The 56,180-nt window shown below is 66.2% G+C and carries 55 protein-coding genes and 1 tRNA gene (1 of these 56 running past the window's edge); 39 read left to right on the forward strand and 17 right to left on the reverse strand.

The annotated features are described in order from the left end of the window. The 8 genes from E1832_RS12290 to E1832_RS12325 all read left to right on the forward strand — a co-directional run. The coding region (locus tag E1832_RS12290; protein WP_133360062.1) for an ATP-binding cassette domain-containing protein at positions 1-697 on the forward strand (697 nt) is incomplete at its 5' end. Beyond that, positions 694-2,376, forward strand: coding sequence for a thiol reductant ABC exporter subunit CydC (cydC, locus tag E1832_RS12295; protein ID WP_133360063.1), 1,683 nt, complete (start codon positions 694-696; stop codon positions 2,374-2,376). The genes E1832_RS12290 and cydC, both read left to right, overlap by 4 nt. Positions 2,377-2,501: 125 nt before the next feature. Continuing rightward, positions 2,502-4,115 (forward strand): cytochrome ubiquinol oxidase subunit I, encoded by a 1,614-nt coding sequence (locus E1832_RS12300; RefSeq protein WP_133360064.1) that lies wholly within the window; start codon positions 2,502-2,504, stop codon positions 4,113-4,115. Positions 4,116-4,120: 5 nt separating this feature from the next. Beyond that, the gene (gene cydB / locus E1832_RS12305; protein ID WP_133360065.1) at positions 4,121-5,281 is read left to right on the forward strand and encodes a cytochrome d ubiquinol oxidase subunit II; all 1,161 of its coding nucleotides are present in this window, start codon (positions 4,121-4,123) and stop codon (positions 5,279-5,281) included. 15 nt (positions 5,282-5,296) lie between these two features. Then, positions 5,297-5,416, forward strand: coding sequence for a cytochrome bd-I oxidase subunit CydX (cydX, locus tag E1832_RS12310; protein WP_133360066.1), 120 nt, complete (start codon positions 5,297-5,299; stop codon positions 5,414-5,416). A gap of 269 nt (positions 5,417-5,685) precedes the next feature. Next, on the forward strand, positions 5,686-7,005 hold the full coding sequence (locus E1832_RS12315) for an NAD(P)/FAD-dependent oxidoreductase (RefSeq protein WP_133360067.1): 1,320 nt from the start codon (positions 5,686-5,688) through the stop codon (positions 7,003-7,005). A gap of 12 nt (positions 7,006-7,017) precedes the next feature. After that, entirely contained in the window at positions 7,018-7,377 is a 360-nt protein-coding gene (locus tag E1832_RS12320) for a DUF5368 domain-containing protein (RefSeq protein ID WP_133360068.1), read from the forward strand. A 74-nt stretch (positions 7,378-7,451) separates the two neighbouring features. After that, on the forward strand, positions 7,452-7,889 hold the full coding sequence (locus E1832_RS12325) for a DsrE family protein (protein WP_133360069.1): 438 nt from the start codon (positions 7,452-7,454) through the stop codon (positions 7,887-7,889). Between the two features lie 69 nt (positions 7,890-7,958). Here the strand turns inward: E1832_RS12325 and E1832_RS12330 are convergent, their stop codons facing one another. Beyond that, positions 7,959-8,567, reverse strand: coding sequence for a TetR/AcrR family transcriptional regulator (locus tag E1832_RS12330; RefSeq protein WP_133360070.1), 609 nt, complete (start codon positions 8,565-8,567; stop codon positions 7,959-7,961). 301 nt (positions 8,568-8,868) lie between these two features. Here E1832_RS12330 and E1832_RS12335 point away from each other — a divergent pair, with 301 nt between their 5' ends. The 19 genes from E1832_RS12335 to E1832_RS12420 all read left to right on the forward strand — a co-directional run bounded on the left by E1832_RS12335 (position 8,869) and on the right by E1832_RS12420 (position 29,704). Beyond that, positions 8,869-9,744: a branched-chain amino acid ABC transporter permease gene (locus tag E1832_RS12335; protein WP_133360071.1), complete on the forward strand. Its 876-nt coding sequence runs from the start codon at positions 8,869-8,871 to the stop codon at positions 9,742-9,744. A gap of 4 nt (positions 9,745-9,748) precedes the next feature. After that, positions 9,749-10,846, forward strand: a complete 1,098-nt coding sequence (locus E1832_RS12340; RefSeq protein ID WP_133360072.1) for a branched-chain amino acid ABC transporter permease — start codon at positions 9,749-9,751, stop codon at positions 10,844-10,846. Beyond that, entirely contained in the window at positions 10,843-11,610 is a 768-nt protein-coding gene (locus E1832_RS12345; RefSeq protein ID WP_133360073.1) for an ABC transporter ATP-binding protein, read from the forward strand. The genes E1832_RS12340 and E1832_RS12345 overlap by 4 nt, the downstream gene beginning before the upstream one ends. Beyond that, positions 11,610-12,383 (forward strand): ABC transporter ATP-binding protein, encoded by a 774-nt coding sequence (locus E1832_RS12350; RefSeq protein ID WP_133360074.1) that lies wholly within the window; start codon positions 11,610-11,612, stop codon positions 12,381-12,383. Before E1832_RS12345 ends, E1832_RS12350 begins: the two co-directional genes overlap by 1 nt. Positions 12,384-12,387: 4 nt before the next feature. Continuing rightward, positions 12,388-14,268 (forward strand): AMP-dependent synthetase/ligase, encoded by a 1,881-nt coding sequence (locus E1832_RS12355; protein WP_133360075.1) that lies wholly within the window; start codon positions 12,388-12,390, stop codon positions 14,266-14,268. A 40-nt stretch (positions 14,269-14,308) separates the two neighbouring features. Beyond that, entirely contained in the window at positions 14,309-15,469 is a 1,161-nt protein-coding gene (locus tag E1832_RS12360) for an ABC transporter substrate-binding protein (RefSeq protein ID WP_133360076.1), read from the forward strand. Between the two features lie 352 nt (positions 15,470-15,821). Next, entirely contained in the window at positions 15,822-16,880 is a 1,059-nt protein-coding gene (locus E1832_RS12365; protein ID WP_133360077.1) for a TRAP transporter substrate-binding protein, read from the forward strand. An 82-nt stretch (positions 16,881-16,962) separates the two neighbouring features. Then, complete coding sequence (locus E1832_RS12370; protein WP_133360078.1) at positions 16,963-17,547, forward strand: TRAP transporter small permease; 585 nt, start codon at positions 16,963-16,965, stop codon at positions 17,545-17,547. Then, positions 17,544-19,040: a TRAP transporter large permease gene (locus E1832_RS12375; RefSeq protein WP_133360079.1), complete on the forward strand. Its 1,497-nt coding sequence runs from the start codon at positions 17,544-17,546 to the stop codon at positions 19,038-19,040. Before E1832_RS12370 ends, E1832_RS12375 begins: the two co-directional genes overlap by 4 nt. Before the next feature lie 277 nt (positions 19,041-19,317). After that, positions 19,318-20,856, forward strand: coding sequence for a benzoate-CoA ligase family protein (locus tag E1832_RS12380; RefSeq protein ID WP_133360080.1), 1,539 nt, complete (start codon positions 19,318-19,320; stop codon positions 20,854-20,856). Then, positions 20,856-21,683: an alpha/beta fold hydrolase gene (locus E1832_RS12385; protein ID WP_133360081.1), complete on the forward strand. Its 828-nt coding sequence runs from the start codon at positions 20,856-20,858 to the stop codon at positions 21,681-21,683. The genes E1832_RS12380 and E1832_RS12385 overlap by 1 nt, the downstream gene beginning before the upstream one ends. Positions 21,684-21,787: 104 nt before the next feature. Continuing rightward, a complete protein-coding gene (locus E1832_RS12390; protein WP_133360082.1) occupies positions 21,788-22,144 on the forward strand; it encodes a DUF309 domain-containing protein in 357 nt (118 codons plus the stop codon). Positions 22,145-22,313: 169 nt separating this feature from the next. After that, on the forward strand, positions 22,314-23,972 hold the full coding sequence (gene boxC / locus E1832_RS12395; protein WP_133360083.1) for a 2,3-epoxybenzoyl-CoA dihydrolase: 1,659 nt from the start codon (positions 22,314-22,316) through the stop codon (positions 23,970-23,972). Between the two features lie 86 nt (positions 23,973-24,058). Beyond that, a complete protein-coding gene (gene boxB, locus E1832_RS12400) occupies positions 24,059-25,510 on the forward strand; it encodes a benzoyl-CoA 2,3-epoxidase subunit BoxB (RefSeq protein WP_133360084.1) in 1,452 nt (483 codons plus the stop codon). A gap of 176 nt (positions 25,511-25,686) precedes the next feature. Beyond that, positions 25,687-25,863 carry a hypothetical protein gene (locus tag E1832_RS22535; RefSeq protein ID WP_165978870.1) on the forward strand — a complete coding sequence of 59 codons (177 nt, stop codon included), beginning with the start codon at positions 25,687-25,689 and terminating at the stop codon, positions 25,861-25,863. Further along, positions 25,860-27,056: a benzoyl-CoA 2,3-epoxidase subunit BoxA gene (gene boxA / locus E1832_RS12405; protein WP_133360085.1), complete on the forward strand. Its 1,197-nt coding sequence runs from the start codon at positions 25,860-25,862 to the stop codon at positions 27,054-27,056. The genes E1832_RS22535 and boxA overlap by 4 nt, the downstream gene beginning before the upstream one ends. After that, positions 27,057-27,500 carry an acyl-CoA thioesterase gene (locus E1832_RS12410; RefSeq protein ID WP_133360086.1) on the forward strand — a complete coding sequence of 148 codons (444 nt, stop codon included), beginning with the start codon at positions 27,057-27,059 and terminating at the stop codon, positions 27,498-27,500. 132 nt (positions 27,501-27,632) lie between these two features. Then, complete coding sequence (locus E1832_RS12415; RefSeq protein ID WP_133360087.1) at positions 27,633-28,550, forward strand: helix-turn-helix transcriptional regulator; 918 nt, start codon at positions 27,633-27,635, stop codon at positions 28,548-28,550. Between the two features lie 2 nt (positions 28,551-28,552). Then, the gene (locus E1832_RS12420; RefSeq protein WP_133360088.1) at positions 28,553-29,704 is read left to right on the forward strand and encodes a 3-hydroxyacyl-CoA dehydrogenase family protein; all 1,152 of its coding nucleotides are present in this window, start codon (positions 28,553-28,555) and stop codon (positions 29,702-29,704) included. A gap of 75 nt (positions 29,705-29,779) precedes the next feature. Here the strand turns inward: E1832_RS12420 and E1832_RS12425 are convergent, their stop codons facing one another. Beyond that, positions 29,780-31,003 carry a winged helix-turn-helix domain-containing protein gene (locus tag E1832_RS12425; RefSeq protein WP_133360089.1) on the reverse strand — a complete coding sequence of 408 codons (1,224 nt, stop codon included), beginning with the start codon at positions 31,001-31,003 and terminating at the stop codon, positions 29,780-29,782. 4 nt (positions 31,004-31,007) lie between these two features. Next, positions 31,008-32,033, reverse strand: a complete 1,026-nt coding sequence (locus E1832_RS12430) for a LacI family DNA-binding transcriptional regulator (RefSeq protein ID WP_133360090.1) — start codon at positions 32,031-32,033, stop codon at positions 31,008-31,010. 112 nt (positions 32,034-32,145) lie between these two features. Here E1832_RS12430 and E1832_RS12435 point away from each other — a divergent pair. Then, positions 32,146-32,222: transfer RNA gene (locus E1832_RS12435), tRNA-Arg, on the forward strand. A 41-nt stretch (positions 32,223-32,263) separates the two neighbouring features. On the opposite strand, the gene pepT is transcribed toward E1832_RS12435, so the two are convergent. The 4 genes from pepT to E1832_RS12455 form a co-directional block, all read right to left on the reverse strand. Next, on the reverse strand, positions 32,264-33,505 hold the full coding sequence (pepT, locus tag E1832_RS12440) for a peptidase T (RefSeq protein WP_133360091.1): 1,242 nt from the start codon (positions 33,503-33,505) through the stop codon (positions 32,264-32,266). Positions 33,506-33,599: 94 nt separating this feature from the next. Further along, positions 33,600-35,159 carry a DUF427 domain-containing protein gene (locus E1832_RS12445; RefSeq protein ID WP_425358974.1) on the reverse strand — a complete coding sequence of 520 codons (1,560 nt, stop codon included), beginning with the start codon at positions 35,157-35,159 and terminating at the stop codon, positions 33,600-33,602. An 86-nt stretch (positions 35,160-35,245) separates the two neighbouring features. Continuing rightward, the gene (locus tag E1832_RS12450; protein WP_133360093.1) at positions 35,246-35,947 is read right to left on the reverse strand and encodes a winged helix-turn-helix domain-containing protein; all 702 of its coding nucleotides are present in this window, start codon (positions 35,945-35,947) and stop codon (positions 35,246-35,248) included. Then, entirely contained in the window at positions 35,919-36,221 is a 303-nt protein-coding gene (locus E1832_RS12455; protein WP_133360094.1) for a hypothetical protein, read from the reverse strand. The genes E1832_RS12450 and E1832_RS12455 overlap by 29 nt, the downstream gene beginning before the upstream one ends. Before the next feature lie 186 nt (positions 36,222-36,407). Here E1832_RS12455 and E1832_RS12460 point away from each other — a divergent pair, with 186 nt between their 5' ends. From E1832_RS12460 to E1832_RS12480, 5 genes are all read left to right on the forward strand, one after another. Next, positions 36,408-36,812 carry a hypothetical protein gene (locus E1832_RS12460; RefSeq protein WP_133360095.1) on the forward strand — a complete coding sequence of 135 codons (405 nt, stop codon included), beginning with the start codon at positions 36,408-36,410 and terminating at the stop codon, positions 36,810-36,812. A gap of 254 nt (positions 36,813-37,066) precedes the next feature. After that, positions 37,067-38,329 (forward strand): SulP family inorganic anion transporter, encoded by a 1,263-nt coding sequence (locus tag E1832_RS12465; protein WP_133360096.1) that lies wholly within the window; start codon positions 37,067-37,069, stop codon positions 38,327-38,329. Positions 38,330-38,371: 42 nt separating this feature from the next. Then, a complete protein-coding gene (locus tag E1832_RS12470) occupies positions 38,372-39,004 on the forward strand; it encodes a ribonuclease HII (RefSeq protein WP_133360097.1) in 633 nt (210 codons plus the stop codon). Positions 39,005-39,093: 89 nt separating this feature from the next. Then, positions 39,094-40,200, forward strand: coding sequence for a site-specific DNA-methyltransferase (locus E1832_RS12475; RefSeq protein WP_133360098.1), 1,107 nt, complete (start codon positions 39,094-39,096; stop codon positions 40,198-40,200). Positions 40,201-40,479: 279 nt separating this feature from the next. Then, positions 40,480-41,868, forward strand: coding sequence for an adenylate/guanylate cyclase domain-containing protein (locus tag E1832_RS12480; RefSeq protein ID WP_133360099.1), 1,389 nt, complete (start codon positions 40,480-40,482; stop codon positions 41,866-41,868). A gap of 10 nt (positions 41,869-41,878) precedes the next feature. Here E1832_RS12480 and E1832_RS12485 read toward each other — a convergent pair whose 3' ends face one another. Beyond that, positions 41,879-43,021 carry an alkane 1-monooxygenase gene (locus tag E1832_RS12485; RefSeq protein WP_133360100.1) on the reverse strand — a complete coding sequence of 381 codons (1,143 nt, stop codon included), beginning with the start codon at positions 43,019-43,021 and terminating at the stop codon, positions 41,879-41,881. Positions 43,022-43,088: 67 nt separating this feature from the next. Continuing rightward, positions 43,089-44,168 (reverse strand): A/G-specific adenine glycosylase, encoded by a 1,080-nt coding sequence (locus E1832_RS12490; protein WP_133360101.1) that lies wholly within the window; start codon positions 44,166-44,168, stop codon positions 43,089-43,091. 83 nt (positions 44,169-44,251) lie between these two features. Between E1832_RS12490 and E1832_RS12495 the strand changes: the two genes are divergently transcribed. The 3 genes from E1832_RS12495 to E1832_RS12505 are packed head-to-tail and all read left to right on the forward strand — an operon-like array spanning position 44,252 to position 46,558. Next, a complete protein-coding gene (locus E1832_RS12495; protein ID WP_133360102.1) occupies positions 44,252-44,758 on the forward strand; it encodes a DUF721 domain-containing protein in 507 nt (168 codons plus the stop codon). Between the two features lie 13 nt (positions 44,759-44,771). After that, on the forward strand, positions 44,772-45,443 hold the full coding sequence (locus tag E1832_RS12500) for a DsbA family protein (RefSeq protein WP_133360103.1): 672 nt from the start codon (positions 44,772-44,774) through the stop codon (positions 45,441-45,443). Beyond that, complete coding sequence (locus E1832_RS12505) at positions 45,440-46,558, forward strand: CaiB/BaiF CoA transferase family protein (protein WP_133360104.1); 1,119 nt, start codon at positions 45,440-45,442, stop codon at positions 46,556-46,558. The genes E1832_RS12500 and E1832_RS12505 overlap by 4 nt, the downstream gene beginning before the upstream one ends. A gap of 74 nt (positions 46,559-46,632) precedes the next feature. Here the strand turns inward: E1832_RS12505 and lpxK are convergent, their stop codons facing one another. The 6 genes from lpxK to E1832_RS12535 form a co-directional block, all read right to left on the reverse strand. Then, the gene (gene lpxK, locus E1832_RS12510; protein WP_133360105.1) at positions 46,633-47,637 is read right to left on the reverse strand and encodes a tetraacyldisaccharide 4'-kinase; all 1,005 of its coding nucleotides are present in this window, start codon (positions 47,635-47,637) and stop codon (positions 46,633-46,635) included. Further along, positions 47,624-48,850: a 3-deoxy-D-manno-octulosonic acid transferase gene (locus tag E1832_RS12515; RefSeq protein ID WP_133360106.1), complete on the reverse strand. Its 1,227-nt coding sequence runs from the start codon at positions 48,848-48,850 to the stop codon at positions 47,624-47,626. The genes lpxK and E1832_RS12515 overlap by 14 nt, the downstream gene beginning before the upstream one ends. Positions 48,851-48,854: 4 nt before the next feature. Continuing rightward, positions 48,855-49,097, reverse strand: a complete 243-nt coding sequence (locus E1832_RS12520) for a DUF4170 domain-containing protein (protein ID WP_133360107.1) — start codon at positions 49,095-49,097, stop codon at positions 48,855-48,857. A 94-nt stretch (positions 49,098-49,191) separates the two neighbouring features. After that, positions 49,192-49,995 carry a 3'(2'),5'-bisphosphate nucleotidase CysQ gene (locus E1832_RS12525; RefSeq protein WP_133360108.1) on the reverse strand — a complete coding sequence of 268 codons (804 nt, stop codon included), beginning with the start codon at positions 49,993-49,995 and terminating at the stop codon, positions 49,192-49,194. Further along, complete coding sequence (locus E1832_RS12530; protein ID WP_133360109.1) at positions 49,982-51,328, reverse strand: TldD/PmbA family protein; 1,347 nt, start codon at positions 51,326-51,328, stop codon at positions 49,982-49,984. The genes E1832_RS12525 and E1832_RS12530 overlap by 14 nt, the downstream gene beginning before the upstream one ends. Before the next feature lie 124 nt (positions 51,329-51,452). Further along, positions 51,453-52,976, reverse strand: a complete 1,524-nt coding sequence (locus tag E1832_RS12535; RefSeq protein ID WP_133360110.1) for a DUF2125 domain-containing protein — start codon at positions 52,974-52,976, stop codon at positions 51,453-51,455. Positions 52,977-53,104: 128 nt separating this feature from the next. Here E1832_RS12535 and E1832_RS12540 point away from each other — a divergent pair, with 128 nt between their 5' ends. Further along, the gene (locus tag E1832_RS12540; RefSeq protein ID WP_133360111.1) at positions 53,105-53,854 is read left to right on the forward strand and encodes an SDR family oxidoreductase; all 750 of its coding nucleotides are present in this window, start codon (positions 53,105-53,107) and stop codon (positions 53,852-53,854) included. Beyond that, positions 53,851-54,468 (forward strand): enoyl-CoA hydratase/isomerase family protein, encoded by a 618-nt coding sequence (locus E1832_RS12545; protein WP_133360112.1) that lies wholly within the window; start codon positions 53,851-53,853, stop codon positions 54,466-54,468. Before E1832_RS12540 ends, E1832_RS12545 begins: the two co-directional genes overlap by 4 nt. A gap of 8 nt (positions 54,469-54,476) precedes the next feature. Here E1832_RS12545 and E1832_RS12550 read toward each other — a convergent pair whose 3' ends face one another. Further along, positions 54,477-54,770, reverse strand: a complete 294-nt coding sequence (locus E1832_RS12550) for an HNH endonuclease family protein (RefSeq protein ID WP_133360113.1) — start codon at positions 54,768-54,770, stop codon at positions 54,477-54,479. 47 nt (positions 54,771-54,817) lie between these two features. Here E1832_RS12550 and E1832_RS12555 point away from each other — a divergent pair, with 47 nt between their 5' ends. Next, positions 54,818-56,023, forward strand: coding sequence for a TIGR03862 family flavoprotein (locus E1832_RS12555; RefSeq protein WP_280960207.1), 1,206 nt, complete (start codon positions 54,818-54,820; stop codon positions 56,021-56,023). A 4-nt stretch (positions 56,024-56,027) separates the two neighbouring features. Here E1832_RS12555 and E1832_RS12560 read toward each other — a convergent pair whose 3' ends face one another. Beyond that, positions 56,028-56,180: the end of a glutathione S-transferase family protein gene (locus tag E1832_RS12560; RefSeq protein WP_133360114.1), read on the reverse strand. It continues 441 nt past the right edge of the window; the window shows 153 of its 594 coding nt (coding positions 442-594); its start codon lies beyond the right edge, outside the window — the gene reads right to left on this strand; its stop codon occupies positions 56,028-56,030.

The raw sequence follows: 56,180 nt of genomic DNA on the forward strand, positions 1-56,180 counted from the left end.
GGCCGCGCGCGCGGCGGCCGACGCGCCGGGCACCGGCGCCCGGGTCGGGCGGCTGGCCGGGCCGCCGACGCTGGAGATGACCGGGGTCACGGTGAGGCGCGGCGGGCTGCGGCACCCGCTGCCGGATCTTGCCATCGGCGCGGGCGAGAGCGTGGCGCTGCGCGGGCCGAGCGGGACCGGCAAATCGACGCTGCTGGATCTGGCAGCCGGTCTGCTGCGGCCCGGGGCGGGGCGGATCGTGGTGGCCGGTCAGCCGCTGGACGATACCACCGCCGACGCATGGCGCGCGCGGCTCGCCTTTGTGCCGCAGTCGGTGCATGTGCCGGATGTGACCCTGCGGGAGTTTCTGGACCCGCACGGGCAGGGCGCCGATATGGACGCGGCACTGGCCAAGGCGCGGGCGTCGTCGATCGTGGCGGCGCTGCCCGAGGGGCTGGATACCCGGCTGGGCGAGACCGGCGCCGGCGTGTCGGGCGGCGAGGCGCGGCGGCTGCTGCTGGCGCGGGCGTTCCTGACCGGGGCCGATGTGATTCTGGCCGACGAGCCGACGGCGGATCTGGATCAGGGCACCGCCGGCGCGATCATCGCGGCGCTGGCCGCCCTGGCGGGCGAGGGGCGCACGGTGATCGTGGCGACCCATGACGCGGCGCTCTGCGCGGCGATGGGGCGGGTGATCGATCTGGAGGGCGCGGCATGAGGGCGCTGTGGCAGATCCTGCGATTGCTCTGGGCGGCGGATCCCCGGGCGATGTGGCGCGGTGCGGCGCTGAGCGTCGTGGTGCTGATCATGGGCGCGGCGTTGCTGGGCCTGTCGGGCTGGTTCATCACCGCCACCGGGCTGGCCGGCATCGCCGGTATCGGCATCGCCTTTGATGTGTTCCGCCCCTCGGCCGGCGTGCGGTTCCTGGCGCTGGGCCGCGCGGCGGCCCGCTATGGCGAGCGGCTGTTGACCCACGACGCCACGCTGCGGGCGCTGGCGGCGTTGCGCATCACCCTGATGCACCGGTTGGAGGCCTGGCCGATCGACGCGCTGCGGCAGTTGCGCGGCGGCACCGCGCTGACCCGGATCACGGCGGATGTGGATGCGCTGGACGGGGTGGCGCTGCGGCTGGCCTTGCCGCTGGCGGCGGCGCTGATCACCCATGCGGCGGCCTTTGTCCTGCTGGCCTGGCTGGTGACGCCGGCGGTCGCGGCGGCGGTCGCGCTGGGCTATCTGGTCGGCGGATCGGTGATCCTGCTGCGGGTGGCGCTGCGCACCTTTGCCCCCTCGACCGAGGCCGAGGCGGCGATGCAGGCGCTGCGGCAGCGCGCCATCGGTCTGTTCCGCGGTCAGCGCGAGGCGATCCTGCAGGGGCTGCTGCCCGAGTGGCGCGCCCGGATCGATGCCGAGGATGCCCGCGCCCGCGCCGCGCAGGACCGGCTGGACCGGATCGACACCGGCGCCGGGCTGGCGCTGTCGGTGCTGGTCGCGCTGGTCACGGCGCTGGTGCTGGGCCTGTCGGGCGGGCTGATCGCATCCGGGCGGATCGATGCGGCGCAGGCGGCGATCGGGGTTTTCGTGGCGCTGGCGCTGGCCGAGACGGTGATGCCGCTGCGCCGGGGTCTGGCCGAGATCGGACGGATGCGCGACGCTGCCGCGCGGGTTCTGGCCGAGGCGCCGGCGGGCGCGCGGCCGCTCGGCGCGCAGGGTGCCGCGCCCGTGCCCGACCGCGCCGCCGGGCTTGAGCTCTGCGATCTGAGTCTGGCCCGGCCGGGGCGGGAGGTGCCGCTGCTCAGCGGGGTGAGCTTTTCGGTGGCGCCGGGCCGGATGCTGGCGCTGAGCGGCGCCAGCGGCACCGGCAAGAGCACACTTCTTGACGCGCTGGCGGGGATCGGCCCGGTGCGGAGCGGGTCGGTGCATGTTCTGGGTGCGCCGCTGGCGGACTGGCCGGAACCGGCGCTGCGGCGGCATCTGACCTTGCTACCGCAGCGCACGGCGCTTCTGGGCGGCTCTGTGCGGGACAATCTCGAGATCGCCCGCCCGGACCTGACCGATGAGGACGCCTGGGCGGTGCTGCGCGCCGTGGCCCTCGATCAGGTGATTGCCGCGCGTGGCGGTCTGGAGGCCGGCCTGGGCGAGGGCGGCGCGGGGTTGTCGGGGGGCGAGTCGCGGCGGCTTGCGCTGGCCCGGGCGCTGTTGCGGCACCCGGATATCCTGTTGCTGGACGAGCCCACCGAGGGGCTGGACGCGGACACCGCGCGGCGCGTGGTGGCCGGGGTCCGGGCCTATCTGCCGCAGGCGGCGATCGTGGCGGCGACCCATCGCAGGGTCGAGACCGAGCTCGCCGATTTTCATCTGGACCTTACGAATTTCGTTCAGAATCAGCGCGGGTCTTGACGCAGATCAAATCTGTGGAAGGCTCCTGCGTATAGTAAGACTTTAATGATGTATTTTTAAGGCAGGTATTCGTGACGTGATCGCGCCACCCAGACCTGCGCACCCAAACCGAGGAGATGCGCATCATGGAACTTGATGTCGTCGAGCTGTCTCGTCTGCAATTCGCGATGACAGCCATGTATCACTTCCTCTTCGTGCCGCTGACGCTGGGCCTGTCGGTCCTCGTGGCGATCATGGAGACGGTCTATGTGATGACCAACCGCCCGGTCTGGCGCCAGATGACGAAATTCTGGGGCACGCTGTTCGGGATCAACTTTGTGCTCGGGGTGGCCACCGGGATCACCATGGAGTTCCAGTTCGGCATGAACTGGTCCTATTACAGCCACTATGTCGGCGACATCTTCGGCGCGCCGCTGGCGATCGAGGGGCTGATGGCCTTTTTCCTCGAGGCGACCTTTGTCGGGTTGTTCTTTTTCGGTTGGGACAAGCTGAGCAAGACCGCCCATATGATGGTGACCTGGCTGGTCGCGCTGGGCTCGAACTTTTCGGCGCTGTGGATCCTGATCGCCAATGGCTGGATGCAGAATCCGGTCGGCGCGCAGTTCAACCCCGACAGCATGCGGATGGAGATGACCTCGTTCTTCGAGGTGGTGTTCAACGAGGTCGCGCAGGCGAAATTCGTGCACACGGTATCCGCCGGTTACGTCACCGCGTCGGTTTTCGTGCTGGGCGTTTCGGCCTGGTATCTGCTGAAAGGCCGTCACATCGAGCTGGCCCGCCGGTCGATCGCCGTGGCCGCCAGCTTTGGCCTTGCCTCGGCGCTGTCGGTCGTGGTGCTGGGCGATGAGTCGGGCTATTCGGCCAGTCACACCCAGAAAATGAAGCTCGCCGCGATCGAGGGCATGTGGGAAACCCATGCGGCGCCGGCGCCGTTCAACCTGATCGGTTTTCCCGACAGGGAGGCGCGCGAGACCCATTATGCCGTCTCGATCCCCTGGGTCATGGGGTTGATCGGCACCCGTTCGCTGACCGAGGAGATCCCCGGCATCAACGATCTGGTCGATATTGCCGAGGACAAGATCAAACGCGGCGTCATCGCCTATGACGCGCTGATGACGATCCGGGAACAGCGTGGCAATGCGCCGTCCGAGGCGCGGTTCATCTTCGAGCAGAACTCGGACGATCTGGGCTTTGCCTTCCTGCTCAAGCGTTATGTGGACGACCCGCGCGAGGCCACCGAAGAACAGATCAAGCAGGCCGCGGCGGATACCATCCCCGGTGTGGCGCCGCTGTTCTGGGCGTTCCGCCTGATGGTCGGGCTCGGCTTCAGCTTCATCGCGGTGATGGCCTATTTCGCCTTCATGGCCAGCTTCCGCGGCATGCGGTTCCCGCGCTGGTCGCTGTGGCTGGGCGTGATCATCATCCCGACGCCCTGGCTCGCCGCCGAGCTGGGCTGGTTCGTCGCCGAGTTCGGCCGCCAGCCCTGGACGGTCGACGGGGTGCTGCCCACCGCGCTGTCGGTGAGTCACCTCAGCGTCGCCGATCTGCTGATCACGCTGGCCGGCTTCGTCACCTTCTACACCATCCTCTTCATTATCGAGATGGGCCTCATGGTGAAATACATCCGCAAGGGCCCGACCGAGGACGTGGAGGAAACCGAAACCTGGATGGCGCGGCACGAACACCGTCTGCGCACCCATGACGGCAAGGGCCCGTTCGCGCCCGAGCCTGCGGAGTAAAGCCAATGATCCTGTTTGAACTGATCGATTTCGACATTCTTCGCGTGATCTGGTGGGTGCTGCTGGGCGTCCTTCTGATCGGGTTCGCCCTGACCGACGGGTTCGACATGGGGGTCGGCGCGCTGCTGCCCTTCGTCGGCAGGACCGACGTGGAGCGCCGCGTGGTGATCAACACCATTGGCCCGGTCTGGGAAGGCAACCAGGTGTGGTTCATCCTGGGGGGCGGCGCCATCTTTGCCGCCTGGCCGCCGCTTTACGCGGTCAGTTTCTCGGGCTTCTACCTGGCGATGTTCGCGGTGCTCGCGGCGCTGATCCTGCGGCCGGTGGGCTTCAAATACCGCTCCAAGCGGGACAGCGCGGCCTGGCGCAGCGGCTGGGACTGGGCGCTGTTCGTGGGTGGCGCGGCGCCGGCGCTGCTGTTCGGGGTTGCGGTCGGCAACGTGATGCTGGGTGTGCCGTTTTACCTGACCGAGGATCTGATGCCGATGTATGACGGCGCCTTTTACGCCAAGTTCCTGGGACTGCTGCGGCCCTTCGCGATCCTGTCGGGGGTGGTGTCGCTGTCGATGCTGCTGATGCATGGCGCGGCCTGGCTGACGCTGAAGACCGAAGGCCCGGTACAGATGCGCGCCCGGACCATCGGCACCTATGCCGGAATCGTGGCGGCGGTCGCCTATGCGCTGGCCGGCGTCTGGCTCGCCCTCGGGGTGGACGGTTTCCAGATCATCGGCGAGGTGGCGCCCAACGGCCCGTCCAACCCGCTTTATTCCGAGGTGGAGCGCGGCGGATCCTGGATGGCGGCCTACAGCGCCCGGCCCTGGATCATTATCGCGCCGATCATGGCCTTTGCCGGCATCGCGCTGGCGGTGATGGGGCTGCGCGCGGGGCGCGAGGTCTCGACGCTGCTGTGGTCCAAGATGGCGATCACCGGCATCATCTCCAGCGTCGGTCTCACGATGTTCCCGTTTATCCTGCCCTCGACCGTGAATCCCGACAGCTCGCTGACCGTCTGGGACAGCTCGTCCTCGCATCAGACGCTGTTCGTGATGCTGGTGATGGCGGTGATCTTCATGCCGCTGATCCTGGCCTATACCGCCTGGGTCTACAAAGTGCTCTGGGGCAAGGTGACCGAGGACGAGATCACCGGTTCCGGCCACAGCTATTAAGGAAGGAAAAAGACGATGTGGTATTTTGCCTGGCTGCTTGGCCTTCCTCTGGCCGCGATGCTCGCGGTGCTGAACGCGATGTGGCTTGAAATGCGAGAAGATGCGCGTCTGACTCAGGAAGACGGCAAAAGCTAACCTCTCCTGATCACGTCCCCGGGAGGGGTCAGACCGGGACGGGCGCCTTTCGGGGCGCCCGTTTCCGTTTCGGGCCGTGCCATGTGACGCCCCGGGCCCGGTCGGGGGGCAGAGCGTGCCGCCGGCCGACGGCAGCGCGGCCCCGGCGCGGGCAAATAACGGGATGTTCTGAAAAAGCACATTCAATATGCAAGTTTTTGATCTGGGTCAAAATCCGGCATTCCATCGTATGCAAAAAGTGCGATGTGAATTACAGGAATACGGACCACATGACCGACCAAGATCAGTTTTCCCCGTCCCGTCGCGGCTTTCTGGGTCTGGCGGCCGGGGCGGCCGCCCTTGCCGCCGCAGGCGCCGCACCGCCGGCGCAGGCGCAGGTGGCCACAAAGGCCCATATCGTCATTCTGGGCTCCGGCGCCGCCGGCACCGCGCTGGCCAACCGCCTGGTGCACCGCCTGGGCGGTGCCCGCATCACCCTGATCGACGGGCGCAGGCAGCACCTGTATCAACCGGGGTTCAGCCTGATCGCCGCCGGGCTCAAGCCGGCCGGCTATTCGGTCAGCCAGACCGCCGACTGGCTGCCCCCGGGCGTCGAGCTGAAACAGGATTATGCCGCCGAGATCGACCCGGAGGCAAAGACCGTCACCCTGCAAGGGGGTGAGGTGGTGCCCTATGATTACCTGATCGTCGCCACCGGGCTGACGCTGGATCACGACGCCATCGAGGGGTTCAGCCTGGATCTGGTCGGCACGGAGGGGATCGGCGCGCTCTATGCCGGACCGGACTATGCCGCAAAGACCTGGGCCGCGGCCTCCAGGTTCACCGAAGAGGGGGGCGTCGGCCTGTTCACCCGGCCCGCGACCGAGATGAAATGCGCCGGTGCGCCGCTCAAGCACACCTTCCTGATCGACGATATCACCCGCAAGGCCGGCAATCGCGGCAAGGCCGAGATCATCTATGCGTCCAACAACAATTCGCTCTTCGGGGTGCCGATCGTGTCGGAAAAGGTGCGCATGCTGTTCGGCGATCGGGGCATCGACGCCGCCTATTCCCATGTGTTGCGCGCCATAGAGCCGGGCAAGAAGCTGGCCACCTTCGACACGCCGGAGGGGCAGAAGGAACTGGGCTATGACTACATCCACGTGATCCCGCCGCAGCGCGCGCCCCAGGTGGTGCGCGACAGCGGGTTGAGCTGGGCCGACAAATGGGTCGATCAGGGCTGGGTCGAGGTCGACCAGCACAGCCTGCGCCACCGCCGTTACCCGGAGGTCTTCGCGGTGGGCGACGTGGCCGGCGTGCCAAAGGGCAAGACGGCGGCATCGGTCAAATGGCAGGTGCCGGTGGTCGAGGCGCATCTGGTCGCCCAGATCGCGGGCGATACCGCCGATGCCGCCTACAACGGCTATACCTCCTGCCCGATGATCACCCGGGTCGGCCGCGCCATGCTGGTCGAGTTCGACTATAACGACAACCTCACCCCCTCGTTCCCGGGGATCATCGCGCCGCTGGAAGAGTTGTGGATCAGCTGGCTGATGAAGGAGGTGGCGCTGAAGGCCACCTATAACGCGATGCTGCGCGGCAAGGCCTGAGGAGAGCGCCAGATGAAAGACCTGACATTCGGAACCCTGATCGCCGTCTTCGAAGAGATCTTCGGCCGCGGCCTGTTCTGGGCCATGCTCGCCGCCGCCGGGGTGATCACGCTGGCCTATGTTTACGTGCTGATCCGCGATCGCGCGGTGAGCTGGCGCAAGTTTCTCTGGGCGCAGCTTTCGATGCCCTTCGGCGCCATCGGCGCTGTGCTTTTCGTGCAGGCGATGACCCATTCGGGCTTTGCCGACATCGGCGGGCCGGTGGACGTGATCGTGCTGCTGACGGTCGCCGTGGCTGGCGCCATCGGGCTGGCGATCCTGGTCTATACGCTGGAATCGCTGATCCTGCGCAAGACCAGATCCGACGTCTGAGGCGATCCCGTGCGCGGTCCGCATGGGCGGCGCGCGAATCTGTTCCAAACCCATCCTGACAAACGGAGTTGCAAATGAAACGTGTACTGATCGCAGCCGCCCTCGCGGTGACCGCCCTGTCCGCCCCCGCCCGCGCCGAGGCCCCCAAGACCCTGGTGACCATCCTGACCGCGCCCGAGGCGCAGACCCAACTGATGGCGATGGTGCTGACCATGCAGGCGGCGCAACAGGGGGTGACCCCGCATATCCTGCTTTGCGGTCCGGCGGGCGATCTTGCCCTCAGGGACGCGCCGGAAAGCGCCACCGCCGGCCAGCCGCCCAAGAACATGAGCCCGCAGGGCCTGATGCAAGCGATCATGAAACAGCCCGGCGCAAGGGTCGAGGTCTGCGCGATCTACCTGCCGGGCAAGGGCGCCGATCCCTCGGTGCTGCTGGACGGCGTCGGTGTTGCCAAGCCGGGCGAGATGGCCGCCGCGATCATCGACGAAAACGCCCGGGTGATGGGTTACTGAGGCAGCCGCAGCCGCGCTGAACACTCAACCGCCGCGACCCGGGCCGCGGCGGTTTTTTCATGGCGGATCTCACGCCAGCGCCGCCAGCCCCATGTCGGCCAGCTGACGGGCCACCTGCACGGTGAAATCCTCCGGCTCGCCCGGCCGGGGCGAATACCAGAACACCGGCGCGTTGAGCAGGATCAGCACGCTGTGCAGCGCCACGGACAGGTTCTGGCGGCGAAACTCCCCGTGCTCCATGCCGGCGCGGATCACCGCGCGGAACAGATCCTCATAGCTGGCGTTGGCCGCCTGAATGCGCGCCTCCATCGCCCGGTCGGCGTCGGAGGCGGATTTGGCCTCGAGCCCGGTGTAATGCTGCATGACCACCTTGTGATAGGGCAGAGTCCGGAACACGGCAGCCACATGCGCCAACGCCATGTTGTGGAAATTCCGCCCCGGCGGCAGGGTGCCGTCGATCACCGGCGCAACCGCCTGCCGGGTGAATTTCGGGGCCTGCAACCGAACCGCCCCCAGCAGCGCACCCTTGGAGACGAAATGATGATAGATGCGGCCCTTGGTCGAGCCCAGGCTGCGTGCGATGTCGTCGACCGAGGCGACGCGGACCCCGAGCTTCATGAAACAGGCGGCGGCGGCGTCGAGGATTTCGCTTTGCGATTCTGAGAGGGTCTCTGACATCGGGCTCCGATGGATCTGGCGGCGATGCGCGCGGTCCCCCGGGAGCCTGGCACGGCCTGTGCGGGGGGAATTGCGGTCTACGGGTCTTCGTTTGGTGGGCCGGGGTGATAATTCTTGCTCTGGCGGCGAGTGTAAAGAAAGATTCTTGTGTTAAGACAATTGACAAGGCGGCGACATACCGCGTGGTATGTCGATAAGCTCAGGGTGCCGGATTCGTGAGAGGACGCGGATCCGCACTGTGGCACCGGGGAGGATGAGGCCGGTCCGCAGTGTGACGCCAAACGGGCGAGGGGAGGACAATTTGGACGTTTTGCAACTGCTGGTCAGCGGGCTGGCGAATGGCTGTGTGTACGGTCTGATCGCGTTGGGCTTTGTGCTGATCTACAAGGCGACCGAGGCGGTGAATTTCGCCCAGGGCGACCTTATGATGCTCGGCGCCTTCGTGACGCTGGGGCTGACCAACGCCGAATACATGGATCTGCCATTCTGGATCGCCGCACCGCTGGCGATCGGGCTGATGGCGCTGATCGGCTATCTGCTGGATCTGGTGATCCTGCGCCACCTGTTCGGCCAGAGCCAGACCGCGGTGGTAATCCTGACCATCGCCATGGGGTTCGTGCTGCGTTTTGTCGCCGGCGCGATCTGGGGGCATGAGCCGCAGACCCTGCAAAGCCCGCTGTCGCAGGGCGATTTCCAGGTTGCCGGCGTGGTGCTCGGGATGGCCGATCTGGCGGTGATCGTGGTCACGGTGCTGCTGACCATCTTCCTCTACCAGTTCTTCCAGCGCACCAAACTGGGGCTGGCGATGCAGGCCGCCTCGCAGAACCAGATGGCGGCCTATTACATGGGCATCCCGGTCAAGCGGGTTCAGGGCCTGATCTGGGGCCTGTCGGGCGCGGTCGCCGCCGTCGCCGGCATCCTGTTTGCCTCCAAGGGCGCCATCGACCCCAATGCCGGGCTGCTGGGGATCAAGGCCTTTGCGGCCGCGGTGATCGGAGGCTTCGGCAGCCTGCCGGGCGCCTTGGCGGGCGGGCTGATCGTGGGGGTGATCGAACCCTTTGCCTCGCGCTATCTCGCCGCCGGGTATTCGCAGGTCGCGCCCTATGCGCTGTTGCTGTTCGTTCTGGTGTTCCGCCCGCACGGCCTGTTCAGCCAGGTCCGCACGAAAAAGGTCTGACGCCATGCGCATCCATTTCAAGACATCCTATGAGAACGACATTCGTCTGTTTCCCGACTGGTGGAGTTTTCTCGTCTACGCCGTGCTGGTGGCCGGCGCCGTCATCCTGCCCTGGCTGCTGGACGATTTCTTTCTGGGCGAGGTCACCAATGTGCTGATCTGGGCGATCGCCGGCCTCGGGCTGATGCTGCTGACCGGGCAGACCGGACAGGCGAGCCTTGGGCACGCGGCCTTTCTCGCCATCGGCTGCTATTCCTGCATCATCCTGATGGAAAACGGGCTGCCGTTCCTGCTGGCCTTCCCGCTGGCCGGCGTGATCACCGGGGTGTTCGGGACGCTGTTCGCGATCCCGGCGGTGCGGCTGCATGGCATTTACCTTGCCATCGCCACCATCGCGCTGTCGGTGCTGGCCGATGACATCATCGTTCTGCTGGAGCCCTGGACCGACGGCGTCAGCGGCAAGTTCGCGCCGATGATCACCATTTTCGGGCTGGAGATCGAGCGATGGACCACGCCGGACCGGTTCTACTGGTTGGTCCTCGCGGTGACGATCCTGTGCACGCTGGCCTATCGCAACCTGCTGCGTGCGCCGCTGGGCCGGGCCTTTGCCGCGGTGCGCGATAGCGAGGTGTCGGCCACCGCGATGGGGGTGCACATCGCCTTTACCAAGGCGGCGGCGTTCGGCCTGTCCTGCGCGATCACCGGGCTGGCGGGGGCGCTGATGGGATTTTACGCGGGCGCCTTCAATAACGAGACCTTTTCCATCGTGATCTCGATCAGCCTTTTGATGATGATCGTGATCGGCGGGCTGGGCTCGATCCACGGGGCATTCTTCGGTGCCATCGTCATCGCCTTTCTGCCGCAGGCGCTGTCCATGGCCACCGACACCATCGGCGGCATGATCGGCGGTGGCAACGTGGCGATCCCGGGGCTGGAGACCGGCGTGTTCGGCGCCATCCTGATCCTGTTCATCCTGTTCGAGCCGATGGGCATCTACGGCCGCTGGCTGAAGATCCGCACCTGGTTCGAGCTGTTCCCCTTTGCCCGCAAGGACATGTTCAAGCGGCAGAAAAGCTACCTCAAGACGGAGCGTCTGAGATGAGCCTTTTGGAGATCAACAACGCCACGCTGAAATTCGGCGGCGTGGTCGCCGTCAACGACCTGAGCTTTTCGGTCGAAGAGGGCGAGGTCTATGCCATCGTCGGCCCCAACGGGGCGGGCAAATCCACCGTGTTCAACCTGATTTCGCGGTTCTACGAACCCTTTTCGGGCCAGATTGCGTTTGACGGACAGAACCTGCTGGATCGCCGCGCCGACGCGGTGGCCGATCTGGGCATCGCCCGGACGTTCCAGAACATCGAGCTTTTCGATCATGCCACGGTGTTGCAGAACCTGCTGGTGGGTCGCCACCGGCACCGCCGCACCAACATGATCGAAGAGATGCTGTTCACCCCCCGCGTCCGGCGCGAGGAGCACAAGCACCGCGAAGCGGTCGAGCGGGTGATCGATTTCCTCGACCTGCAGCCCTACCGTAACAAGATGATCGCGGGTCTGCCCTATGGCGTACGCAAGGTGGTGGAACTGGGCCGGGCGCTGTCTTCGGACCCGCGGCTGTTGCTGCTGGACGAGCCGGCCTCGGGCCTCTCGGTCGAGGAGACGCAGGACATGCGCTGGTGGATCGATGATATCCGCAAGCAGATGGGGATCACCGTCCTGATGGTGGAACATGACATGGGGCTGGTCTCGGGCGTGTCCGACCGGGTGCTGGCGCTGGCCGACGGGGCCAAGCTGGCCGAGGGCGCCCCGGCCGAGGTGCAGTCGGACCCGGCGGTGATCGCGGCCTATCTGGGCACGGGGGCGGTGTGATGGGGCAGACCGTTCTGGAAATCAAGAACCTGGAAAGTTTCTATGGCCCGATCATGGCGATCCGGGGCGTCAGCCTGAAGGTGGAACAGGGGCAGGTCGTGACCGTACTGGGCGCCAATGGTGCCGGCAAATCCACCCTGCTCAAGACCATCTCGGGGATCATGGAGCCGGAAAAGGGCAAGATCGTCTTTGACGGCGAAGAGATCCAGGGGCTGGAGCCGCACCAGATCGTCAATCGCGGCATCGTCCATGTGCCCGAGGGGCGCGAGGTGTTTCCGCTGCTGACGGTGGACGAGAACCTCAGCCTCGGCGCCTACACCCGGAACGATCGCGCCGAGATCGAGCGCGACCGCCAGATGGTGTTCGATTATTTCCCGATCCTGGCCGAGCGGCGCAATCAGGAGGCCGGGACGCTGTCGGGCGGACAGCAGCAGATGCTGGCGATCGGGCGCGGCCTGATGCTGCGGCCCCGGATCATGCTGTTGGACGAACCCTCGCTCGGCCTCTCGCCGCTGCTGGTGCAGGAGATCTTCGGTATCCTGCGGCGGCTCAACCGCGACGAGGGGGTGACCATGATGCTGGTCGAGCAGAACGCGCGCGTGGCGCTGGATCTGGCCGATGTGGGCTATGTGATGGAGATCGGCCGGATCGTGATGGATGGCACTGCAGACCGGCTGATGGAGAGCGAGGACATCAAGGCGTTCTACCTGGGCCATCAGGAACAGGGCCAGCGCGGTGAGCGCCGCTGGAAACGCAAGAAGACCTGGAGGTAAGGCGATGAACATTCAATCGACCGACCAGATCGAGGTCAACGGCGTGCGGGTCAACGCGGTGCCGGGCACACGTCCGGCGCTGGTGGATGATTGCGACACGGTGGTCAAGCTGTTCGCCCGGCGCTGCGCCGAGATGGGCGACCGGACCGCGCACCGCGAAAAGGATCTGGGCATCTGGCAGTCCTACAGCTGGCGCGATTACTGGGACCACGCCAAATGGCTGGGGCTGGGCCTGCGCGCGCTTGGGTTGCAGCGCGGCGAGGTGGTCTCGATCCTGTCCGAGGACCGCAAGGAATGGCTCTATGCCGATATGGGCATCCAATGCGTCGGCGGCATCGCCTCGGGGGTCTATACCACCGACTCGGCCAGTCAGCTGGCATATATCCTGAACGATTCGGACAGCCGGTTCCTGTTCGTCGAGGACGACGAGCAGCTCGACAAGTTTCTCGAGATCGAGGATCAGGCGCCGCAGGTGCTCAAGGTCATCATCCTGGAGAAAGAGGGGCTGCACGACCTGCGCCACGACAAATGCGTGTTTCTCGAAGATCTTTACGAGACCGGCCGCGCCTTCGAGGCCGAGAACCGCGGAGTCTTCGAGGCGGAGATCGAAAAATCCCGACCCGGCGACACCGGCCTGCTGATCTATACCTCGGGCACCACCGGCGCACCCAAGGGCGCGATGCTGAGCCAGGAGAATATCGTCGGCGCCATGGTCTCGGGCTCTCATGCGCTGCCCGCGCTGGCCAGCGATCAGCAGCTTTGTTTCCTGCCGCTCTGCCATATTCTGGAGCGCGACGTGTCGGTCTATTTTCCGCTGGCCGCGCGCGCCACGGTGAATTTCGCCGAAAGCCCGGAGACGGTGTTCGACAACCTGCAGGAGGTCTCGCCGGATCATTTCACCGCTGTGCCGCGGGTGTGGGAAAAGATCTATTCGCGGGTGCTGGTGCTGGCGCAGGAGGCAACGCCGGCGGGACGTCTGGCGTTCCACATGGCGCAAAGGGCCGGCGCAAGGCGGGCCGGTTACCTGCTGGCCGGCAAGCGTCCGCCGCTGGCGGTCTCGGCGTATTACGCGATCTGGGATTTCCTGGTGCTGCGCAACCTGCGGCGGATGCTGGGGATGGACAAGATGCGGCGCGGCGCCACCGGCGCGGCGCCGATCTCGCCGGAGTTGATCAAGTGGTACTGGTCGATCGGGGTAAGGCTGATCGAGGGCTACGGCATGACCGAGAACGCCGGGCTGGCCACCGTCAACCTGCCCGACGACAACAAGCTGGGCACCGTCGGCAAGCCGGTGCCGGGGTTCAAGGTACGCATCGCCGAGGACGGCGAGATCCAGACCTATGGCCTGAACAATTTCCAGGGCTACTGGCGCAACAACGAAAAAACCGCCGAGACCTTTACCGAGGACGGCTGGCTTCGCACCGGCGATGTGGGGCGGCTGGACGAGGACGGCTTTCTCACCATCACCGGGCGGCTCAAGGACATCATCATCACCGCGGGGGGCAAGAACATCACCCCGGCCGAGATCGAGAGCCGGCTGAAGTTCAGCCATTATATCGCCGATGCAGTGGTGATCGGCGACCGGCGCAAATACCTCAGCTGCCTGATCATGATCGACCAGGAAAATGTCGAGAAGTTTGCGCAGGACCAGAAAATACCGTTCAGTGATTTTGCATCGCTCTGCGCCGCGCAGGAGGTGATCGAGCTGATCGGCCGCGAGGTCGAGCAGGTCAACAAGGAGTTCGCGCGGGTGGAGCAGATCAAGGATTTCCGCCTGATCAACGTGCTCTTGACGGCGGAGGACGAGGAACTGACCGCAACCATGAAGCTCAAGCGCAGCTTTGTGGAAAAGAAGCACAAGGCGCTGATCGACGACATGTACTGAACAAGACGCGAAACGTACGTTTTTCTTAGGGAGGAAGACCATGAAGAAACTGACAACGGTCCTGGCCGCCGCGGCATTGGCCGCCGGTCTCGCCGGCAGCGCCGGCGCCGAGACCCAGGGTGTGAGCGATGACGAGGTGGTGTTCGGCTCGGTCAACGACCTCAGCGGCATCTTTGCCGCGGTGGGCGTGCCGGCGGTGAACGGCGCCAACCTGCGCTTTGACGAGGTGAACGCCGCGGGCGGTGTGCATGGCCGCAAGATCCGTTTTGTGGTCGAGGACAACGGCTATCAGATCCCGCGGGCGATGCAGGGCTATAACAAGCTGCTGAATCGCGACAAGGTGTTCGGAATGCTGCTGTCGCTGGGCACGCCGATGAACCTGGCGGGCTTCAAGCTGCTCGATCCCAAGGGCATTCCCAATGTCGGCCCGCTGTCGGCGGCGCGCGACATGCTGCAGGATCCGATGCACAACAAGTTCACCGGCTTTTCCAGCTACTGGGATCAGATCCAGGAGGGGGTGAAATACCTTGCCGCCGAGAAGGGGGCCAAGACCATCTGCTCGATGTACCTGCCCACCGATTTCGGCAAGGAGATCGGCGACAGCACCAAGGATGTCTCGGCCTCGCTGGGGCTGACCTTCGCGGGCGAGACCACGCACAAGCCCGACGAGCTTGATTTCGTCGGATCGCTGACCAAGCTGAAGGCGGCAGAGTGCGACGTGATCACCCTGGCGCTGGGCGTGCGGCAGGCGATCACCGTGGTCGGGACCGCCAAGAAACTGGGTTGGAACGACGTGATGTTCCTGAACACCTCGGCCGGGTTCCTTGCGGTTGTGGCCGCTGTGCCGGGCGGCGTGACCGAGGGGCTCTATGCCGCAGCCGGCTGGGTCGACCTGAAATCGCGCGCCGATGATCCGTCGGTCGCCAAGTTCATGGCCGACTACAAGGCCAGGTTCGACCAGGATGCCGGCGGCTTCTCGATGCTGGGTTATTCGGCGGCCGATACGGTGATCCGCGCGCTTGAGGCGGCGGGGCCGGACCTGACACAGGAGAGCTTCATCAAGGGGATGGAGACGCTGGATTACTATGACGCGCTGGCGGATGCGAAAATCACCTATGGCGCCGAGGATCATCAGGGCGCCGACGAGGTGGTGATTTCTGTGGTCGAGGGCGGTCAGTGGAAGGTGCTGAGCCGTCAGTGACGCGGGTGTCGTTTCACCTGGAAATCAGAACCGGCGCGGGGTCCGCGCCGGTTTTCTCGTTCTTGCCGCGCATCTTGTCCACCGCAACAGGACAGGCGGTATTGCTTTGCGGAACAGGGCGCTGGGCAAGTGAAGGGTGACGGGTGCTCAAACAAATTCTAATAGGCGTTACCGAAAACATGACTTGCAAGCGATTTTCGTTACACTAGACAGAGCGCAAGGCGCATTACCCTTTCGGGTAATAATATTTCGCTTGTGGAGGCAGGCGCAGAAGGAAAGAATAGGCAATATATTGCATTGCTGAGAAAGTAAGGCATTATATTGCCAGTATCTGGTCAAAGGGAGGAATCACATGACCAAACGGAGAAGTGTTCTGGGCCTGGTGGGCGGCGCTGCCGTCGCTGCGCTGGCGTCCGGGCTGATGGCGACCTCGGCGATGGCGCAAGAGGTTACGCTGAAGCTGCACCAGTTCCTGCCGGCGCAAGCCAACGTGCCGAAGCTGGTTCTCGATGTCTGGGCTGACAATGTGGAAAAGGATTCCGGCGGCCGGATCAAGGTTGACCGCTATCCCTCGATGCAGCTCGGCGGCAAGCCGCCCGAACTGCTGGACCAGGCGATCGACGGTGTGGCCGATGTGGTCTGGACCGTCGTGGGCTATACCCCCGGCCGGTTCCCCGGCACCGAGGTGTTCGAGCTGCCCTTCATGATGACCAACGCGCGCGCGGTCTCGCGGGCCTATTGGGAAATGTTCGAAGCGCACTGGAAAGACACCGATTTCCAGAACGTGCACATCCTCGGCACCTGGGTTCACGGCCCCGGCCTGATCCACTCGGCCGATCCGGTCGAGACCCCCGACGATCTGCAGGGCATGAAAATCCGCGGTGGCTCGCGTTCGGTCAACGCGCTGCTGACCGAGCTGGGCGCCACCCCGGTCGGTATGCCGGTTCCGGCGATCCCCGAGGGTCTGTCCAAGGGTGTGATCGACGGCACCACGATTCCGTGGGAAGTGACCTCGGCGCTGAAGGTGCCGGAGCTGGTGGAGAACCACACCGAGTTCACCGGCGGCGCGCTGTACACGCTGACCTTCGTTCTGGCCATGAACAAGGAAAAGTATGACAGCCTGCCCGACGACCTGAAAAAGGTGGTCGACGACAATTCGGGGATGGAGTTCTCGGTCTTTGCCGGTGGCACCCAGGCCGATTCGGATGGCCCTGCGCGTCAGATCGCCGAGGACATGGGCAACAACATCATCACCCTGGACGAAGAGCAGACCGCTGTCTGGCGCAAAGCCTCGCAGCCGATCTACGATGCCTGGCTCAAGGACATGAGCGACAAGGGCATCGACGGCCAGGCGCTGCTTGATGAGGCACAGACCCTGATCGCCAAATACACCCCGATGTACGCCAAGTAATCGCGTGTATTCCTAAGTAGCCGCGGCGGCCCTGTCGCCGCGGCTCATTTTTTCAAGACTGGCAAGAGCCGAAAGGGTAAGCATGCACGCGTTGTTCACCGGTCTGGCCCGGTTCATGGCGGTGTTGGGGGGGCTGGTTCTTACAGCGCTGATCCTTCTCACCTGCGTCTCAATCCTGGGACGAAGCCTGAACGGAATTCTCCACAGTGATTTCGTCATGGGGATCGCCCCGGACCTGGCGCATTGGCTGATCGACATCGGAATCGGTCCGGTCAATGGCGATTTCGAGCTGGTCGAGGCCGGCGTGGCCTTTGCGATCTTTGCCTTTCTGCCGCTGTGCCAGATCACCGCCGGACATGCCTCGGTCGACATCGTGGCCAATGCGTTGCCGCGCGGCGCCAACCGGTTCCTGCGGATGGTGACCGAGGTGGTCTTTGCCCTGGTCCTGATCCTGATCGCATGGAAGCTGGCCGACGGGATGCTGTCCAAGAAGGGCTATGGCGAGACCTCGTTTCTGCTGGAATTCCCGGTCTGGTGGGCCTATGCGGCCAGCCTGTTCGGGGCGGTGGTCGCGGCCATCGTGGGAACCTATATGGCTGTCGTTCGGGTGACCGAATTCCTGACCGGCCGCATTCTCGTCTGGGACGGGGTGGAGACTGATCAATGAGTACGCTTGAAGTCGGGATCGCATCCTTTCCCGCCCTGATGGTCCTGATCTTTTTGCGGGTGCCGATCGGGCTGGCCATGTTCGTCGTCGGACTGGTCGGGCTGGTCATCGTCGGCGGCGATACCACGATCGCCTTTGCGCGGCTGAAAAGCGAAACCTACACAACCTTTTCCAGCTATTCGCTGACCATCGTGCCGATGTTCCTGCTGATGGGGCATTTCGCGACCCTGGGCGGCATGTCGAACGCGCTGTTCAAGGCTGCCGAGGGCTGGCTGGGCCACCGCAAGGGCGGCGTCGCCATGGCCGCGATCGGCGCCTGCGCCGGGTTCGGCGCGATCTGCGGCTCGTCGCTGGCCACCGCCGCCACCATGGGCCGCGTGGCGTTGCCCGAGCTGAAGCAATACGGTTATGCCGGCGGGTTTTCGACCGCGACGCTGGCCGCGGGCGGCACGCTGGGCATCCTGATCCCGCCCTCGGTGGTGCTGGTGATCTATGCCATCCTGACCGAACAGAACATCGCCAAACTGTTCCTGGCGGCCTTCATTCCGGGCCTGATGGCGGCACTTGGCTATGTGCTCGCCATCTCGATCTATGTGCGGCTGTTCCCGGAGTCGGCCGGCACCCGGCCGCGGGTTCCATATGCCGAGCGGTTCGCCGCCCTGTTCAAGGTCTGGCCGGTGCTGCTGGTCTTCGGGATGGTTGTCGGTGGCATCTATCTGGGCTGGTTCACGCCGACCGAGGGCGCCGCAGTCGGCGCCGCCGGTACCGGTCTGATCGCCTTTCTCAATGGCGGGCTGACGCGGGTATCGCTGATCGACAGTTTCCATGTCACCGCCCGATCGACCGCGATGATCTTTTTCATCGTGCTGGGCGCGGGGTTCTACAATGGGTTCCTGGCATTGACCCAGGTGCCGCAGGAGCTGTCCAATTATGTCGTCAGCCAGGGCTTCAGCCCCTGGGTGGTGCTGGGGCTGATCCTGGTCTTCTACCTGGTGTTCGGGTGCCTGATGGACAGCCTGTCGATGATCCTTCTGACCATCCCGATTTTCTATCCGGTGATCAGCGCGATGGATTTCGGCCTGATCCACCTGGCCGACCTTCAGGCGGATGCGGCGATGGAGGTGCTGCGCAACGGCGTGCCCGAGGGTATGGCCTCGGACATGCTGGCGCAGATCAAATCCGCGATCGCCAGCGGTGCCGAACTGACCCGCGAGCAGATGAAGGCGCTGGACATCCGCGTGACCCGGGGCATGGCCAACCGGATCGAGACCGAGCATGTGGCGATCTGGTTCGGCATCCTGGTGCTGATCGTGGTCGAGGTCGGCCTGATCACGCCGCCGGTGGGGATGAACCTGTTCATCATCAACGCGATGGACCGCAAGACGCGGATGGTCGACACCTACAAGGCGGTGATGTTCTTCGTCGGCTCTGACCTGATCCGTGTGGTCATTCTGGTGGCCTTCCCGGCGATCACGCTGTTCCTGCTCAGGTAGGCGCGGCGACAGTCTGATACGTTCAGCCCGGTCCCCGGTTGGGGGCCGGGTTTTCTTTTCTGGGCCGTCCATGGCCCGGAATGCGCACAGAGGACCTGCACGGGCAAGACCCGCCGGGGCGGCCCCCGCGCGGCAGATAGTGCAAAATAATGCCAATTTCTTTGGCACTATCTTGCATATAAGTGCGGAAAATGCATGATACAGACAGCGAGTCCCGGCGCGGCGAGGAGGAATGTCGCCGCCGCCGGGGCAGGCAATCAGTGAGGGAGGAGACCCCATGCACGCATCGGGCAACGCGGCGATCTATTTCGTCGACCGTCATATCGGCGAGGGCCGTGGCGACAAACTCGCCTTTCGCGAGGCGGACGGCGCGAAACGCAGCCTGACCTATGGCCAGCTGGCCGAAGAGACCGCGCGCTTTGCCGGCGCGCTGGACCGCCACGGCGTCCGGCGCGAGGAGCGCGTGGCGATGATCGTGCGCGACCAGATCGAATTCCCGGTGGTGTTCTGGGGGTCGCTCAAGGCCGGCGCTATCCCGGTGCCGCTGAACACGCTGCTGTCCACCGATATCTACGAAGGAATCCTGAGCGATAGCCGCGCCTCGATCCTGGTGGTCTCGGAGGAGCTGTGGGATGTGGTCGCCCCCGCGATCTCGGACAACCGCTATCTGCGGGCGGTGCTGGTGATCGGCGACGCCCCCGAGGGCACCGAAAGCTATGCCGCCTTTACCGAGGGCGCCGAGCCGGTCCAGACCGTTGAGGCGCATGAGGACGAACTGGCCTTCTGGCTCTATTCCTCGGGCTCCACCGGCCTGCCCAAGGGGGTGCGCCATGTCCATGCCAGCCTCAAGGCCACCGCCGACACCTTCGGCGCGCAGGTTCTGGGTATCCGCGAGGAGGATACCGTCTATTCCGTGGCCAAGCTGTTCTTTGCCTATGGGCTGGGCAACGGCATGTCCTTTCCGATGTCGGTCGGCGCCACCACCGTTCTGTTCGGCGGTCGCCCGACGCCCGACGCGGTGTTCGACATCATGAAGACCGAACGCCCGACGATCTTTTGCGGGGTGCCGACGCTCTATGCCGCGGTGGTCGCCGCGCAGGAGGCCGCAGGCGGCAAGCCGGAGCATTCGATCCGCGTCTGCACCTCGGCCGGAGAGGCGCTGCCGCGCGAGATCGGCGAACGCTGGGAGCGGCTGTGGGGGGCCGAGATCATTGACGGCGTCGGCTCGACCGAGATGCTGCACATCTTCCTGTCCAATCGCCCCGGTGACATCGTCTATGGCACCTCGGGGGTCGCGGTGCCGGGTTACGAGGTGCGGCTGGTCGACGAGCACGACGAGGATGTGCCCGAGGGCGAGGTCGGCGAGCTTCTGGTGCGCGGGCCGTCCTCGGCCGACGGCTACTGGAACCGGCGGAACAAGTCGCAATCGACCTTTGCCGGCCACTGGACCCGGACCGGCGACAAATACGAACGCTCGGACGGGGGGCGCTATGTCTACTGCGGGCGTACCGACGACATGTTCAAGGTGTCCGGTATCTGGGTCTCGCCCTTCGAGGTGGAGCAGGCACTGGTCGAACATCCCGCTGTGCTGGAGGCCGCCGTCGTGGCGCGCGCCGATGAAAAGGGGCTGGACAAGCCGGCCGCCTATATCGTGCTGAAAGACGGCGCCGATCCTGCCGTGGCGGCCGAGCTGAAGGATCTGGTCAAGGAAAAGATCGGCATGTGGAAATACCCGCGCTGGATCGAGGTGGTGGAGGAGCTGCCCAAGACCGCGACAGGCAAGATCCAGCGGTTCAAGCTGAGGGGATCGGCGTAATGGCGCATCTGGACTGGTCCGAAACGCCAAAGACTCCGCTGGTGGTGAACGGCGTGACGCTGGAATACAGATGCCACGGCCCGGCGCCGGACCAGGCGCCGACCATCGTCATGCTGCACGAGGGGCTGGGATGCGCCGCGCTGTGGCGCGAATTCCCGGCGAAGGTGGCGGCGCGCACCGGCATGGGTGTGCTGGTCTATTCCCGTCAGGGCTATGGCCAGTCGGACCCGGTCGACCTGCCGCGCCCGCTGGATTTCATGACCCGCGAGGCCGTCGAGGTGCTGCCGCATGTGCTGGACCGGGCGGGGATCTCCCGCTGCATCCTGTTCGGCCATTCCGACGGCGCAACCATCGCCGCGATCTATGGCGGCAGCGTCGAGGATTTCCGTGTGCGCGGGCTGATCCTGATGGCGCCGCATTTCTTTACCGAAGAGATGGGACTGGCCGAGATCGCCAAGGCGAAAGAGGTTTTCGAGACCACCGACATGCAACAGCGGATGGCGAAGTATCACCGCGATCCCGAGGGGGCCTTTCGCGGCTGGAACGACGTCTGGCTCGATCCGGGCTTCAAGGCGTGGAACGTCGGCGAGGTGATCGACTATCTGCGCATTCCGGTGCTGGCGATCCAGGGCCGCGACGACCAGTACGGCACATTGGCCCAGATCGAGGAGATCGAGACGCGCTCCTATGCGCCGGTCGACACCGTGATCCTCGAAGATTGTAAGCATGCCCCGCACCTGGAGCAGCCGGAGCTGACGCTTGACGCCGTGGCGGAGTTTGCCGCCCGGCTGGAGCGGATCGAGGCGGCCGAGGTGGTGCCGGCCTGAGCCCGGTGGATTTCCCGGCCCCTCCGCACGCCTATGTGCCGGGTCAGACCCCCCGGCACCCGGAAGGCCTCTTTGACCGCCTGAGAAACACGGCGCGGCCGGGCATGACGCCTGCCGCGCTTGCCGCGTCGGATGCCTGGGGCGCCGGGTGGCAATATCTGCAACAGGGCTATTTCTGGGAGGCGCATGAGTTGTTCGAGCCGGTCTGGATCGCCCTGCCGCCCAATTCGCGCCAACGCGCCTTTGTTCAGGGTGCGATCCAGATCGCCAACGCCGCGCTGAAGGCCAGGATGGGCCGGCCGCGCGCGGTGCTGCGGCTTTGCGATATCGCGCGGGGCCACCTTGAGGCGGCGGGCCGGACCGGGGCCCGGGCGATGGGGGCCGACCCGGATACATTGCCGGAACGGGCCGAGCGGCTGCGGGCGGCGGCGAATCTGTCCCCCGGCGGAGATGCAGAATAGTGCAAAATAATGCACATACGTGGATTGCGATGTGCAGAAAAATGCAAGCAAATATCTAAATCATTGAAAATCAACAAAACATGATGCGCACTATTATGCATATACCTGTTTACCTGCGGCGGGGAATGTCATAAAGTGCATCCAAGACACGACCTTTCAGGAGCGCGACATGGCCAAAGTGATCGACTTTCAGACCGACCCCTCGAAGTACCGTCACTGGCGGGTCGAATACGATGGGGACATCGCCAATCTCTACATGGATGTGGACGAGAATGGCGGTCTCTTCGACGGCTATCAGCTCAAGCTGAATTCCTATGACCTCGGCGTCGATATCGAGCTGGCCGACGTGGTTCAGCGGATGCGTTTCGAGCACCCCGAGGTGAAGGTGGTGGTGATGCGGTCGGGCAAGGACAAGGTGTTCTGCGCCGGCGCCAATATCCGGATGCTGGGCGGGGCCGCCCATGCCCACAAGGTGAATTTCTGCAAATTCACCAACGAGACGCGCAATACCTTCGAGGCCGCCGAAGAGGATTCGGGCCAAAAGTACATCGCGGCCGTCAAGGGCGCCTGCGCCGGCGGCGGCTATGAGCTGGCGCTCGCCTGCAACTATATCATGCTGACCAACGACAGCACCTCCTCGGTGGCGCTGCCCGAGGTGCCGCTGCTGGCGGTGCTGCCGGGCACCGGCGGGCTGACCCGCGTCACCGACAAGCGCAAGGTGCGCCGCGATCTGGCCGATGTGTTCTGTTCGGTCGAAGAGGGGGTCAAGGGCCAGCGCGCCGTCGATTGGCGCCTGGTGGACGAGGTGGTGCCGAATTCGAAGTTCGACGAGGTGGTGCAGGAGCGTGCCCGCGATTTCGCCGCCAAGTCCGGCAAGGCCGCCGGTCTGGCCGGCATCGCGCTGAAGCCGCTGGAGCGCGCCATCGGCGAGGACAGCGTGACCTATTCGCTGGTCGAGGTCGCCATCGACCGCGCCGGGCGCAAGGCCACCATCACCCTGTCGGGCCCGGATGCCGATGCGCCCGCCTCCATGGACGAGGTGCAGGCCCAGGGCAGCGATGGCTACATGCTGCGGCTTGCGCGCGAGCTGGACGACGCGATCCTGCATCTGCGCCTGAACGAGCGCGAGGTCGGCCTGCTGGTCTTCCGCACCCAGGGCGACCCGGAAAAGCTGATCGCGCATGAAAAGCTGCTGATCGACAATGCCGATCACTGGTTGGCCAACGAGATCCTGAAATACTGGAAACGGGTGCTGAAGCGGGTCGATCTGACCTCCCGCTCGATGGCGGCGATGGTCGAGCATGGCAGCTGCTTTGCCGGGGTTCTGGCCGAACTGCTGTGGTCCTGCGACCGTGGCTACATGATGCTGGACGCCTTCGAGGGCGACAATCGCCCGATGGCCACCGTGACCCTGACCGAGGGCAATTTCGGCCTATATCCGATGAGCAACGATCTGACCCGGCTGCAGACCCGCTTTCTCGGCACACCCGAGACCGTCGATGCGCTGAAGGCCCGGATCGGCGAGCCGATGGACGCCGACGAGGCCGACAAGGCCGGGCTGATCACCTATGCCTTCGACGATATCGACTGGGAGGACGAGGTGCGTATCTTCCTCGAGGAGCGCGCCAGCTTCAGCCCCGACGCGATGACCGGGATGGAGGCCAACCTGCGCTTTGCCGGGCCCGAGACAATGGAAACCCGCATCTTCGGTCGTCTGACCGCCTGGCAGAACTGGATCTTCCAGCGGCCCAACGCGGTGGGCAAGGATGGTGCGCTGCAACGGTATGGCACCGGGGTCCGGGGCGATTACAACATGGAACGGGTCTGACCGACCAGCGGGGCGCGCCAGTGGCGCGCCCTTAGACATGGCGCCGCGGCATCCCGCGCGGGGCAAATTTTCAAGGGAGTGGACGAATGCTCGATCTGATCAATGTCAGCTATGACACGCAAATCCCCAACAATGTCGGGCTCAGCTCGGACAAGCGGGTTCTGAAGGCGCTGGAGAAATGGCACCCCGGCTACATCAACTGGTGGTCCGACCTGATCCCGCAGAACTTCCAGCAGTCGCTGGTCTATCTGCGCACCGCCGTTTCGGTCGATCCGAAAGGCTGGGCGAAATTCGACTATGTGAAGATGCCCGAATACCGCTGGGGCGTTCTGCTGGCCCCCCAGGTTGAAAACCGCACCATCCCCTGCGGCGAGCATTTGGGCGAGCCGGCCTGGCAGGAAGTGCCGGGCGAATACCGCAACCTGCTCAAGCGCCTGATCGTGATCCAGGGCGATACCGAGCCGGCATCGGTGGAGCAGCAACGCTTTCTCGGGCTGACCGCGCCGTCGCTTTACGACATGCGCAACCTGTTCCAGGTCAACGTGGAAGAGGGCCGTCACCTCTGGGCCATGGTCTATCTGCTGCACAAATACTTCGGCCGCGACGGGCGCGAAGAGGCGGACGATCTGCTGCTGCGGTCGTCCGGTTCGGAAGAGGCGCCGCGTATGCTGGGCGCCTTCAACGAGGAAACGCCGGACTGGCTGTCGTTCTTCATGTTCACCTATTTCACCGACCGTGACGGCAAGATGCAGCTGGAAAGCCTGGCGCAATCCGGCTTCGATCCGCTATCGCGCACCTGCCGCTTCATGCTGACCGAAGAGGCGCACCACATGTTCGTGGGCGAAACCGGCGTCGGCCGCACCATCCAGAAGACCTGCGAGGTGATGAAGGCGAACGGGATCGACGATCCCTATGACATCGACAAGATCCGCTCGCTGGGCGTGATCGACCTGCCGACGATCCAGAAAAAGCTGAACCTGCACTACACGCTGTCGCTGGACCTCTTTGGCCAGGAGGTGTCGACCAACGCTGCCAACGCCTTTAACGCGGGCATCAAGGGTCGGTACATGGAGCACCGGATCAAGGACGACCACAAGTTGACCGAGGACACCTACAAGGTTTGGGATCTGGTTGACGGCAATCTGGTGCAGCACGATGTCCCGGCGCTGACCGCGATCAACATGCGCCTGCGCGACGATTACAGCCGCGATGCCGCCGGCGGCGTGACCCGCTGGAACAAGATCATCGAAAAGACCGGCGTCGAGTTCGAGATGAAGCTGCCGCACGAGGCGTTCAACCGCAAGATCGGCGTCTTTGCCGAAAAGCTGTTCGATCCCGAGGGCAAGCTGGTCTCCGGCGCCGAATACGATGATGGCATCAAGAACTGGCTGCCGACCCATGCGGACGGCGACTTCATCCAGTCGCTGATGAAACCGGTCACCGAGCCGGGTAAATACGCCAGCTGGATCGCCCCGCCGAAGGTCGGTATCGACAACAAGCCGGGCGATTTCGAATACGTCAAGCTGCACATGGCCTGACGCCGACGTCACAGGACGGTCCGGGCCGCGCGCCCGGACCGGTTCGCCGCTGACCGCCGCAACGGTTTTGCGGAGACAAACGAAGACATGCTAGGCTGAGAATCGGACGCCCTTTTCCGGGACCCGGTCGGTTTCCCCGGTTCGACACGCGACGCATGTAAGACGGAGCCTCTGCCATGAACATCAGCAGGACCAAAGCCGAAACGCCCCGTTTGAATTCCCTGTCGGTCGAGATTTCTCAGCTGCACGGGCCTTGTGTCGGGTGCGAGGATTGCGTCGGCATGTGCATGGCGCTGATCGACGCCCTGGTTCTGCCGGACGTGATCCTGAGCAAGAAGCGCGAGAGCCAATGAACAAGCCGCTGAAACAGCACCTGATCGACCCCGAAATCTGCATCCGCTGCTACACCTGCGAAATGACCTGTCCGCTCGAGGCGATCGAGCATGATGACAACAACGTCGTGGTCGACGCGTCGAAGTGCAACTTCTGCATGGATTGCATCCCGGTCTGCCCGACCGGCTCGATCGACGAATGGCGGGTGGTGAACGATCCCTATTCGCTGGACGAGCAGTTCGAATGGACCGAACTGCCTGAGCAGGAGGATATTCAGACCGCCGGCGGCGAGGCCGAAACCGGAATGGAGGCGCTGGACGAGGCCATGGCCGCCCTGCTGGCCGACGCCCACGCCGGCGCCGGCGGCAAGGCCAAAGCGCCCGCCTCCGCCTCCAAGCCCACGGTCAACATGTACAACCTCGGCAAACCGGCCGAGGCCACGGTGCAGGGCAACTATCGCCTGACCGCCGAGGAGTCCGACAGCGACGTGCGCCATATCATCCTGGATCTGGGCGGCCTGCCCTTTCCGGTGCTGGAGGGGCAGAGCGTCGGGATCATCCCGCCGGGCACCGATGACGCGGGCAAGCCGCACCTGCCGCGCCTCTACTCGGTCTCCAGCCCGCGTGACGGAGAACGCCCGAACTTCAACAACCTTTCGCTGACTGTTAAGCGCGAGGAAAACGGGCTGTGCTCCAACTACGTCTGCGACCTGCAAAAGGGCGACAAGGTGCAACTGACCGGCCCGTTCGGCGCCACCTTCCTGATGCCCGAGGATTCGCAGGCGCGGCTGCTGATGATCTGCACCGGCACCGGATCGGCGCCGATGCGCGCCTTTACCATGCGCCGCCAGCGTACCGTTGGGGCGAAATCGGGCGGCATGGTGATGTTCTTCGGCGCCCGCACTCCCGACAGCCTGCCCTATTTCGGCCCGCTGAACAAAGTGCCGGAAAGCCTGCTGAAGAAACATCTGGTGTTCTCGCGCATTCCCGGTGCGCAAAAGGAATACGTGCAGGACCGCATGATGGTCGAGGAGGAGGCGGTCGCCGAGATGATCGCCGATCCCAACACCCATATCTATATCTGCGGGCTGCGCGGCATGGAGGAAGGTGTCGAAAAGGCGATGACCAATATCGCGGAAAGCATCGGCCAGCCCTGGGGGGCGCTGCGCGACACCATGCGCAACGAGGGCCGCTATCACGTGGAAACCTACTGAATGACCGAGGCAGGCCAGGGGGCGGAGGCACCGCCCCCCTTCGAGCATGAGATCCGCGTGACCTGGGCCGACTGCGATCCGGCCAAGATCGCCTATACCGGGCGGCTGCCCTATTTTGCGCTGGATGCGATCGACGCCTGGTGGGAACATCACCTGGGCGGCGGCTGGTATCATCTGGAGCTGGATCTCGGCTTTGGCACGCCCTTTGTCCATCTCAGCCTGGATTTCGTCTCGCCGGTCACGCCGCGGCACCGGCTGATCTGCAAGGTCTGGCCAAGCAAACTCGGGACCAAGTCGATCGAGTTCCGCGTCGAGGGCTATCAGGACGGCACGCTCTGCTTCACGGGGCGCTTCGTGAATGTCTTTGTCGTGTCAGCGACCTTTGCCTCTCAGCCGGCGCCGCCCGGCATTCGCGAGCTGGTGGAACCGCTGCTGCGGCCCTGATCCGCCGATTCCCCCAGTGACCCCGGAATCCGCAGGATAGTGCAGATCGTGTCCGTTTTACGGCAAAAGGGTTTGAACGCTGCGCTGGCCCGGTCTAGGTTTGTGCAATATTTTTCATAACCGACTGGTGGCATGACCGAAATCACCAACTTCCGAGGCGAGGCGACCCCGCAATCGCAGGCGACCCGGGTCGAGGCCGAGGTGTCGGCGCTGATCCAGCGGGTGGGCGAACGTGTGCGCCGCGCACGGGAACGGCGCGGTATCCCGCGCCGGGTGCTGTCGGACATGTCCGGCGTCTCGCCGCGCTATCTGGCGCAGCTTGAGGCGGGCGAGGGCAATATCTCCATTGGATTGTTGCAGCGGGTGGCCTCCGCGCTCGATCACCGGATCGAATGGCTGGTGGGCGAAGAGGATCCGTGGAACTCCGACGCGCTGCGGGTGGCGGACATGTTCCGCAGTTCCAGCACGGATGTGCAACAGGCAATCCTGCGCAAGCTGAACCCGGAGCCGGCCGAGGCGCTGCGCGGCCATCGCCTTTGCCTGATCGGCCTGAGGGGCGCGGGAAAATCGACCCTTGGCGCGCTTCTGGGTCAGGCGCTCAACATCCCCTTTGTCGAGCTGAACTCCGAGATCGAGGAACAGAGCGGCATGCCGGTCGAAGAGGTGATGGCGCTCTATGGGCAGGAGGGCTATCGCAAGCTGGAGGCGCAGGCGATCTCCCGCATCATCGCCACCCATGACAGCATGGTTCTGGCCGTCGCCGGCGGCCTCGTCGCCGAGCCCGAAACTTACAACCAGCTCCTCGGCCATTTTCACACCATCTGGCTCAAGACATCGCCCGATGAGCATATGGCGCGGGTGCGGGCGCAGGGGGACGAACGCCCGATGGCCGGCAACCCCGAGGCGATGGAACAGCTCAAATCCATTCTGACCAGCCGCGAGGCGCTCTATGGCCGGGCACAGGCGCAGCTCGACACCTCCGGGCAATCGGTCGAGGCATCGCTGGCGCAGCTATTGGCGCTGATCGAAGAGCGGAAGTTTCTGGGCTGAACATGGGACGCGCCCTGATCGTCGGTGCCGGACCCGCCGGGGTCACCGCCGCGCAATTGTTGATGCGGGCGGGTTACGACGTGGCGCTGGCCGAGCCGGATGCGGACACCGCCCGGCGGATGCGGGACATGCTGGCGCAGGCCGGGCTGGACTTGAGCGTGACCGACGGGCCGGGCGATCCGGCAGGGGCCGCCCTCACCATCGAGGCGCTGGAGGATGAGCCGGAGCAGCGGGCGCCGGTTCTGGCGCATCTGGCCGGCCGTTGCCCGGCCGAGGGCCTGTTGCTCTCCACCGCGCTGAGCGGACTGTCGGGCCGCATCATCGGCTTTCGCCTCTATACCCCCGCGCACCTGCGCAAGCTGGTCGAGATCGCACCCGGGCCGGATGCCGCCGAGGTTCAGATCGCCGCCGCCTTTGCCCTGGCCGGCGCGCTGGGGCGGCACGCCGTGCGCGCGCCGCATGACCGCCCCTCGATCGGCACCCGGTTGATGCGGCGGCTGTACGAGGCCGCCGACACCCTGCTGATCGAGGGCGCCATCCCGCATGAGCTGGACGAGGCGATGGTGGGCTTCGGCTGGGACATCGGCGTCTACGAGGCGCAGGATCTGATCGGGCTGGCCATCGCCTATGCCGACCGCAAGGCGCAGGCGGAGACGCGCGACCCGAACCGCCGCTATATCCCGATCCAGGACCGCATGGTCGAGGAGGGGCGGCTGGGCAAGGCCGCCGGCGTCGGCTGGTACCGGTATCCCGGCGGTGGCGGCGCGGTGATCGACCCGCTGGTCGAGGATCTGGTGCGCGAGGAGGCCTGGTTCGCCGGGGTGACCCCGCGCGCCTTCACCGCCGCAGAACTGCAGCAGCGGCTGGTGTTGGCGCTGATCCACGAGGGCGCGCTGATGCTGGCGGACGGCACTGCGGTTTCGGCGCGGGACATTGATACCGTCAGCCTCGCCGGGCTGGGCTTTCCCGCGCGGCTGGGCGGGGTGATGGCCTGGGCCGATGCGCGCGGCGCAGTTTGGGTGGCCGATGCGCTGGCGCGACTGGCAATCGAGGATGCGGCGGTCTGGACGCCGCCGGACCCGATCCTGGAATGTGCCGCGGATGGGACGCGGCTGGCGGAGTGGACAGCAGATGGCTCGGATAAAGGTGACTAGGGCCGCGCCTGCCCGGCGTAATCGCCGGGCGAAACATCGGGCTCGGGCCGCACGCTGGAAGAAACCGGTCGGAGCCTAACCCACAGATCCCGGTTCTCTGAGCCAGCCATCGGCAAAGTTCACCTCCGCCACCCCGGCAAGGCGGGCCACCCGCGCCAGTTCCGCCTCCAGCCGAGCCTGTCGCGGGCCGGTCCAGCGCACCCCCCGCTCGGGCCAGAGCGCGGTGACATGCAGCCGGTCCCGTCCCCGGTCCGCCTTCATGTCGATGCGGCCGACCATCCGCTCCCCCTCCAGCAGGGGAAAGACATAATAGCCGTATTTGCGCTTTGCGGCCGGCACAAAGATCTCGATCCGGTAGTCGAAGCCGAACAGACGCAGTGCCCGTGCCCGGTCGCGCAGCGCCGGATCGAACGGGCTGAGCACCCGTAACCGCCCCGGCGCCGGGCCAAGGCGGGCGGCCTCCTCCTCGATGTCCGGGCGGGCAAAGACCCGGCGTGCGCTGCCGTCGGCGCAGGTGATCGCCACCTCGACGATCTCGCCCCGCGCCTGCGCGGCAGCGCACCAGGCCTTGGCCTCTGCCGGGGTCACGATGTCCCAGAACGCCGCCAGTTCGCCGGGGGTGGCGAACCCCAGCCGGTCCAGCGCCGCGGTGCAGGCCCAGTCCAGGGTTTGCTCCGGCCCGGGGCGGGCGTGATCGGCCAGCAGCCCGGCGTCGATCACCCGCTCGGTCAGGTCATAGACCTTTCGGAACCCTTCGCGTCCGACGATGCTGAGCGTGCCGGAACGCCAGAGATATTCCAGCGCGGTCTTGGACGGGTGCCAGTCCCACCAGCCGGTGCTGCGCTTTTGCCCGTCGTTTCCGAGATCGGCGGAGGTGACCGGCCCGTGATCGCGGATATGATGCAGAACCGGCTCGAACTGGTCGTCGAACCGGTGCCCCTGCCAGTCGCGCCAACGGCGTTTCAGCCGCTCCGCATCGCGGACAAAGCGCAGATGCCAATGGGGAAAGAAGTCCATCGGGATCATCGCCGCGTCGTGGGTCCAATGCTCGAACAGCGCCCGGTCGGTTTCATAGAGGCGCGTCAGATGCCCGGGCCGATAGGCCGGGCGGCGCGAGAACAGGATCATGTCATGGGCGCGGGCGACGGTGTTGACACTGTCGAGCTGGACAAAGCCCAGCCGCCGGATCACCGTCAGCAGATCGGCGCCCTTGCCAGCGCCGGCGGGCGGCTCGCCCAGCCCGTGCCGGTGCAGGAACAGCCGCCGTGCGGCGCTTGTGCTCAGCCTTGGGGGCGCCATCGGCTCAGCCCCGCTTCAGCGTGTCGCCATAGCTGATCTTGGGGGTCAGCACGACCTGGTTCTCGACCTCGCGCGGGGGCGTCTCCAGACGCGCCACGATAATCTCGGCCGCCTTGCGCCCGATCTCCAGCCGGCAGGCGTCCATCGTCGCAAGCTGGCGCGGCAAACCCTGCAGCAGCTCGACCCCGTTGAACCCGGCAAGCCCGATCCGCCCGGGGATGTCATAGCCCTTTTCCAGCAGGTAGAGCAGCCCGCCAGCCCCGATCATGTCGTTGGAATAATAGAGGAAATCCAGATCCGGCGAGCGCGCCAGCATCTGGGCCGTCATCTCGCGACCCTTGGCCAGCGCCGATCCGCCGGAATAGAAGGCGCGATCCGCGATCTCGATCCCGTGTTTGGCCAGCTTTTCTGTGAACCCCTCGAAGCGTTTCCGGGCGCGGTGGTCCAGCGGCATCTTGGTGCCCATGAAGCCGATCCGGCGATAGCCCGCCTCGACGATCGCGCGGGCCATCTCGCGCCCGGCGCGGCGGTGCGAGATGCCGACCATCGCATCCACCGGCTTGCCGTCGGTATCCATGATCTCGACCACCGGAATGCCGGCCGCCTTGAGCATGGCGCGCGCGGCGTCCGAATGCTCCAGCCCGGCGATGATCACGCCGGACGGGCGCCAGGACAGGATCTCATAGAGAACCCGCTCCTCCTTTTCCGGCAGGTAGTCGGTGACGCCGACCACCGGCTGCAACTCGGTATCCTCCAGCACCCGGTTGATGCCGGTCAGCACCTCGGGAAACACCATGTTGGACAGCGACGGGATGATCACCGCGATCAGGTTGACGCGATTCGAGGCCAGCGCGCCGGCGATCTTGTTGGGCACGTAGCCCAGCGCCTTGGCGGCGGCGAGCACCCTGGCGCGAGTGGCCTCGGACACATCGCCGCGGTTGCGCAGCACGCGGCTGACCGTCATCTCGGAGACGCCTGACGCCTCGGAAACATCGCGCAGGGTAAGCGGGCGTTTGTTCTCAACCGTCACAGGTGACCCTTTTTGCCGGAATGCCATGACGTTACCGCGAAGAGACGATGCTGTTCAAGCGTATGCAAAACCGGTGACAAGCCGGAAAAACCCGTCTAAACAGCCCCGCGACGGCCCCGTGGCTCAACTGGATAGAGCAGCCCCCTCCTAAGGGGCAGGTTACAGGTTCGAATCCTGTCGGGGTCACCACTTTTCGACCGAACCCGGCGCGCCGCGGCGATTGCGTCCGCTTAGGTTCCGCTTGCCGCCCGTTCCACCAGCTTCAGGCACAGCCCGGTGGCGACGGCCATGTCCTGGACCGAGATCCACTCCAGCGGCCCGTGGATGTTCTGCATGCCCGTGAACAGGTTGGGGCAGGGCACCCCCATCTCGGTCAGCCGCGAGCCGTCGGTGCCGCCGCGGATCGGCACCGAAACCGGCTCGAGCCCGAGGTCGCGGCAGGCCGCCTGCGCCAGGTTCACCGGGGTCATGTCCTGTTCCAGCCAATAGCGCATGTTGCGGTATTGCGGGCGGATCTCGCAGGTGATGGTCGCGCGCGGCTCGGTCGCCTGCACCGCTGCGCAGACCTTGCGCAGCATCTCGCCGGTCTTTTCCAGCCCGTCGCGTTCGAAGTCGCGCAGGATCATCTTGATCTTCATCTGCGACGAGCCGCCGCTCATCTCGGTCGCGTGCCAGAACCCTTCCAGCCCTTCGGTCACCTCCGGCGTCATGGTGGCCTGAGGCAGCATCTCGATGATCTTCGAGGCGAGGTGAATGGCATTGACCATCTTGCCCTTGGCAAAGCCGGGGTGGATGGAGACGCCGGTGATCTTCACCTCTGCGGCATCGGCGGAAAAGGTCTCGTACTCAAGTTCTCCCACCCTGCCGCCGTCGAAGGTATAGGCGAAATCGGCGCCCAGATCCTTGGGCAGGCGGGAATCGACGCCGCGCCCGATTTCCTCGTCGGGGGTAAAGGCGATGCGGATCGGCCCGTGTGCGATCTGCGGGTTTTCCAGCAGGTGCCGCGCGGCGGTCATGATGATCGCCACCCCCGCCTTGTCGTCCGCCCCCAGCAGGGTCAGACCCGAGGCGGTGATGATGTCATGGCCGATCTTTTCCGCCAGATAGGGCGAGGCCTCGGGCGACAGCACCAGCGCGGGATCGTCGGGATAGGTGATCTCGCCGCCGTTATAACCCCTGATCACCCGCGGTTTCACGCCGCTTGCGTTGAACTGCGGCGCGGTGTCCACATGGGCCAGCAGGCCGACGGTGGGGCCGGGCACGGTGCCGGGGATGGTGGCCAGCACGGTGCCGTAATCGGTGAGCGTCACATCCTGCGCGCCGATCTCGGTCAGCTCGCCCTCCAGCAGCCGCAGGACATCGAACTGGATCTCGGTGCTGGGCGATGTGGGCGAATCCTCGTCGCTCTGGCTGTCTATGGCGGCATAGCGGGCAAGGCGCGCTTCCAGCTCCTGATCGAATGGGGTTTGCATCGGACCTCCTGTCTGTTGCGACAGAGAAGGGCGGCGGCGGGGGGTGAAGTCAACCCCGGGCCGGTGCCTGCCGATCCGCGCCCCGACCGGCCGCTTAGGATGGATCGGCGGCGGCGATCCCGAAACAGCGCACCGGATGCGACACGTTGCGCAGCACCGCCTCGCCCAACGGAATGCCGTCGGTGCATTCGGTGACGAAATCCTCCGACACAACGATCGGGTAGCCGCTGGATTTGCCGTAATCGCCCAACCGGGCGGCGATGTTGGCCGCATGGCCGATAACGGTAAAGTCGAGCCGCTCCCGCGATCCGACATTGCCATAGGTGACACCTCCGTAGGCGATGCCTATCGCGCTTTCGCAACGCGGATGGTCGCCGTCATCGCCGGTCTCGGCCAGCGCGGCGACGATGCCGCGCGCCGAATCCATCGCCTGGGCCCTTGCGATCGTCGAATCGTCGCCGGCGGGAAAGACGGCAAGCACGGCGTCGCCGATGAACTTCAGGACCTCACCGCCGTTGTCCTGCACGATGCCCGACACCGTGTCGAAGAATTGGTTGAGCAGCGTGATGTAGGAATGCCGCCCCAGGCTTTCCTCCAATCGCGTCGATCCGCGCAGATCGCAGAACATGATGGCGGCGTCGATCTCATCGCCATCGCCACGCCGGATCTGGCCGCCCAGCACCCGCGCCCCGGTGCGCTTGCCGACATAGGTTTCCAGCAATGCCTGAGCGGTCTCTTTCTGGCGGAACACCTCGTAGAACCGGCTGATAACGGCGGCGCATTCGAACACCTGGCCGAGGTTGGCGGTGGTAAAGCCTTCCGGATGATCGCTGGTCAGGGTCAAAACGTTGATGCTCCCGTCGGAGAACGGCAGCGGCATCGCCACGTAGTCGGTGGCGCCCTGTGCGCGCAGGTCTTGCAGGATTGGAAAGCTGATGGTGTAATTCGGAACGTCCAGCCGCTGGCGCACGCCGCCGCGCCCCTCGGCCACATGCCGTAGCGGGCTCTGTTCATACGCGTCGGCGCCGTGCAACTCGTAGGTGGGGGCAAAGGTGGTGATCTCCTCCTCGCCGTTCGTCCAGACATATATCTTGCCGACGATCTGCGGATGCAGCGACCAGATCAGAACGCTCAACCGCGACACGGGTATGCCGCCGCGCCGCATCTGCAGCGCCAAGGCGCGGGTGAACGCCTCGGGACCGGTCTCTTCCGAGGCGCTGCGCATCAACCAGTCGACCAGGGGGCCGGCGACATGGTGGTCATCCTCCACCTGCAGGACGTTCTCGCCGAGGTCGAGGTCGGTATAAGCGTCGGGCATGAAGGCGACATAGCCCTCCACGCCGGCACTTTCCGGCAAGCTGTCTTCATAGCTCCAGACCGCGTTGGCGATCCGGTCGCCGCCAACGGTGATGTCGCGGTAACTCGCCGTGCCCTTGAAGGGGCAGAAGGTCTGCAGCGAAACCGGCTCGGACAGCGGAACCCGCAGGTCTTCACGCGGAAAGTAGATCGAGGGCGACAGCCCGGTTTCGAACATCACGCGGGCGCGGGTGCTTGTGGCCAGCAGAACGCCGTCGCGCCAAACGGACACCGGCCCCTTCAGCGTTTGTACATCTATGCCGTACTCTCCGACATGCGATGGAACGTGGACGTTCACCCGATCTCCCCCTGATGCTCCGCCAACATGGGACATGGACGCTCGGTTTCCAAGGGCGGGGTCCCGATGCGATTGCCCCCGGGGACTCACACCATCCGGATCACATCCTTTTCGATCGCCAGCATGTATCCCCGCCGCGCGATGTTCTTGACCAGAAGCTCGCTCACCATCTGGTTGCCCAGCGTATCGCGCAGCCGCTTGATCCGCGTTGCCCCGGCGGCCTCCTCGCAATCGGAGGCATCGCGGCCCGAGATGGTCGCTTCGATCTCCGCCCCTGACAGAACCTCGTCATCCAGCCGCGCCTCGGCCAGAACCGACAGCGTCTCCATCGCCGCCGCGGTCAGCTTGAAGTCCATGTTGTTGAGATAGACGGTGTTCTCTTCCCGACTGATCAGCAGCGAGTTGACCTGGATACCGGCCCGTTCGATCTGCGCCATGCGCCGGTTGAGGCCAGCCAGCAGCACCAGGAACACCAGGGCGGCCACCATCATCGCGGTGGCAAAGACCAGCAGCACAAAGATGACCATGCGGTAGCTGGCCAGCGTGTCGGCAAAGGCGGTGCCCGACTGCGCGAGGATCTCCAGCAGCTTGATCTCGGTGCCGGTGGTCAGGTCGCTTTCGACGAACAGCCGCTCGACCCGCGCGTTGAAGGCATTGGCGTCCGGCAGGGTCAGCAGCAGGACCAGCCCGGCCCCCGCCAGAATCGCCACGATCGCCGCGATTCCGAAACCGACGATGCGGGTCCCTGCCCGCCGCGAGTCAGAACCGGAGATAGAAGCGTCCGGCATTGGCCTTCCTTCCTTCCAGCCCTTCGGGGCCGAACACTGACATGACGTTCAGCAAGGTCCAGCCGTTCTGTTGCAGACGGGCCGAAACCTCGGCCCGCGCCGATTGGCGGTCGCAGCCGCCGTTCAATTGCATCACGCCGTAATGCAGCTTCAGCGGGTTGTCGCGCTTGGCCTTGTAATCGGCAAAGCACCCGGCGGCCGAGGCCGGTACGGCCGACACGGCAGCCGCCGCGAGACCGGTAACAAGGGCGAGTGAGAGCAGGATCTGTTTCATGGGGCCATCCTGACCGCAGCGCGCCGGTTATTCAATAACCACAGGGCTTTGCCGCGGCTGTCATTCGATAACAACGGGCCGTTATTGCCTGTCCGGGCGCCGCGGGCCGAGGGTGGATGCATCACCGCCACGGGCTGCAACAGCCGCCGGCACCGAAACGGATCGCAATCACGAAAGGATCCCTCCATGACCCGCAAGGTTTTCTCGCACCGCTCCTTCATCGCCCTGGTCTCCGGCCTCGCGCTGGCGGTGGCCATCACCGGCGCAACCGCCGCCCCGGCCCGCGCCGACAATGACGCCGCACGCATCTTTGCCGGGCTTGTCGGGCTTGCCATCATCGGCGCCGCCATCGAGGACAGCCGCAACGACCGTACAACCGTCGTCCAGCAGCGCCGGGTGGTGGTGCACCAGCCGCCGCAGCATGTCTATCAGCCGCAACCCCGGACCTACTATCAGCCGCCGCACCGCTACCAGCATGTCTATCAGCAGCCGCGCCCGCGCTACTACGCGCCGCAGCCGCCCCGGCGCGAGGTGACCAAGATCGTCAACAAGAAGGTCGTCAACAAGCGCATCGTGCACGTCCACCGCTGACGCCGGCCAGACAGACAGCAAATTCGATAGGGCGGCCCCGTGGCCGCCCTTTTTTTCAACCCGGGGGAGTTGCAACCGGCGCGGCGATCGCATTCTATGCAGCCATCCTGATCCGGACAGGACCCCGCTTGGCTGCCGCGCCTCACCTGGCGCCCCAGCGGGGCCGCGCGCGACACCGTACGCGACCGACGCCACCCCCGACCGGGGCGGCGCGGGGGCCTGCCCGTTCAACCTCGACATGCATGGGCCGCGCAATGAAACCCAAGATTCTGACCACTCTGAAAACCTATACGATGCCGGATTTCGGCACCGACGTGCTGGCGGGCATTACCGTGGCGATGGTGGCGCTGCCGCTGAGCCTGGCCATCGCCATCGCCTCGGGGGCCGATCCGGCCACCGGGCTGGTCACCGCGATTGTCGCGGGGTTTCTGATTTCCGCCTTCGGCGGCAGCCGGGTGCAGATCGGCGGGCCAACCGGCGCCTTTATCGTGGTGGTCTATGGGGTGATCGCGGATCACGGCTATGACGGGCTGGTGCTGGCCACCCTGATGGCCGGGATGATTCTGCTGATCGCCGGCTATCTGCGTGCGGGAAACCTGATCGCCTATGTGCCCGAGCCGGTGATCAACGGGTTCACCATCGGCATCGGGGTGATCATCGGCACCAGCCAGCTGAAGGATTTCTTCGGCCTCTCGATGGAGGAGGTGCCGGCGGATTTCGTCGAGAAGATCCCGGCGCTCTGGGCCGCGCGCGACACGGCGGGATGGGAAAGCTTCGGCATCGGCCTCTTCACCTTGTTCGCGATCGTCGCGCTGCGGCGGCTGTTCCCGCGCTTTCCGGGGCTGATCGTGGCGGTTGGGGCGGGCTCGGCCATCGCCGCCCTGCTGACCCTGCCGGTGGATTCGATCTTTTCCCGGTTTGGCGCGCTGCCCGATACCCTGCCGATGCCGTCACTGCCCGATCTGTCCTATTCCCGGGTGATCGAGTTGTTGCCCTCGGCCGCCGTGATCGCCTTTCTCGCCGGGGTGGAATCGCTGCTTTCGGCGATGGTGTCGGACCGGATGATCGGCGGTCAGCACCGCCCCAATGCCGAGATCCGGGCGCAGGGCCTGGCCAACATCGGCTCGGCGCTGTTCGGCGGGCTGCCCGCGACCGGCGCCATCGCCCGCACAGCCACCAATGTGCGCGCCGGCGGCAAGACGCCGGTGGCCGGGCTGGTGCATGCGCTGACCATCCTAGCGGTGATGATGCTGGCCGCGCCGCTGGCGGGGTATCTGGCGATGCCGGCGCTTGCCGCGCTGCTGATGCTGACCGCCTGGAACATGAGCGAGCCGGACAAATGGCGCATCTACATGCGGGCGCGGGTGTCCGACCGGGTGCTGCTTTTGCTGACGCTGGTGCTGACCGTGATGACCGATCTGACCGTGGCGATTGGCGTCGGTGTTGCGGTGGGCCTCGCCCTGCGCTTGCGCCGGCGCAAGGTGCCGCCGGCCGAATGGCACACGCCGGACCGCTGAGCCCCCTTGCGCTGCCCCGCCCGCCGGGGCAGCAAGGGCGGCATGAATAGCCCCGATTTCAGCCTTGAGCAGGAATTGCGCGCACAGGGACACCTGCGCGTCGCCGGTGTCGACGAGGTCGGCCGTGGCCCCATCGCGGGGCCGGTGACCGCCGCCGCCGTGATCCTGGACCCGCAGGCGATCCCCGAGGGGCTCAACGATTCCAAGAAACTCACCGCGCGACGCCGCGAGGCGCTGGAACAGGCGCTGTGGGATTGCGCCGAGGTTGCCATCGCCCACGCCAGCGTCGCTGAAATCGACGAGATCAACATCCTGCGCGCCAGCCATCTGGCGATGGAGCGCGCGGTCGCGGCGCTGGACCCGCCTCCCGATTTCCTGCTGATCGACGGCAATATGATTCCCCGCGGGCTGACCCTGCCGGCCCGCGCCGTGGTGAAGGGCGATGCGATTTCGGTGTCGATTTCGGCGGCCTCGATCATGGCCAAGACCTGCCGCGACCGGCTGATGGTGGATTTGGCGCAACAGCATCCCGGCTATGGCTGGGAAACCAACGCGGGATACCCGTCGAAAACCCACAAGGCGGCGCTCCGAAATCTCGGTGTCACCCCACACCATAGACGTTCATTCAAGCCGGTACACAATATCTTGTATCAAGATAATTCCATAAGTGATTGATTCAAAAAAGAAATTGACGGCGAATCGGGATTGACTCATCTTTACTGCCAATACGTGAGCGCACCAAAGCGCCGGGACAGAGGCAGAAAATGACGAAAACGAAATCCAAGAGCGCCGCGGCGCTCCCGCTGAATTCTATCCTGGACGGCGACTGCATCGAGGTGATGAACAGTCTGCCGGAGAACAGTATCGACCTCATCTTCGCCGACCCTCCCTACAATCTGCAGCTCAAGGGTCAGTTGCATCGCCCCGACAACAGCCAGGTCGACGCGGTGGACGATCACTGGGACCAGTTCGATTCCTTTGCCGCCTACGACAAGTTCACCCGCGAATGGCTCGCCGCCGCCCGCCGGCTGCTGAAACCCAATGGCGCGATCTGGGTGATCGGCTCCTATCACAATATCTTCCGGGTCGGCGCCGCCCTCCAGAACGAGGGGTACTGGATCCTCAACGACGTGGTCTGGCGCAAGGCCAACCCGATGCCGAACTTCCGCGGCAAACGCTTTACCAACGCCCATGAGACGATGATCTGGGCCTCGAAATCCGAGGGCGTGAAATACACCTTCAACTACGAGGCGCTGAAATCGCTGAACGAGGGCATCCAGATGCGCTCTGACTGGGTGCTGCCGATCTGCACCGGGCATGAGCGGCTCAAGGACGACAACGGCGACAAGGCACATCCGACCCAGAAACCGGAATCGCTGCTGCACCGGGTGCTGGTGGGGTCCACCAACCCCGGCGACGTGGTGCTTGACCCGTTCTTCGGCACCGGCACCACCGGCGCCGTGGCCAAGATGCTGGGCCGCGAATTCATCGGGATCGAGCGTGAGGAAGCCTATCGCAAGGTTGCCGAAAAACGCATCGCACGGGTGCGCAAGTTCGACCGCGACGCGTTGCAGGTCAGCGCCAGCAAACGTGCCGAACCGCGCGTGCCCTTCGGCCAGCTTGTCGAACGCGGCATGCTGCGCCCGGGCGAAGAGCTCTTTTCGATGAACAAACGCTACAAGGCCAAGGTGCGCGCTGACGGCACCCTGATCGGCGGCGAGGTCAGGGGCTCGATCCATCAGGTCGGCGCCGCGCTGGAAGGCGCGCCCAGCTGCAACGGCTGGACATACTGGTGTTTCAAGAAAGAGGGCAAGACCGTGCCGATCGACGTGCTGCGTCAGCAGATCCGCTCGGAAATGCGCGAGGCTTAAAACCCCTGACAAGCCCGGAATGACCGCCGGTGCCCGCAGCCGATCTTCGGCCATGCGCAAGGCACCGCACCTTGCCCCGCCTGTCTGGCGGGGCATTTTTTCCATAGCCTGCCGGCGCTGTCCGGCGGCGGTTCTGGTCTCATTCCGGTCGGCGCGGGGCGCGCCGGTGGCCGGTCCACACCGCTCACCACGCGCCTTTTCGCCATGCACCCCTGCCGTTTCGGGCGCAGGGCGGCTAAAGAAGGGGTATCCGCTTCACCATCCACGGGGACGCAGCAGATGACGGACAGCGCAGGCAGCCGGTTGCGATCACCGCGCGCGATCATGGCCGACCTCGATCCGGCCGCCGACAAGCCCAGCAAATACACAGAGGCCGCGCTGCGGCGGCACAAGCGCGAGGGGCTGGAGCTGGCGGTGCGGGCCCGCTGGGTCGCCATGGCGGTGATCGCGGTCTTGCTGGTCGGTCTCAATCCGCAGTGGGAGGTCCTGTATTATCACGCCATTCTGGGTCTGTTGGCGGTGAACGGCTGGCTGATCCAGCGGGTCGGGCGGGTCGGCCAGTCGCGCGCCGAACTGGTGCTGATCTTTGCCGATCTGGCGATCATGACCCTGGGCATGGTGTTGCCCAACCCGCTGAGCGATGACAGCCTGCCGCTGGCGATGCAGTACCGCTATGGCAATTTCATCTATTTCTTCGTGATCCTGGCCGCCGGCACGCTGGCCTTTTCCTGGCGCACCGTCATCGCCATCGGCACCTGGACCGCTATCATGTGGACCGCGGCGCTACTCGCCGCCTGGTGGCTGGTCATCCCGGTGCCCGAGCTTTCGGCGGCCGCGCAACGCGCCTTTGCCGGGCAGCCCGATCTGGCCGCCTGGCTCGATCCCAACGGGTTTCAGGTGCGGCTGCGGATGCAGGAGGTCGTGGTCTTTCTGATCGTCGCGGTCACGCTGGGGTTCTCCTCGCGCCGGTTCAACCGGCTGCTGGTGGACAATGCGGCGCTGGAACGCGAACGCGCCAACCTGTCGCGCTATTTCTCGCCCAATGTGGTCGACGAGCTGTCGCAGAACGACGAGCCGCTGAAACAGGTGCGCCGGCAGGAAATCGCGGTGCTTTTCATCGATATCATCGACTTCACCCGTTTCACCGCCGACCGCGATCCCTATCACGTGATCGAAGCGCTGCGCGGCTTTCACGCCAGGATGGAGGCCGAGGTGTTCCGCCATAACGGCACGCTCGACAAATATCTGGGCGACGGGCTGATGGCGACCTTCGGCACGCCGCTGGCAGGCGAGACGGACGCGACCAATGCGCTCGATTGCGCCCGCGCCATGATCCGGGTGATGGACGCCTGGAACGTCGAGCGCCGCCGCATGGGCGAGCCCGAAATCCGCGCCGGCATCGGCGTGCATTACGGCACCGCCGTTCTCGGCGACATCGGCGTCAACCGGCTGGAATTCGCTGTGATCGGCACCTCGGTGAACGTCGCCAGCCGGCTGGAGACGCTCAGCCGCCCGCTTTCGGCCCGACTGGTGATCAGCGACGCCCTGCGCGCCCGCGTCCTGGAAGAGACCGAAGACCCCGGCGATAGGCTGGTGGGGCTCACCCGCCGCCCCGACCAGACCATTCGCGGGATCGGGGAAAAGATGACGATCTGGACGCTGGAGTAAGCCCCGGGGCTCAAACGCTCCCCTTCGGCAACGGGTTGGCAGCCCTGGCATAGGGCGTCCAGTCGGTGATTTCGGGGTAATACATCGCCCGCCAGTGGCGCACGCGCGGGTTCATCATCCGGCGCCACAGCGGCGGGATCATCGCCGCAACCGTCATGATCGGATAGCCATAGGGAAGCTGCGGTGCCTCGGCCGCGGCGTAATTCTGCAACAGCGGAAACCGCCTGTCGGGTTTGTAGTGATGGTCCGAATGGCGCTGGAGGTTGATCAGCAGCCAGTTCGACGCCTTTTGCGCCGCGTTCCAGGAATGCTGCGGCAGGACATGTTCGTACCTGCCCTCGCCCAGGTGCTTCCGCGTCAGCCCATAGTGCTCGACGTAGTTGACCAGTTCCAGCTGCCAGACCGCCACGCCCGCCTGGATCAGGAACAGACCCACCCCGGCCCAGCCGCCCAGCAGACCGGCCAGCGCCAGCATCGCCGCCTGAAGGCTCCAGTAACGCCAGAACGGGTTGGCCGTATCGGTCCAGGACCGCCCCTTGCGCGCCAGCCTAGCCTTTTCGGCGCGGAAGGCCGAGATCAGGCTTTCCCTCAGCACCCGCGGATAGAACCGGTGGAACCCCTCGTTGTAGCGTGCCGTGACCGGATCGCGCGGGGTGCCGACATAGCGGTGATGCACCAGCAGGTGCTCGGACCGGAAATGCGAATAGAGCACCATCGCCAGCAGCAGATCGCCCAACAGGCGCTCGGTCCGGTTCTTCTGGTGCATCAGTTCGTGGCTGTAGTTGATCCCGATGGTGCCGGTGATCACGCCGACGCCGAAAAACAGCACGACCTTTTCCAGCACCGACAGATGCCCGCTGTGGGAAACGTACCAGATCATGCCGAACAGGGTCGCGGCCTGTAGCGGCACCCAGAGGCTGGTCAGGACCCGGTACCAGAACAAATCTTCCGCCGGCGTCTCCGGGTCCGCGTTTTCCAGGTTCAGCCCGGTCAGCCGGTCCAGCGCGGCGAACAGGTACCAGGTGATCAGCGGCAAAAGGATCACCGTCCAGCCGCCCTGAACCGCGCCCAGCCAGGCGACGGGGATCAGCAGGAACGAGATCCAGAAGGGCAGCGCACTCTGCCAGCGGGCCAGCTTTTCGGCGGGGATCATCGGCGACCTCGTCAGGTTGTACAAAACAAAGGCGATTCTACCCAATCCGCGGCGCTTTGCCCATGGGTCACGCAGCCCCGCCGCGCCAGAGGTCATAGGCCTTGCGCATCACCGTCGGCAGGTCGCTGGGCCGGAAGGCATCGCGGCTCAGAACCTCGCCCGCCGTCGGCGCCGCCGCATCGGGCAGCGGCGCGGTCTTCACCGTGAGGATCAGATGGAAATGGGTAAAGGTATGGCGCACCTCGCCCGGCAGCGTGGTCCAGTCCGCCTCAAAGGGCGGGCGGTCCTGCGGCGCCTCGCCCCAATCCGATCCGGGCCAGCCCAGCATCCCGCCCAGCAGCCCCTTGTCCGGCCGCCGTTCCAGCAGCAGCGCGCCGTCGCCGCGACGGGCCAGATAGACGATACCGCGCCGGGTCGGCTTGGGTTTCTTCGGCGTCTTCTTCGGCAGGCCCGGCGCCGTGCCCGCCGCCCGGGAGCGGCAGCGGTCGCGCAGCGGACAGATGCCGCAGGCCGGCGACTTCGGGGTGCAGATCGTCGCGCCCAGATCCATCACCGCCTGGGCATAATCGCCGGGCCGCTCTGCCGGGGTATGCCCGGCGGCGCGGGCCTTCAACTCGGGCTTGGCGGTGGGCAGCGGCGTTTCAATGTCGTGCAGCCGGGCCATCACCCGCTCGACATTGCCGTCCATCACCGTTTCCGGCCTGTCAAAGGCGATGGCGGCAATGGCGGCGGCGGTATAAGGACCGACGCCCGGCAGCCGCAACAGCGCGTCATGGCTGTCGGGAAAGCGCCCGTTCAGTTCACCCGTCACGAAACGTGCGCATTTCAACAGGTTGCGCGCCCGCGCGTAATATCCCAGTCCGGCCCATTCGCCCATCACGGCGCCATCCCCGGCCGCCGCCAGTGCCCCCACATCCGGCCAGAGCATGGTGAAGCGGTGGAAATAGTCGCGCACGGCGGCCACCGTCGTCTGTTGCAGCATCACCTCGGACAGCCAGACGCGATAGGGATCGGGCCGCACCCCCGCCGCCCGCGCCGCCGGACTGACCCGCCAGGGCAGATCCCGGGCATGGGCATCGTACCAGGCCAGCAGGTCGCCCGCGATGGGTTCGGGGTCGAACCCGCTTTCGAAATCGGAGTCACGCAATCTTTATCCGTCCGCCTTTCGGGTTTCGCTGGTACTCGGGTTCCTGAGGCATAGAATAACGCGCAGCAGATGGGAATCCATGCATGGCACCGCGCCGATCGACAACCCGGGGCTTCAAACGTACCGCGACGCTGCTGAACGAGCAGATCCGCCGCGCCGGCGAGAGCCGGGGCTTCGCCGTGACCCGGGTCCTGACCCATTGGGCCGAGATTGCCGGCCCCGACATGGCGGCGGTCTCGCGCCCGGTCAAGATCGGCTATGGGCGTGGCGGCTTTGGCGCCACGCTGACGGTCCTGACCACCGGCTCCCACGCGCCGATGCTGGACATGCAGAAGGATCAGCTGCGCGACCGGGTGAACGCGGTCTATGGCTACAACGCGATCAGCCGGGTGCGGATCACCCAGACCGCCCCCACCGGTTTCGCCGAGGGTCAGGCCCGGTTCGAGCGTCCGGAGCCGCCGCCGCCGCCCGAGCCGGCGCCGGAGATCTGCCGCGATGCCAGCGAGACCGCGGGCGCCATCACCGACGATGGTCTGCGCGCGGCCCTTGAACGTCTGGGCCGCAACGTTCTATCCAGACACAGACATTGAGAAAGGGGTACTGATGACCCGGAAACTTCCCGCGCTGCTCGCGGCTGTCCTTTTGCTGGCGGGCGCCTTCATCTTCGTCGACCGCCCGAACGGAGCCTCGGCCCCGCTGTTGATCGGCGCCGCCAATGCCGAGGAGACGGCACAGATCGATACCGCAAGCATCGCGGATATGGTCCAGGGCGCCGAGGATGCGCCGGTGACGATCATCGAATACGCCTCTTTTACCTGCCCGCATTGCGCGAATTTCCATGAGGGGCCGTACAAGAAGCTGAAGTCGGAGTATATCGACACCGGCAAGGTGCGCTTCATCTATCGCGAGGTGTATTTCGACCGCTACGGCCTCTGGGCCTCGATGATCGCGCGCTGCGGCGGACCCGAAAAATTCTTTGGCATCACCAACCTGATCTTCAAGGGGCAATCGGACTGGATCCGCGCCGGCGGCCCGACCGAGATCGTGGACGAACTGCGCAAGATCGGCCGCCTGGCCGGGCTGGAGAAGGACGGGCTCGAGGCCTGTCTGCAGGACGGCGCTAGCGCGCAGACGCTGGTCGCCTGGTACCAGCAGAACGCCGAGGCGGATGACATCACCGCCACCCCCAGCTTCATCGTCAATGGGCAAAAGGTGTCGAACCAGCCCTGGGACGAGTTCAAGGCGTTGATCGAGGCGGAGCTGGCCAAACAATGACCGCACCGCTTTCCGGCCTGAAGGTCGTCGAACTGGCCCGTATCCTGGCCGGCCCCTGGGCTGGCCAGACGCTGTCGGACCTCGGTGCGGAGGTGATCAAGGTCGAAAGCCCGGCGGGGGACGACACCCGCGCCTGGGGCCCGCCCTTTGTCGAGCGCGAGGGCGAGGTCTCGGCCGCCTATTTCCATTCGGCAAACCGCGGCAAGGCCTCGGTCATCGCCGATTTCACCGCCGAAGAAGGCCGCGAAAAGGTCCGGACGCTGGTGCGCGACGCCGATATCCTGATCGAGAATTTCAAAGTCGGCGGGCTGAAGAAATACGGACTCGACTATGACAGCCTGCGGCAGATCAATCCGCGGCTGATCTATTGCTCGATCACCGGGTTCGGCCAGGACGGGCCCTATGCCCACAGGGCGGGCTATGATTTCATCATCCAGGGCATGTCCGGGCTGATGTCGATCACGGGCGAGCCGGACGGCCAGCCGCAGAAATCCGGCGTGGCGATCACCGATATCTTCACCGGAATCTACGCGGTCACCGGCATTCTGGCGGCGCTGCATCAGCGCGAACGCACCGGGCGCGGCCAGCATGTCGACATGGCGTTGCTGGACGTGGCGGTGGCGGTGACCGCCAATCAGGCGATGAATTATCTCACCACCGGCACGCCGCCGGGGCGGATGGGAAATGCCCATATGAACCTGACCCCCTACCAGGTGTTCGATTGCGCCGACGGCCATATCATCATCGCCACCGGCAACGACGCGCAATACCGGCGACTGTGCCGGATCCTCGGGCTGGACGAGATGGCCGAGGCGCCGGAGTTCCTGCACAACAAGGACCGGATCGCCAACCGCCGGGTTATGATCGCCCGGCTCAACGGCGCCACCGCGCAGCGCTCCAAGGCAGATCTGCTCGCCGCCTGCGAGGCGGAGGGGGTGCCGGCCGGCCCGATCAACGACCTGGCCGAGGTGATGGCCGACCCGCAGGTGGTGGCGCGCGGCATGCAGATCGAGCTGGGCGGTGTGCCGGGCGTGCGCTCGCCGTTCAGATTCTCCGATTCCGAACTTTCGCTGCACCGTCCGGCGCCGAAACTGGGCGCGGACGACAAGGGCTAGGCGTCCGGCGATCCCGGCCGCGACAGGGCGATTTGCAAATACGGATGGCCTGCCCGCCGCACCTGGCGCAGAGGTCAGGGTGGCGGCGGTGCGGCTCTGCGCAGCAGGGCCCTGACCATCTCGCTCTCTTCCACCTGCAGCCGCACCGGCAGGGTGATTACCTTGCTGCGAAAATCCGGCGGCAGGCGAACGGCGTCCTTTTCGGTGGTCACCAGCTGCGCGCCCAATGCGCGCGCCTCGGTCTCCAGCCGGGCCATCAGCGCGCTCGACAGCGGCTGATGGTCGTCCAGAGGTTCGGCCCGGCGCAGATCGGCGCCAAGCCGGCGCAGGGTGGCAAAGAACTTCTCCGGCTGCCCGATCCCGGCAAAGGCCAGCACCGGCGTATCGCTCCAGTCCATGCCGGTCTGCAGCGGCGCCAGTTCGGCCCGGGCCCGCGGCACCGGGACCGCGCCAGACCAGATCCGGTCGAACCGTGCCTGTGCCTCCGCCCCGCCGATGGACAGAACCAGATCGGCCCGCGCCAGGCCGGTATCGACAGGTTCGCGTAGCGGACCGGCCGGCAGGCAGCGCCCGTTGCCAAAGCCCTGGGCGGCGTCGACCACGACGATCGAGGCGCTTTTTTGTACAGTCGGGTTCTGGAAACCGTCATCCAGCACGATCGCGGTGGCGCCCGCCGCCGCCGCCGCGCGGGCGCCGGCGGCGCGGTCTTTCGCCACCCAGACGTCGGCAAAGGCGGCCAGCAACAGCGGCTCGTCCCCGGTCTGGCTGGCGCGGTGGCGGGCCGGGTCGACCTGCACCGGGCCGGCCAGCCGCCCGCCATGGCCGCGGGTGACCACATGCGGCACATGGCCGATGCCGCGCAGCGCCTCGATCACCCAGATCACGGTCGGCGTCTTGCCGGTGCCGCCGACATTCAGATTGCCGACGCAGATCACCGGCACCCCGGGGATCAGGCCGGGTCCGCCACGCGCCAGCCGCCGGGCTGTGGCCCATGCATAGAGTGCGCCCAGCGGCGCCAGCAGCCGGGCCTGCCAGCCGGGCGCCTCGGGTGGGCGGATCCAGAAGTCAGGCGCGCGCATCGCGGGCCTCCTTCCGGTCCAGCAGATCCTGGATCAGCTCGATCAGATGATCGGTCACTGCGGCGCTTTCGGTGATGGTGTCCCAGCCGGCCAGCGCCATGGCGGCGGCATGATCGGGCGCCGAGAGCTGCACCACCGCCTGCGCCAGGGTCTCGGCGTCCTGTACGGCGCGGGCGGCCCTGGCCTGTGCCAGCCTGGCATAGGCCTCGGCGTGGTCCGCGATATTGGGCCCATACAGCACCGCCGATCCCAGCGCGGCGGCGGCAAAGGGGGCGTGGCCGGTGGCCCCCCCGGCCAGCGACCCGGCCATGAAGGTGATCGGAGCCATGCGATACCACAGGCCCAGATCCGAGCTGTCATCGCAGATCAGCAGTTGCACCTCTTCGCCTATGGGATCGCCGCCATGCCAGTCGGCAAACCGCAGCCCGGCGGCGCCGGCGGCCTCGGTCAGCGCGCCGGTCTCCCCCGGCTCGGCGGGAACCGCGACCAGCAACAGCCGGTGCTGGAACCGCAGGGCATCCCGATGGGCGGCCAGGACCGGCGCGAATTCCTCCGGTTGCAGATATGCGGCCAGCCACAGCGGCCGCCCCGAGAGCGCCTGTGCCGCCGCCGTCAGCGCGGTGTCCGGGCAGGGCGGCGGGCTGACCCCCATCAGCAGACGGGAATGCGCCTCGATCCTGGCCCCGGAAACGCCGAGGCGGCGCAGCTGCGTCGCGGCGGCGTCGCTGGCGGTCAGGATGGCGCCGAACCGCTCCAGGCAGGGGCGGGTGAGGTCGGTCAGCCATCCGGCGCGGCGGCGCGGCAGATCGCGGGCCTCCAGATCGGCCAGCACCATGACGGTGCCGCGGTCGGCGGCCAGACTGATCAGGTTGGGCATCAGATCCCCCCCGGTCCACAGGCACAGATCGGGTTTCCAGTGGTCGAGAAAGGCGCGCACCGCCAGCGGATGATCCGACATCACCGGCACCGGCACCGGATCGCGCCAGGGCGCGGCCACCGGAACCGAGGCATTCACCGTGATCAGCAGATTGACCTCGGGCCGCTGCGCCCGCAGCCGGGCGCCCAGATCGCGCAGCGCCAGGTGCCGCTCGGGGCTGGTGGCATGCATCCAGATCAGCGGCCCCCGGGGGCGCGGCGGCGGTGGATCCTGCACCGGCTGCGCCGTCCGCCAGGACAGCGCGCGATACATCGCCAGCCCCAGCGACAGCGGCATGGGCTCAGCCCAGCTCTTCGGTTGATGACGCTTCCTGTTCCTCGTCGCGCAGCCGGTGGATATGGGCGATGAAATAGCGCATATGCGCGTCGTCCACAGTGCGCTGCGCCTCGGCCTTCCAGGCGGCATAGGCGGACTCGTAATCGGGGAACATGCCGACGATATGGATGTTGTCGACATCCTTGAACGTGCTTTTCGACGGGTCGACCAACTCGCCGCCGAAGACCAGGTGAAGACGTTGGGTCATATCGGCATCCTTTCCGATGTTCGGGTGTCCGGGCTGCCGGCACCCTACGCCCTGTCGGTGTGGCGTCAAGGCGGGGCCGGGGCCGGATCGCGGCTCAGGCGGGGGCGATGTCGGGATCATGCGGCTCCAGCGCCGCGCTGAGCCGGGCATGCAGCGAACGGCCGGCGGCAAGCACGCCATTGACCTGCGGTTGCGGGTTGTTGAAGCGCAGCGGCGCACCGCGCCGGTCGGTGCAGACCGCGCCGGCCTCCTGCAGGATCAGATCGCCGGCGGCGATATCCCATTCCCAGCTGGGGCGCAGGGTCATCATGCCGTCGTAGCGCCCCTGCGCCACCAGCGCCATGCGATAGGCCAGCGACGGCCGATAGGCGCGGCGAAAGCCGGGCGCGGCCCCGGCGCGCCAGTGCCGGGCCTCCAGATTGGGACGGGTGGCCAGGATCTGTGCCTTGTCCAGATCGCGGCTTGCGCTGGCGGCGATCGGATCGCCGTTGAGGCGCGCGCCTGCCCCGCGCCCGGCGCTGTAGAGCAGATCGCACATCGGCAGATAGATCACCGCGGCGGTGACCTCGCCGCGCTCGGCGATGGCCAGGGCATGGGCCCAGGTCCGCTCTCCGGCGGCAAAGCTGCGGGTGCCGTCGATGGGATCGATGATGAACACCCGGTCGCGTTTCAGCCGCTCGCTGCCGTCCTCGCTTTCCTCCGACAGCCAGCCGTAATCGGGCCGGGCGGCGCGCAGCCGGTCCTCGAGCATCTCGTTCACCGCCAGGTCCGCCTCGGTCACCGGACCGGCGCCTTCGGGCTTGTCCCAGCGCCGCGCCTCGGGTCCGCTATAGCTGCAGGCGATCTCGCCCGCCGCGCGGGCGGCGTCGATCAGCAGGGACAGGTCAGGTTCCGGCAAGCGTCATTCCTTCGATCAGCAAAGAGGGCACCACACGGGACAGATAGGTACGCGCATCGTTGGCCGGAATGATCCGCAGCAACATGTCGCGCAGATTGCCGGCGATGGTGCATTCGTTGACCGGGTAGGCGATCTCGCCTTTCTCGACCCAGAGGCCGGCGGCGCCACGCGAATAATCGCCGGTATTGGGGTTGATGGTCGCGCCGATCAGAGAGGTGACCAGCAGCCCGGTGCCCATGTCGCGGATCAGTTCGGCGCGGCTGGCCTCGCCCGGGCTGAGCGCGATGTTCCAGGTGGCCGGCGCGGGGGTCGAGGAGACGCCGCGCGCGGCGTTGCCGGTGGGCGCCATTCCCAGTTGCCGGGCGCTGGCCAGATCCAGCGTCCAGCCGGTCAGCACCCCCTTGTCCACGATGGCGCGCCGCCGGGTCGGCAGCCCCTCGGCATCGAAGGGGCGCGAGCCGCCGATGCGGGGGCGATGCGGATCCTCGATCACCGACAGATGTTCGGGCAGCACCGGTTTGCCCAGATCGTCCTTCAGCCAGGACGAGCCGCGCGCCACGGCCGCGCCATTGGCGGCGGCCAGCAGATGCCCGATCAGCGACGCGGCGATGCGTTCGTCGAACAGCACCGGGAATTGCCCGGTTTTCGGCTTGCGCGCGCCCAGCCGCGCCACCGCGCGCTCACCCGCCAGCGCGCCGATCACCTCGGGGCTGCGCAGGTCGGACTGAAAGCTGCGGCTGTCGCCATCGTAATCGCGTTCCATCCCGGTGCCGGTCCCCGCGATCGCCACGCAGGACGTGGAGCGCCCTGTGCGCGTATAGCCGCCGGAAAATCCGTTGGTGGCGGCCAGATGCACCGCGTGCCGGCTGTAAGAGGCGCCGGCGGCCTGCACCTGGGCAACGCCCCCGATCGCCAGCGCGGCGGCTTCGGCGGCCAGCGCATCGGCCTGCAGCGCCGCAGGCGCCGGTTCGGGCGAAGGATCCTCGAGTTCGAGCGCGGCGGTGTCCCAGCCGCGGGCCAACTGGCCGGGGTCGGCCAGGCCCGCATAGGGGTCTTCGGGGGTTTCCCGCGCCATGGCGACGGCGCGCTCGGCCATGTCGGCCAGCGTTTCGGGCCGGCTGTCCGAGGCCGATACATTCGCCTGCCGCCGTCCGATCAGAACGCGCAGCCCGATGTCGGTGCTTTCCGACCGCTCGGCCTTTTCCAGTGTGCCGGCGCGGACATCGACCTCGACCGATCCGCCGCTGATGGCGATGGCGTCGGCGGCCTCGGCGCCGGCCTTGCGCGCGGCGGCCAGCATGGCGTGGCACAGCTCTTCGAGGGATTGGGTCATGGGCGCCCCTGTTTGCGAAAGTCCTGCCGTGAGGTAGCCCCGGAACGTCCGCGCCGCAAGGGAGCGGACGCAAAACGGGGCCGGCATGGACCGGCCCCGCAGCATGTCCCCCGGGGGGACAGGATCACTTCAGCCGTTGACCGTTGGCCAGGATCTGGCCCTGATCGTTGATCACGATCTCGGAATTCAGCGTATCGGGGCCGTCGCCCGGAACCGCCACCATGCTCATCATCATGCGCGCGCCGGTGGCGTCCTCGTCCGACATCAGCCCCATCTGGATCAGCCGGTCGATCAGCCCGTTGGCCCCGGACAGCGCGAGACTGGCCGTGCCCGACGGCGCCGGAATCCCGTCAAAGCTCTCCATATCGCTGTTGTCGAAGGTGAAGTCGCCGCTGCCGGTCAGCTCGGCGCCGGCGGCCGAGACCCGCAGCGCGTTGATCGTCAGCGCATGCAGCTCGCCCGGGGGGGTGTCACTGCCCTCGATCGTCTCGGCGATCGCCGGGTCGAGCAGATCGGCCAGCAGCCGCACCTTGCCGCTCAGGTCCACGATGATGGTCGCCGGATCGCGCGGCAGGATCGCGCCCGGATCGAAGATGCCCCAAAGCTGTTCGGGCATGGTGAAATCGGCAATGGTCAGCCCAAAGGCAAAGGGTTGTTGCGCCTCAGAGCTGGCCACCGGAATATCGAGCGCAAAGGCGGCCTTCTGCATGGCGATGGCGATGGGAAACGGCAGCTCGGCGGTTTCCATGGTGATCCGGCTCTGGTTCTGCGACACCTCATAGGCCAGATGCGCCGCATCCATGGCAACCGATGCCATGCCCCCTTCGGAGGTGGAGGTCACGGCGAATGCCTCACCGTCGCCGGTGCCCGACATATCGCCGTTCCCCGCCGCATAGGTGAAGGTGCCGTCGAAACCGAACCCGGCCTTGAGCATCTGCGGCAGGTCCGTCGCGTCCATCTGCAGCGGCATCGTCCCCGACCCTTCGAAGCCGAGTTTCTGCATGCTGCCGCGGAAGGTCGCGGCATCCTCGGATTCGGGATCGTCGAAGGCCATGTCATAGGACACGTCCGCCGCCTTCATGTCCTGCTCATAGTTGCGCATGTCGGTCAGCCGCATACGGGTGCTGCTGATCACGTTGCTCAGCGACGCGGTCATGCGCAGAACTTCTGGCGGCAGGAGATCGCCCTCGACCGTCAGGGTATCCAGCGCCACCGCGATCCTGGCGGCGGTATAGTTATAGGTCATGTCGTCGGGCGCGCCCGACACCACCATCGCGGCCCCGGTCTGGGTCAGTCCGATCACCGCCGTCACCTGATCGGTTCCGTCGGTCACGTCAAAGGTGAGCGGCATGCGCGCCGGCATCACCACATTGACGGTGCCATCGCCGTTCTCGGTGAACTCCAGCCGGTCGAGCAGGATCGAGACGGTGCCCTGGTCCTCGGGCATTTGCAGCGCCATGCTGAGGTCGCTGACCGTAAGCGTGCCGCCGGACATGCTTTCGCTGGCGGTGATCTGGTAACCTGCGGCGGACAGATACCCGCGCCAGTCCGACCAGACGTCCTGCGCGGCCAGGTCGGCGAGCGCGCCATTGGCCGCGCATGACAGGATCAGCGCCAGGGCGGATCCGCGCGAAAGGTAAGCCATCATGAAAATATCCTCCTGGAAAACTTTGCTCTATCGTCCGTCCTGCGCGGCGGGGCGTCAAGGGGGAAGCACTGGACCGGCGCGTCACGGCGCAGTACCACTTGGCCGACAGGAATGCAGGGGAGCGGTCAATGGACATGACAGGAAAAACGGTACTGATCACCGGCGCCAGCCGGGGCATCGGTGCCGAGGCGGGGCGGGTCTTTGCGGGTGCCGGCGCCAATGTGATTCTGCTGGCGCGCAGCGCCGGTGCGGTCAAGGCGCTGGCGGATGAGATCGGCCCGCAGGCGGTGGCGGTGGGCGCCGATGTCAGCCGCTATTGCGATGTCGAGGCGGCGGTGCAGACCGCGCTCGACCGCTTTGGCGGGCTCGACGTGCTGATCGGCAACGCCGGGGTGATCGAGCCCATCGCCCAGTTGGCCGAGGCCGACCCGGGCGACTGGGGTCAGGTCATCGACATTAACCTCAAGGGCGTGTTCTACGGCATGCGCGCGGCGGTTCCCGCGATGCGAAAGGCGGGCGGCGGCAGCATCCTGACCATCAGTTCCGGCGCGGCGCATAACGCACTGGAAGGGTGGAGCCACTACTGCGCCTCCAAGGCCGGCGCGGCGATGCTGACCGCCTGTCTCGACAAGGAGGAGCGGGCAAACGGCATCCGCGCCATGGGTCTGAGCCCCGGCACCGTGGCGACGCAGATGCAGCGCGAGATCAAGGCCAGTGGCGTCAACCCGATCAGCCAGCTCGACTGGTCCGACCATATCCCGCCCGACTGGCCGGCGCGCACGCTGCTGTGGATGTGCTCGTCCGATGCCGACGATTTCATCGGCACCGAGATTTCCCTGCGCGAAGAGGCGATCCGCCGCCGGGTGGGCTTGATATGATCCGGCTGGAGCAGGACGGCGGCCTTTGGATCGTTACCATCGACCGCCCGGAAAAGGCCAATTCGCTGACCCCCGAGATGCTGGAGGAACTGGTCCGCATCGCCGAGGCGGCGGGCGAGGCACGCGCGCTGATCCTGACCGGCACCGGCAAGGTGTTCAGCGCCGGCGCCGATCTGGAGGCGGCGAAAACAGGCCTGGCCACCTCGCCGCTTTGGGAGCGGCTCTCGGGTGCCATCGCGCGGCTGCCGGGCCTGACCGTCGCGGCGCTGAACGGCACGCTGGCGGGCGGTGCGATGGGCATGGCGCTGGCCTGCGATCTGCGCATTGCGGTGCCGACGGCCAAGGTGTTCTACCCGGTGATGAAGCTGGGGTTCCTGCCGCAGCCGTCGGACCCCGGCCGGATGATCGACCTGATCGGGCCGGCGCGGACCAAGATGATCCTGATGGGCGGGCAGAAGATCACGGCCGAGGAGGCCTGTGCCTTTGGCCTGATCGACCGGATCGTCGAGCCCGATGCGCTGATGGAGACCGCGCGGGACTTGGTGGCCGATACCTGCGCCGCCGATCCGGAGGTTGCCCGGGCGATCGGGGCGCTTTGTGCGCCCGGGGCTTGAGCCGGGCTCTAACGTTTGCGGCGCTTGCCCGGCACCTTCGAGCGGAAGCCGGGCGGGCGTTTGCCCACCCAGGCGATGAATTTGGCCAGCCGGGGGTGGGCTTGCAGCGCCGGGATGGTGGCATAGTCGCGGGCCAGTTCCGCCTCGGTCAGGGTGGCGTGGATCTCGCGGTGGCAGATATCGTGCAGCAGCACCAATGGTCCGCCCTTGCCGCCCTTCAGCTTCGGCATCAGGTGGTGCAGGCTTTGCGGCACACCGGGCGGGATAGGGCGGCCGCAGAGGGGGCAGATCGGATCTTGCATTGGATCTGGCAGCGGGCCGGTTGAACAGAGTGGATCGGAGGATCAGCGTGACCGAGAGCCGCACAGAGGACAACCCCCGCGCCTTGGTGGTGGGCGGCGGCCCGGCCGGGCTGATGGCGGCCGAGATGCTGGCGCGCGCCGGGATTTCTGTTCTGGTGGCCGAGGCGAAGCCCTCCATCGGGCGCAAATTCCTGATGGCGGGGAAATCCGGGCTGAACCTGACCAAGGATGAGCCGTTCGACGACTTCCTGCGCGCTTATGGCGATGCGGCCGACTGGCTGCGCCCGATGCTGGAGGCATTCGGGCCGGACGCGGTGCAGGACTGGGCGCGCGGGCTGGGGCAGGAGGTGTTCAGCGGCTCCACCGGGCGGGTGTTTCCGCGGGCGATGAAGGCCTCGCCGCTCTTGCGGGCTTGGCTGGCGCGGCTGGAGGGGCTGGGTGTGACATGGCGCACCCGCTGGCGCTGGACCGGCTGGGAGGGTGGCGCGCTGACCTTCGATACGCCGGAGGGCGCGGTGAAGATCACGCCGGGGGTGACGGTGCTGGCGCTGGGCGGGGCGAACTGGGCGCGGCTCGGCTCCGACGGGGCCTGGGCGCCGCTTCTGGCGGGGCGCGGCGTGGAGCTGACGCCCTTTGCGCCCGCCAACGCCGGGCTCTGCGTGGACTGGTCCGAGCCGATGCGCGCGCGATTCGGTGCGCCGATCAAGGGCGTGCGGTTCAGCGCCGGGCGGCTCGCCTCGCGCGGCGAGGCGGTGATTTCCGGGCGGGGGCTGGAGGGCGGAGGGATCTACCCGCTGACCCCGGCGCTGCGCGAGGGTGCGCCGCTGGTGGTCGATCTGCTGCCCGATCTGGATGCGGCGACAGTCACCGCGCGCCTTTCCCGCCCGCGCGGCAAGGCGAGCCTCGCCAACCACCTGCGCAAGGCGCTCGGGCTCGATCCGGCGCGGCTGGCGCTGGCGCAGGAATTCGGCCGCCCGCTGCCCGCCGACCCGGCGGCGCTGGCGCGGCTGGTCAAGGCGCTGCCGATCCGCCACGCGGGGCTGCGCCCGATGGACGAGGCGATTTCCACCGCCGGCGGCGTCGCCCGCGCGGCGCTGGACGACGGCCTGATGTTGCGCGTGCTGCCGGGCACCTATTGCGCCGGCGAGATGCTGGACTGGGAGGCACCGACGGGCGGCTATCTGCTGACCGCCTGCCTGGCCACCGGGCGCCGGGCGGGCCGCGCCGCGGCGGCCCGTCTGGGCGCGGGTTAGGGGCTCAGCCCTCGCTCAGCGCGCGCACCCGCTTGAACGCCTCGCGCCCGCGCATCGCCTTGGTATAGGCCAGCAGCCGCTCATTCTCGACCGGGAACTTGGCACCAAAGGCCCAGTTCAGGCAGTGCACGCAGATGATATCGGCTATGGTCATCTG

Origin of the sequence: Antarcticimicrobium luteum (assembly GCF_004358185.1) — a bacterium.
Lineage (GTDB): Bacteria > Pseudomonadota > Alphaproteobacteria > Rhodobacterales > Rhodobacteraceae > Antarcticimicrobium > Antarcticimicrobium luteum.

Excerpts from the sequence above, each read along its gene's own strand:
- cydC (WP_133360063.1), top strand. The coding sequence starts at position 694 with ATGAGGGCGCTGTGGCAGATCCTGCGATTGCTCTGGGCGGCGGATCCC.
- E1832_RS12300 (WP_133360064.1), top strand. The coding sequence starts at position 2,502 with ATGGAACTTGATGTCGTCGAGCTGTCTCGTCTGCAATTCGCGATGACA.
- cydB (WP_133360065.1), top strand. The coding sequence starts at position 4,121 with ATGATCCTGTTTGAACTGATCGATTTCGACATTCTTCGCGTGATCTGG.
- cydX (WP_133360066.1), top strand. The coding sequence starts at position 5,297 with ATGTGGTATTTTGCCTGGCTGCTTGGCCTTCCTCTGGCCGCGATGCTC.
- E1832_RS12315 (WP_133360067.1), top strand. The coding sequence starts at position 5,686 with ATGACCGACCAAGATCAGTTTTCCCCGTCCCGTCGCGGCTTTCTGGGT.
- E1832_RS12320 (WP_133360068.1), top strand. The coding sequence starts at position 7,018 with ATGAAAGACCTGACATTCGGAACCCTGATCGCCGTCTTCGAAGAGATC.
- E1832_RS12325 (WP_133360069.1), top strand. The coding sequence starts at position 7,452 with ATGAAACGTGTACTGATCGCAGCCGCCCTCGCGGTGACCGCCCTGTCC.
- E1832_RS12330 (WP_133360070.1), bottom strand. The coding sequence starts at position 8,567 with ATGTCAGAGACCCTCTCAGAATCGCAAAGCGAAATCCTCGACGCCGCC.
- E1832_RS12340 (WP_133360072.1), top strand. The coding sequence starts at position 9,749 with ATGCGCATCCATTTCAAGACATCCTATGAGAACGACATTCGTCTGTTT.
- E1832_RS12345 (WP_133360073.1), top strand. The coding sequence starts at position 10,843 with ATGAGCCTTTTGGAGATCAACAACGCCACGCTGAAATTCGGCGGCGTG.
- E1832_RS12350 (WP_133360074.1), top strand. The coding sequence starts at position 11,610 with ATGGGGCAGACCGTTCTGGAAATCAAGAACCTGGAAAGTTTCTATGGC.
- E1832_RS12355 (WP_133360075.1), top strand. The coding sequence starts at position 12,388 with ATGAACATTCAATCGACCGACCAGATCGAGGTCAACGGCGTGCGGGTC.
- E1832_RS12360 (WP_133360076.1), top strand. The coding sequence starts at position 14,309 with ATGAAGAAACTGACAACGGTCCTGGCCGCCGCGGCATTGGCCGCCGGT.
- E1832_RS12365 (WP_133360077.1), top strand. The coding sequence starts at position 15,822 with ATGACCAAACGGAGAAGTGTTCTGGGCCTGGTGGGCGGCGCTGCCGTC.
- E1832_RS12370 (WP_133360078.1), top strand. The coding sequence starts at position 16,963 with ATGCACGCGTTGTTCACCGGTCTGGCCCGGTTCATGGCGGTGTTGGGG.
- E1832_RS12375 (WP_133360079.1), top strand. The coding sequence starts at position 17,544 with ATGAGTACGCTTGAAGTCGGGATCGCATCCTTTCCCGCCCTGATGGTC.
- E1832_RS12380 (WP_133360080.1), top strand. The coding sequence starts at position 19,318 with ATGCACGCATCGGGCAACGCGGCGATCTATTTCGTCGACCGTCATATC.
- E1832_RS12385 (WP_133360081.1), top strand. The coding sequence starts at position 20,856 with ATGGCGCATCTGGACTGGTCCGAAACGCCAAAGACTCCGCTGGTGGTG.
- E1832_RS12390 (WP_133360082.1), top strand. The coding sequence starts at position 21,788 with ATGACGCCTGCCGCGCTTGCCGCGTCGGATGCCTGGGGCGCCGGGTGG.
- boxC (WP_133360083.1), top strand. The coding sequence starts at position 22,314 with ATGGCCAAAGTGATCGACTTTCAGACCGACCCCTCGAAGTACCGTCAC.
- boxB (WP_133360084.1), top strand. The coding sequence starts at position 24,059 with ATGCTCGATCTGATCAATGTCAGCTATGACACGCAAATCCCCAACAAT.
- E1832_RS22535 (WP_165978870.1), top strand. The coding sequence starts at position 25,687 with ATGAACATCAGCAGGACCAAAGCCGAAACGCCCCGTTTGAATTCCCTG.
- boxA (WP_133360085.1), top strand. The coding sequence starts at position 25,860 with ATGAACAAGCCGCTGAAACAGCACCTGATCGACCCCGAAATCTGCATC.
- E1832_RS12410 (WP_133360086.1), top strand. The coding sequence starts at position 27,057 with ATGACCGAGGCAGGCCAGGGGGCGGAGGCACCGCCCCCCTTCGAGCAT.
- E1832_RS12415 (WP_133360087.1), top strand. The coding sequence starts at position 27,633 with ATGACCGAAATCACCAACTTCCGAGGCGAGGCGACCCCGCAATCGCAG.
- E1832_RS12420 (WP_133360088.1), top strand. The coding sequence starts at position 28,553 with ATGGGACGCGCCCTGATCGTCGGTGCCGGACCCGCCGGGGTCACCGCC.
- E1832_RS12425 (WP_133360089.1), bottom strand. The coding sequence starts at position 31,003 with ATGGCGCCCCCAAGGCTGAGCACAAGCGCCGCACGGCGGCTGTTCCTG.
- pepT (WP_133360091.1), bottom strand. The coding sequence starts at position 33,505 with ATGCAAACCCCATTCGATCAGGAGCTGGAAGCGCGCCTTGCCCGCTAT.
- E1832_RS12450 (WP_133360093.1), bottom strand. The coding sequence starts at position 35,947 with ATGCCGGACGCTTCTATCTCCGGTTCTGACTCGCGGCGGGCAGGGACC.
- E1832_RS12455 (WP_133360094.1), bottom strand. The coding sequence starts at position 36,221 with ATGAAACAGATCCTGCTCTCACTCGCCCTTGTTACCGGTCTCGCGGCG.
- E1832_RS12460 (WP_133360095.1), top strand. The coding sequence starts at position 36,408 with ATGACCCGCAAGGTTTTCTCGCACCGCTCCTTCATCGCCCTGGTCTCC.
- E1832_RS12465 (WP_133360096.1), top strand. The coding sequence starts at position 37,067 with ATGAAACCCAAGATTCTGACCACTCTGAAAACCTATACGATGCCGGAT.
- E1832_RS12470 (WP_133360097.1), top strand. The coding sequence starts at position 38,372 with ATGAATAGCCCCGATTTCAGCCTTGAGCAGGAATTGCGCGCACAGGGA.
- E1832_RS12475 (WP_133360098.1), top strand. The coding sequence starts at position 39,094 with ATGACGAAAACGAAATCCAAGAGCGCCGCGGCGCTCCCGCTGAATTCT.
- E1832_RS12480 (WP_133360099.1), top strand. The coding sequence starts at position 40,480 with ATGACGGACAGCGCAGGCAGCCGGTTGCGATCACCGCGCGCGATCATG.
- E1832_RS12485 (WP_133360100.1), bottom strand. The coding sequence starts at position 43,021 with ATGATCCCCGCCGAAAAGCTGGCCCGCTGGCAGAGTGCGCTGCCCTTC.
- E1832_RS12495 (WP_133360102.1), top strand. The coding sequence starts at position 44,252 with ATGGCACCGCGCCGATCGACAACCCGGGGCTTCAAACGTACCGCGACG.
- E1832_RS12500 (WP_133360103.1), top strand. The coding sequence starts at position 44,772 with ATGACCCGGAAACTTCCCGCGCTGCTCGCGGCTGTCCTTTTGCTGGCG.
- E1832_RS12505 (WP_133360104.1), top strand. The coding sequence starts at position 45,440 with ATGACCGCACCGCTTTCCGGCCTGAAGGTCGTCGAACTGGCCCGTATC.
- lpxK (WP_133360105.1), bottom strand. The coding sequence starts at position 47,637 with ATGCGCGCGCCTGACTTCTGGATCCGCCCACCCGAGGCGCCCGGCTGG.
- E1832_RS12515 (WP_133360106.1), bottom strand. The coding sequence starts at position 48,850 with ATGCCGCTGTCGCTGGGGCTGGCGATGTATCGCGCGCTGTCCTGGCGG.
- E1832_RS12520 (WP_133360107.1), bottom strand. The coding sequence starts at position 49,097 with ATGACCCAACGTCTTCACCTGGTCTTCGGCGGCGAGTTGGTCGACCCG.
- E1832_RS12530 (WP_133360109.1), bottom strand. The coding sequence starts at position 51,328 with ATGACCCAATCCCTCGAAGAGCTGTGCCACGCCATGCTGGCCGCCGCG.
- E1832_RS12535 (WP_133360110.1), bottom strand. The coding sequence starts at position 52,976 with ATGATGGCTTACCTTTCGCGCGGATCCGCCCTGGCGCTGATCCTGTCA.
- E1832_RS12540 (WP_133360111.1), top strand. The coding sequence starts at position 53,105 with ATGGACATGACAGGAAAAACGGTACTGATCACCGGCGCCAGCCGGGGC.
- E1832_RS12545 (WP_133360112.1), top strand. The coding sequence starts at position 53,851 with ATGATCCGGCTGGAGCAGGACGGCGGCCTTTGGATCGTTACCATCGAC.
- E1832_RS12550 (WP_133360113.1), bottom strand. The coding sequence starts at position 54,770 with ATGCAAGATCCGATCTGCCCCCTCTGCGGCCGCCCTATCCCGCCCGGT.